Origin of the sequence: Methyloceanibacter sp. (assembly GCF_051306395.1) — a bacterium.
Classification (GTDB): domain Bacteria; phylum Pseudomonadota; class Alphaproteobacteria; order Rhizobiales; family Methyloligellaceae; genus Methyloceanibacter.
Map to the genome: position 1 here is coordinate 1 of NZ_JBPPND010000178.1, position 55,343 is coordinate 55,343.

49 protein-coding genes and 1 tRNA gene are annotated in these 55,343 nt (G+C 63.7%); 30 read left to right on the plus strand and 20 right to left on the minus strand.

The annotated features are described in order from the left end of the window. The 6 genes from ACSLE4_RS09100 to ACSLE4_RS09125 all read left to right on the plus strand — a co-directional run. Positions 1-1,713, plus strand: a 1,713-nt coding sequence (locus ACSLE4_RS09100) for a heme lyase CcmF/NrfE family subunit (RefSeq protein ID WP_435904144.1), incomplete at its 5' end; no start/stop codon positions are given. 2 nt (positions 1,714-1,715) lie between these two features. Beyond that, a complete protein-coding gene (locus tag ACSLE4_RS09105; protein WP_435904145.1) occupies positions 1,716-2,195 on the plus strand; it encodes a cytochrome c-type biogenesis protein in 480 nt (159 codons plus the stop codon). A gap of 196 nt (positions 2,196-2,391) precedes the next feature. After that, a complete protein-coding gene (locus tag ACSLE4_RS09110; RefSeq protein WP_435904146.1) occupies positions 2,392-3,951 on the plus strand; it encodes a Do family serine endopeptidase in 1,560 nt (519 codons plus the stop codon). Positions 3,952-4,049: 98 nt separating this feature from the next. Then, on the plus strand, positions 4,050-4,730 hold the full coding sequence (locus ACSLE4_RS09115) for a response regulator transcription factor (protein WP_069622864.1): 681 nt from the start codon (positions 4,050-4,052) through the stop codon (positions 4,728-4,730). Further along, entirely contained in the window at positions 4,714-6,171 is a 1,458-nt protein-coding gene (locus tag ACSLE4_RS09120) for a sensor histidine kinase (protein WP_435904147.1), read from the plus strand. Before ACSLE4_RS09115 ends, ACSLE4_RS09120 begins: the two co-directional genes overlap by 17 nt. Further along, complete coding sequence (locus ACSLE4_RS09125) at positions 6,168-9,077, plus strand: bifunctional [glutamine synthetase] adenylyltransferase/[glutamine synthetase]-adenylyl-L-tyrosine phosphorylase (protein WP_435904148.1); 2,910 nt, start codon at positions 6,168-6,170, stop codon at positions 9,075-9,077. The genes ACSLE4_RS09120 and ACSLE4_RS09125 overlap by 4 nt, the downstream gene beginning before the upstream one ends. Here the strand turns inward: ACSLE4_RS09125 and ACSLE4_RS09130 are convergent. The 3 genes from ACSLE4_RS09130 to pepN all read right to left on the minus strand — a co-directional run bounded on the left by ACSLE4_RS09130 (position 9,067) and on the right by pepN (position 15,663). Next, entirely contained in the window at positions 9,067-10,317 is a 1,251-nt protein-coding gene (locus tag ACSLE4_RS09130) for an EAL domain-containing protein (protein ID WP_435904149.1), read from the minus strand. The two genes, ACSLE4_RS09125 and ACSLE4_RS09130, sit on opposite strands and share 11 nt — an antisense overlap. Before the next feature lie 257 nt (positions 10,318-10,574). After that, positions 10,575-12,863 carry an ATP-binding protein gene (locus ACSLE4_RS09135; protein ID WP_435904150.1) on the minus strand — a complete coding sequence of 763 codons (2,289 nt, stop codon included), beginning with the start codon at positions 12,861-12,863 and terminating at the stop codon, positions 10,575-10,577. 148 nt (positions 12,864-13,011) lie between these two features. Further along, complete coding sequence (gene pepN, locus ACSLE4_RS09140; RefSeq protein WP_435904151.1) at positions 13,012-15,663, minus strand: aminopeptidase N; 2,652 nt, start codon at positions 15,661-15,663, stop codon at positions 13,012-13,014. Positions 15,664-15,805: 142 nt separating this feature from the next. Here pepN and ACSLE4_RS09145 point away from each other — a divergent pair, with 142 nt between their 5' ends. Further along, complete coding sequence (locus tag ACSLE4_RS09145; RefSeq protein WP_435904152.1) at positions 15,806-16,006, plus strand: hypothetical protein; 201 nt, start codon at positions 15,806-15,808, stop codon at positions 16,004-16,006. Positions 16,007-16,016: 10 nt separating this feature from the next. Then, positions 16,017-16,232: a hypothetical protein gene (locus tag ACSLE4_RS09150; RefSeq protein ID WP_435904153.1), complete on the plus strand. Its 216-nt coding sequence runs from the start codon at positions 16,017-16,019 to the stop codon at positions 16,230-16,232. Between the two features lie 9 nt (positions 16,233-16,241). On the opposite strand, the gene ACSLE4_RS09155 is transcribed toward ACSLE4_RS09150, so the two are convergent. Continuing rightward, positions 16,242-18,563, minus strand: a complete 2,322-nt coding sequence (locus ACSLE4_RS09155; protein ID WP_435904154.1) for a heavy metal translocating P-type ATPase — start codon at positions 18,561-18,563, stop codon at positions 16,242-16,244. A gap of 106 nt (positions 18,564-18,669) precedes the next feature. Between ACSLE4_RS09155 and ACSLE4_RS09160 the strand changes: the two genes are divergently transcribed. Together ACSLE4_RS09160 and dusA are read left to right on the plus strand one after the other, a co-directional pair. Further along, positions 18,670-19,539: a c-type cytochrome gene (locus ACSLE4_RS09160; protein WP_435904155.1), complete on the plus strand. Its 870-nt coding sequence runs from the start codon at positions 18,670-18,672 to the stop codon at positions 19,537-19,539. A 142-nt stretch (positions 19,540-19,681) separates the two neighbouring features. Beyond that, positions 19,682-20,680, plus strand: coding sequence for a tRNA dihydrouridine(20/20a) synthase DusA (gene dusA, locus ACSLE4_RS09165; protein WP_435904156.1), 999 nt, complete (start codon positions 19,682-19,684; stop codon positions 20,678-20,680). Positions 20,681-20,795: 115 nt separating this feature from the next. Here dusA and ACSLE4_RS09170 read toward each other — a convergent pair whose 3' ends face one another. The 6 genes from ACSLE4_RS09170 to ACSLE4_RS09195 form a co-directional block, all read right to left on the minus strand. After that, positions 20,796-21,419, minus strand: coding sequence for a methyltransferase family protein (locus ACSLE4_RS09170; RefSeq protein WP_435904157.1), 624 nt, complete (start codon positions 21,417-21,419; stop codon positions 20,796-20,798). An 86-nt stretch (positions 21,420-21,505) separates the two neighbouring features. After that, complete coding sequence (locus ACSLE4_RS09175) at positions 21,506-23,008, minus strand: phosphomannomutase/phosphoglucomutase (protein ID WP_435904158.1); 1,503 nt, start codon at positions 23,006-23,008, stop codon at positions 21,506-21,508. 112 nt (positions 23,009-23,120) lie between these two features. Further along, on the minus strand, positions 23,121-23,681 hold the full coding sequence (locus ACSLE4_RS09180) for a retropepsin-like aspartic protease family protein (protein ID WP_435904159.1): 561 nt from the start codon (positions 23,679-23,681) through the stop codon (positions 23,121-23,123). Between the two features lie 39 nt (positions 23,682-23,720). Continuing rightward, on the minus strand, positions 23,721-24,422 hold the full coding sequence (locus tag ACSLE4_RS09185; protein WP_435904160.1) for a retropepsin-like aspartic protease family protein: 702 nt from the start codon (positions 24,420-24,422) through the stop codon (positions 23,721-23,723). After that, positions 24,419-24,613, minus strand: a complete 195-nt coding sequence (locus ACSLE4_RS09190; RefSeq protein ID WP_435904161.1) for a DUF1289 domain-containing protein — start codon at positions 24,611-24,613, stop codon at positions 24,419-24,421. The genes ACSLE4_RS09185 and ACSLE4_RS09190 overlap by 4 nt, the downstream gene beginning before the upstream one ends. Before the next feature lie 90 nt (positions 24,614-24,703). Continuing rightward, positions 24,704-26,263: a sensor histidine kinase gene (locus tag ACSLE4_RS09195; protein WP_435904162.1), complete on the minus strand. Its 1,560-nt coding sequence runs from the start codon at positions 26,261-26,263 to the stop codon at positions 24,704-24,706. A gap of 242 nt (positions 26,264-26,505) precedes the next feature. Here ACSLE4_RS09195 and ACSLE4_RS09200 point away from each other — a divergent pair, with 242 nt between their 5' ends. The 3 genes from ACSLE4_RS09200 (at position 26,506) to ACSLE4_RS09210 (ending at position 28,479) form a co-directional block, all read left to right on the plus strand. Continuing rightward, positions 26,506-27,249, plus strand: a complete 744-nt coding sequence (locus tag ACSLE4_RS09200) for an MBL fold metallo-hydrolase (protein ID WP_435904163.1) — start codon at positions 26,506-26,508, stop codon at positions 27,247-27,249. Positions 27,250-27,273: 24 nt separating this feature from the next. Continuing rightward, entirely contained in the window at positions 27,274-27,885 is a 612-nt protein-coding gene (locus ACSLE4_RS09205) for a uracil-DNA glycosylase family protein (RefSeq protein ID WP_435904164.1), read from the plus strand. A gap of 114 nt (positions 27,886-27,999) precedes the next feature. Further along, on the plus strand, positions 28,000-28,479 hold the full coding sequence (locus ACSLE4_RS09210) for an Lrp/AsnC family transcriptional regulator (protein ID WP_069625161.1): 480 nt from the start codon (positions 28,000-28,002) through the stop codon (positions 28,477-28,479). Here ACSLE4_RS09210 and ACSLE4_RS09215 read toward each other — a convergent pair. The 4 genes from ACSLE4_RS09215 to ACSLE4_RS09230 form a co-directional block, all read right to left on the minus strand. Then, positions 28,476-29,360 carry an NAD(P)-dependent oxidoreductase gene (locus ACSLE4_RS09215; protein ID WP_435904165.1) on the minus strand — a complete coding sequence of 295 codons (885 nt, stop codon included), beginning with the start codon at positions 29,358-29,360 and terminating at the stop codon, positions 28,476-28,478. The genes ACSLE4_RS09210 and ACSLE4_RS09215 overlap by 4 nt on opposite strands. Positions 29,361-29,467: 107 nt before the next feature. Beyond that, positions 29,468-30,169 carry a 2OG-Fe(II) oxygenase gene (locus tag ACSLE4_RS09220; RefSeq protein ID WP_435904166.1) on the minus strand — a complete coding sequence of 234 codons (702 nt, stop codon included), beginning with the start codon at positions 30,167-30,169 and terminating at the stop codon, positions 29,468-29,470. Between the two features lie 194 nt (positions 30,170-30,363). Beyond that, on the minus strand, positions 30,364-30,546 hold the full coding sequence (locus ACSLE4_RS09225; RefSeq protein ID WP_435904167.1) for a hypothetical protein: 183 nt from the start codon (positions 30,544-30,546) through the stop codon (positions 30,364-30,366). An 89-nt stretch (positions 30,547-30,635) separates the two neighbouring features. Continuing rightward, the gene (locus ACSLE4_RS09230) at positions 30,636-31,379 is read right to left on the minus strand and encodes a DUF1045 domain-containing protein (protein WP_435904168.1); all 744 of its coding nucleotides are present in this window, start codon (positions 31,377-31,379) and stop codon (positions 30,636-30,638) included. Positions 31,380-31,582: 203 nt separating this feature from the next. On the opposite strand from ACSLE4_RS09230, the gene ACSLE4_RS09235 reads away from it, so the two are divergent. The 5 genes from ACSLE4_RS09235 to ACSLE4_RS09255 all read left to right on the plus strand — a co-directional run bounded on the left by ACSLE4_RS09235 (position 31,583) and on the right by ACSLE4_RS09255 (position 39,097). Further along, the gene (locus ACSLE4_RS09235) at positions 31,583-32,212 is read left to right on the plus strand and encodes a glutathione S-transferase family protein (protein WP_435904169.1); all 630 of its coding nucleotides are present in this window, start codon (positions 31,583-31,585) and stop codon (positions 32,210-32,212) included. A gap of 73 nt (positions 32,213-32,285) precedes the next feature. After that, positions 32,286-33,254, plus strand: coding sequence for a c-type cytochrome (locus ACSLE4_RS09240; protein ID WP_435904170.1), 969 nt, complete (start codon positions 32,286-32,288; stop codon positions 33,252-33,254). A 113-nt stretch (positions 33,255-33,367) separates the two neighbouring features. Beyond that, on the plus strand, positions 33,368-35,653 hold the full coding sequence (locus ACSLE4_RS09245; protein WP_435904171.1) for a DUF4384 domain-containing protein: 2,286 nt from the start codon (positions 33,368-33,370) through the stop codon (positions 35,651-35,653). 359 nt (positions 35,654-36,012) lie between these two features. Then, positions 36,013-37,743, plus strand: coding sequence for a caspase family protein (locus ACSLE4_RS09250; protein ID WP_435904172.1), 1,731 nt, complete (start codon positions 36,013-36,015; stop codon positions 37,741-37,743). A 163-nt stretch (positions 37,744-37,906) separates the two neighbouring features. After that, on the plus strand, positions 37,907-39,097 hold the full coding sequence (locus ACSLE4_RS09255) for a type III PLP-dependent enzyme (RefSeq protein WP_435904173.1): 1,191 nt from the start codon (positions 37,907-37,909) through the stop codon (positions 39,095-39,097). Between the two features lie 81 nt (positions 39,098-39,178). Here the strand turns inward: ACSLE4_RS09255 and ACSLE4_RS09260 are convergent, their stop codons facing one another. After that, entirely contained in the window at positions 39,179-39,376 is a 198-nt protein-coding gene (locus ACSLE4_RS09260; RefSeq protein ID WP_435904174.1) for a DUF2735 domain-containing protein, read from the minus strand. 429 nt (positions 39,377-39,805) lie between these two features. Here ACSLE4_RS09260 and ACSLE4_RS09265 point away from each other — a divergent pair, with 429 nt between their 5' ends. From ACSLE4_RS09265 to ACSLE4_RS09275, 3 genes are all read left to right on the plus strand, one after another. After that, positions 39,806-40,843 carry a glutamine synthetase beta-grasp domain-containing protein gene (locus ACSLE4_RS09265; protein ID WP_435904175.1) on the plus strand — a complete coding sequence of 346 codons (1,038 nt, stop codon included), beginning with the start codon at positions 39,806-39,808 and terminating at the stop codon, positions 40,841-40,843. A 255-nt stretch (positions 40,844-41,098) separates the two neighbouring features. Next, complete coding sequence (locus ACSLE4_RS09270) at positions 41,099-41,500, plus strand: DoxX family protein (protein ID WP_435904176.1); 402 nt, start codon at positions 41,099-41,101, stop codon at positions 41,498-41,500. A 166-nt stretch (positions 41,501-41,666) separates the two neighbouring features. Then, positions 41,667-41,867, plus strand: a complete 201-nt coding sequence (locus ACSLE4_RS09275; protein WP_435904177.1) for a hypothetical protein — start codon at positions 41,667-41,669, stop codon at positions 41,865-41,867. A 53-nt stretch (positions 41,868-41,920) separates the two neighbouring features. Here ACSLE4_RS09275 and ACSLE4_RS09280 read toward each other — a convergent pair. From ACSLE4_RS09280 to ACSLE4_RS09290, 3 genes are all read right to left on the minus strand, one after another. Beyond that, positions 41,921-41,996: transfer RNA gene (locus ACSLE4_RS09280), tRNA-Val, on the minus strand. A gap of 135 nt (positions 41,997-42,131) precedes the next feature. Further along, positions 42,132-42,413 carry a hypothetical protein gene (locus tag ACSLE4_RS09285; RefSeq protein WP_435904178.1) on the minus strand — a complete coding sequence of 94 codons (282 nt, stop codon included), beginning with the start codon at positions 42,411-42,413 and terminating at the stop codon, positions 42,132-42,134. A gap of 127 nt (positions 42,414-42,540) precedes the next feature. After that, complete coding sequence (locus tag ACSLE4_RS09290) at positions 42,541-43,242, minus strand: HAD-IA family hydrolase (RefSeq protein WP_435904179.1); 702 nt, start codon at positions 43,240-43,242, stop codon at positions 42,541-42,543. Positions 43,243-43,320: 78 nt separating this feature from the next. On the opposite strand from ACSLE4_RS09290, the gene ACSLE4_RS09295 reads away from it, so the two are divergent. Genes ACSLE4_RS09295 through ACSLE4_RS09320 form a run of 6 tightly spaced genes read left to right on the plus strand, consistent with a single transcriptional unit; the run spans position 43,321 to position 48,102 of the window. Beyond that, on the plus strand, positions 43,321-44,769 hold the full coding sequence (locus ACSLE4_RS09295; RefSeq protein WP_435904180.1) for an NAD-dependent succinate-semialdehyde dehydrogenase: 1,449 nt from the start codon (positions 43,321-43,323) through the stop codon (positions 44,767-44,769). After that, positions 44,769-45,488: a ribose-5-phosphate isomerase RpiA gene (gene rpiA, locus ACSLE4_RS09300; protein WP_435904181.1), complete on the plus strand. Its 720-nt coding sequence runs from the start codon at positions 44,769-44,771 to the stop codon at positions 45,486-45,488. The genes ACSLE4_RS09295 and rpiA overlap by 1 nt, the downstream gene beginning before the upstream one ends. Positions 45,489-45,495: 7 nt before the next feature. Then, the gene (gene gor / locus ACSLE4_RS09305) at positions 45,496-46,890 is read left to right on the plus strand and encodes a glutathione-disulfide reductase (protein ID WP_435904182.1); all 1,395 of its coding nucleotides are present in this window, start codon (positions 45,496-45,498) and stop codon (positions 46,888-46,890) included. Next, positions 46,877-47,632: an SDR family NAD(P)-dependent oxidoreductase gene (locus ACSLE4_RS09310; protein ID WP_435904183.1), complete on the plus strand. Its 756-nt coding sequence runs from the start codon at positions 46,877-46,879 to the stop codon at positions 47,630-47,632. Before gor ends, ACSLE4_RS09310 begins: the two co-directional genes overlap by 14 nt. A gap of 25 nt (positions 47,633-47,657) precedes the next feature. Beyond that, the gene (locus tag ACSLE4_RS09315) at positions 47,658-47,915 is read left to right on the plus strand and encodes a nuclear transport factor 2 family protein (protein WP_435904184.1); all 258 of its coding nucleotides are present in this window, start codon (positions 47,658-47,660) and stop codon (positions 47,913-47,915) included. 25 nt (positions 47,916-47,940) lie between these two features. Next, entirely contained in the window at positions 47,941-48,102 is a 162-nt protein-coding gene (locus tag ACSLE4_RS09320) for a YybH family protein (protein WP_435904185.1), read from the plus strand. Between the two features lie 8 nt (positions 48,103-48,110). Here ACSLE4_RS09320 and ACSLE4_RS09325 read toward each other — a convergent pair whose 3' ends face one another. Together ACSLE4_RS09325 and ACSLE4_RS09330 are read right to left on the minus strand one after the other, a co-directional pair. Further along, the gene (locus tag ACSLE4_RS09325; protein ID WP_435904186.1) at positions 48,111-49,292 is read right to left on the minus strand and encodes a carboxylate-amine ligase; all 1,182 of its coding nucleotides are present in this window, start codon (positions 49,290-49,292) and stop codon (positions 48,111-48,113) included. A 47-nt stretch (positions 49,293-49,339) separates the two neighbouring features. Then, positions 49,340-50,020 (minus strand): VIT1/CCC1 transporter family protein, encoded by a 681-nt coding sequence (locus ACSLE4_RS09330; RefSeq protein ID WP_435904187.1) that lies wholly within the window; start codon positions 50,018-50,020, stop codon positions 49,340-49,342. A 175-nt stretch (positions 50,021-50,195) separates the two neighbouring features. Between ACSLE4_RS09330 and ACSLE4_RS09335 the strand changes: the two genes are divergently transcribed. The 3 genes from ACSLE4_RS09335 to gltX form a co-directional block, all read left to right on the plus strand. Beyond that, on the plus strand, positions 50,196-51,590 hold the full coding sequence (locus ACSLE4_RS09335) for a class II 3-deoxy-7-phosphoheptulonate synthase (protein ID WP_435904188.1): 1,395 nt from the start codon (positions 50,196-50,198) through the stop codon (positions 51,588-51,590). A gap of 56 nt (positions 51,591-51,646) precedes the next feature. Continuing rightward, positions 51,647-53,320: an NAD+ synthase gene (locus ACSLE4_RS09340; RefSeq protein ID WP_435904189.1), complete on the plus strand. Its 1,674-nt coding sequence runs from the start codon at positions 51,647-51,649 to the stop codon at positions 53,318-53,320. Between the two features lie 694 nt (positions 53,321-54,014). Continuing rightward, positions 54,015-55,343, plus strand: a 1,329-nt coding sequence (gene gltX / locus ACSLE4_RS09345; RefSeq protein ID WP_435904190.1) for a glutamate--tRNA ligase, incomplete at its 3' end; no start/stop codon positions are given.

Below are 55,343 nucleotides of genomic sequence, written 5' to 3' on the forward strand. Positions count from 1 at the left end.
CACGAAGGCTCCATGGTCTTGTGGGTGCTGATCCTCGCGCTGTTTGGCGCGGCGGTGGCGACCTTCGGCACCAATCTGCCGCGCCAGCTTCAGGCCAATGTGCTCGCGGTGCAGGGGTCGATCGCCGTGGCGTTCCTCCTGTTCATTGTCATGACGTCGAACCCTTTCGCGCGCCTCGACCCGGCGCCGTTCGACGGGCAGGGGCTCAACCCCGTGCTGCAAGACCCGGCGCTCGCGTTCCACCCGCCGTTCCTCTATGCAGGTTATGTGGGCTTCTCCATGGCGTTCTCGTTCGCGGTCGCCGCGCTGATCGACGGGCGCATCGACGCCGCCTGGGCCCGCTGGGTGCGGCCTTGGACCCTTGCCGCCTGGATGTGCCTGACGCTCGGCATCGCCATGGGCTCGTGGTGGGCCTATTACGAGCTTGGTTGGGGCGGCTTCTGGTTCTGGGACCCGGTCGAAAACGCCTCCTTCATGCCGTGGCTCGCGGGCACGGCGCTGTTGCACTCGGCGCTGGTCATGGAGAAGCGGGACGCGTTGAAGGTGTGGACCATCCTGCTCGCGATCATCACGTTCTCCTTGAGCCTAATGGGCGCCTTCCTGGTGCGCTCCGGCGTGCTGACTTCCGTGCATACCTTCGCCGTCGATCCGGAACGCGGGGTATTCATCCTCGGCATCATGGCCGTGTTCATCGGCGGGGCCTTCGCGCTATTCGCCTGGCGCGCGCCGCTTCTGTCGAAAGGCGGGCTGTTCGCGCCGATCAGCCGCGAGGGCAGTCTCGTCCTCAACAATCTTCTGCTGACGGTAGCCTGCGCTGCGGTACTGGTCGGCACGCTTTACCCGCTGGCGCTCGAGGCGGTCACCGGCGAGAAGATCTCGGTCGGCGCCCCCTTCTTCAATCTCACTTTCGTGCCGCTGATCGTGCCCCTCCTGATTGCCGTGCCGTTCGGGCCGCTGCTCGCCTGGAAACGCGGCGATCTGTATGCAGCCGCCCAGCGGCTCATGGTGGCGGCCATTGTCAGCCTCGGCGTGATGATCGTCGCACTCGCGATCAACCAAAAGGGCCCATGGCTCGCGCCGCTCGGCATCGGACTGGGCATCTGGCTCTTGATGGGCGCGGCGACCGAAATCGCGACCCGGGTGAAACTGTTCGACGCTTCAAGCACGGAGAGCTGGCGGCGGGCGCGCAACCTGCCGCGCGCTGCTTACGGCAGTGCGCTTGCGCATGCAGGCGTCGGGCTCATGGTTATCGGCCTGGTGGCGACGACGGCCTGGCGCACCGAGCGAATCGAGGCACTCTCGCCCGGCGGCACGGTCGACATCGCCGGCTACCAGCTGAAATTCAAAGGCGTGGCGCCACGGCAGGGACCGAACTATCAGGAGCGGGTCGGCGTGTTCGAGGTGACGCGCAACGGCAATCCCGTGACCGAGCTTAGGCCGTCGAAGCGTGCCTTCGCCGTGGAGAAGAGTGCGACCACGGAGGCCGGCATTCACAATAGTTGGCGCGGCGATCTCTACGTGGTGCTCGGCGACGAGTTGAAGGACGGCGCCTACAGCATCCGGGTCTACTTCAACCCATTGGTCCGGCTCATTTGGATTGGCCCATTGGTGATGTTCTTCGGCGGCGGCGTATCCTTGTCCGACCGGCGCTTGCGGGTGGGCGCCCCAAAACGGGCAAAGCCGAAATCGAAGACGGCGGCGGTGACGGAGTGACGATGACGTTCCGCCGGTTGCTCCTCGCCCTTGTTCTCTCCCTCGTTGCCGGAACGATTTCTCTGGGGCCCGCGATGGCGGTTCAGCCCGACGAGGTGCTGGGCGACCCGGCGCTCGAGGCCCGCGCGCGCGATTTATCGGCGGGCCTGCGTTGTCTCGTCTGCCAGAACCAATCGATCGACGATTCCGATGCACCGCTCGCCAAGGATTTGCGCGTGCTCGTGCGCGAGCGTCTCGAGGCCGGCGATTCGGACAAGGAGATCATCGAGTTTGTGGTGGCCCGCTACGGCGAGTTCGTGCTGCTGAAGCCGCGCTTCACGCCGCACACGTGGCTGCTATGGCTCGCCACGCCGGCGGTCTTACTGGCGGCGCTCGCGGCAATCGTCCTCGGCTACCGGCGCCGGAAGTTCGCCGCAGAAGGCCCCAAGCCCTTGAGCGCAAACGAAAAGCGCCGCCTCAAGCGCCTCGTTGGCGAGGGCTAGAGTCCGAGGCTCTATGCCCGCAATGCCTTGAAATCCAGGCAGTTGGCGCCGCTGAACCTTACAGAAATTTAATGCCGCCGAAACCGCGGCGTAATTGGTGAACACCTATATTTCGATCCTGCACGTCTGCCCCGTCTTCGGCCGGAGCAAGACAGGATCAACGGGATTTTTTTCTTCTCAGGAGACGAGGTGACCAATGAGAACTGACCAGAGCCCAGCTGCGAACGAGAGCCCGCGGTTGCCGAAGCTGACCCGCAAGCCCGCGCTCCTCGCCGCCGCCCTGATCGCCACTGGTGCATTGGGGTTGACGCTCGGCTCGGGCATGCCCTTCGCCGTGGCCGAGACCGCCCAGACACCGCAGACCATGGAGATGCCCTTTGGCCGCGCGCCGCTGACCTTTGCCGATCTGGTGGCCAAGGTGAGCCCGGCCGTGGTCAGCATCAACGTCAAGGGCGACGTCAAGATGGCACAGAACGATGGGATGCCGATTCCTGGCATGCCCGACCTGCCGGAAGACAATCCGCTCTACGATTTCTTCAAGCAGTTCCGTAAGGGCATGCCGCAAGGCCCCTCCAAGCCGACGCCAAGCCTTGCGCAAGGCTCCGGTTTCTTTGTGTCCGAAGACGGCTACTTGGTGACGAACAACCACGTGGTTGAGGACGCCGACAACATCTCCGTGACCATGGAGGACGGCGAGAAGTTCACGGCCAAGCTCGTTGGAACCGATCCGCGCACCGACCTGGCGCTCCTCAAGGTGACCGAAGAGACAAGCAAGAAGTTTCCCTTCGTGAAATTCTCCGACAAGGCCCCGCGCGTCGGCGACTGGGTGCTCGCGGTGGGTAATCCGTTCGGCCTCGGCGGCACGGTAACCGCCGGCATTATCTCGGCTCATAACCGTGACATCGGTTCGGGTCCTTACGACTATCTGCAGATCGACGCCGCGGTGAACCGGGGTAATTCGGGTGGGCCGACCTTCAATCTCGACGGCGAGGTGATCGGTGTGAACACAGCCATCTTCTCACCGTCCGGTGGCAATGTGGGTATTGCGTTTGCCGTCCCGGCCGCGCTCGTGAAGCAGGTGGTGACAGAGCTCCAGAGCGACGGCAGTGTCGATCGTGGTTGGCTTGGTGTTGTCATTCAGAACGTCAATGACGACATCGCCGATTCCATCGGCCTGAAGGAGCCCAAGGGCGCCATGATCACCAAGGTGACCGAGGATGGCCCGGCGTCCAAGGAGGACATCAAGGCCGGCGACGTCATCGTCGAAGTGAACGGCGAGGAGGTCAAAGACTCTCGCGATCTCGCTCGCAAGATCGCCGAGCTCGACCCTGACACCGAGGTCAAGCTGTCCATCGTTCGTTACGGCGACAAGCGCGAAGTCGACATGATGCTCGGCTCCTTCCCCAGTGCCAAGAAGTTGGCCGCGCTCCAGGACGAGCCCGCCAACCAGAGCGAGCAGATGGAGGATCTCGGCCTGTCGCTTGCGCCCGCGGTGAAGATCCCCGGCGCTGGTGACGAGGGTGTCGTCATCACCGAGGTCGATCCTTCCAGCGATGCCGCTGACAAGGGCCTCAAGCCAGGCGATATCATCCTGCAAGTCGCGGGCGTCAACGTCTCCGCACCGGGCGACGTCTCCACGGGCGTCAAGAAGGCCATGGCTGGCGCCAAAGACGGCAAGGACACGGTCAAGGTCCTGATGCAGGTAAAGACCGGCGATCAAACGCGCTTCGTGGCGCTTTCACTGAAGAAGGCTTAAAACAGCCTTCTTTCGCCGGAGGGCGGCACGGTTTCCCCCCGACCGTGCCGCCCACCTCTTTCCCCCACATCGGCAGCGTTGCCAGGGAGGCCCGTGACATGCGCGTTCTGGTGATCGAGGACGATCAGGAGACCGCGGCGTTCCTCAAGCGGGCCCTCAAGGAGTCGGGCCATGTCGCCGAGTACGCCGCCGACGGTCAAGCCGGGCTCCATCTGGCTAGGACCAACGCCTACGACGTTCTAATCGTCGACCGCATGCTCCCCAAATGCGACGGGCTCGGCGTCATCAAGGCCCTACGGTCCGAGGAAATTCGCACCCCGGCGCTGATCCTCTCCGCGCTCGGCGAAGTCGATGACCGGGTCAAGGGCTTGCGCGCCGGCGGCGACGACTATCTCACCAAGCCCTATGCGTTCAGCGAACTGCTCGCGCGTATCGAGGTGCTTGCCCGCCGCACCTCGCCCGAGGAAGGCTCGACGCGGCTCGTCGTGGGCGATCTGGTGCTCGACCGGCTGTCTCACAAGGTGACGCGCGCCGGCGAAGCGATTATGTTGCAGCCGCGCGAGTTCCGCCTGCTCGAATATCTGATGAAGCACGCAGGGCAGGTGGTGACGCGCACAATGCTGCTGGAAAATGTGTGGGACTACCACTTCGATCCGCAGACCAATGTCATCGACGTCCACATCTCGCGGCTCCGCTCCAAGATCGACAAGAGCTTCGGAGACCCGCTCCTGCACACGGTCCGCGGCGCCGGTTACACCATCCGTGACAGCGCTCACTAAGCTCTTCCGGACCACCACCTTCCGCCTGTCGCTGACTTATCTCGCGCTGTTCAGCGTCGCTGCGATCGTTGCCATTGCCTATATCTATTGGAACACGACGGTCCTGCTGTCGCGGCAACTCAACCAGACAATCGATGCGGAGCTAAAGGGACTTGCCGAGCAGTACCGGGCGGGTGGGCTCGATCAGCTTGTGCGCACTGCCGCCGAGCGCAGCCGCACGCCCGGCAACAGCCTCTATCTCGTCGCCGATAAGGACGGGAAGCAGCTCGCCGGGAATTTGAGCGCAGTGTCGCCGCAGCTCTGGGACAGTCTCGGCCCGGTGGAGTTTTTCTATAGCCGGCCAGCGCCCGGCGGGGTGGAGCGGCGGTTGGCATTTGCCAACGTGTTTCGGCTGCCGGGCGGTTACCGGCTGATCGTCGGACGCGACATCGAAGACAGGCGGGAGCTCTCGCGCTTGATCCGCAGCACAATGTTGTGGGGGCTTGGCGTGATGGCGCTGGTGGGGATCGGCGGCGGCTATTGGGTGAGCCGCAGACTGCTCGCGCGCATCGACAATCTTTCGGCGACCACACGCACTATTATGGCGGGCGATCTCAGCGGGCGGCTGCCGGTGAGCGGTTCGGGCGATGAGCTCGATCGCTTGTCGCAAAGTCTCAACTTGATGCTGGGGCGCATCGAGCAGCTCATGGCGGGCTTGCGCGAGGTGTCGGACAATATCGCGCACGACTTGAAGACGCCACTCAATCGGCTGCGCAACCGGGTGGAAGAGGCGCTGCGTGAGCCCTACGACGAGAATGTCTATCGCGAGACGTTGGAGCGGACCATCGAGGAGGCCGACGGTCTGATCAAGACGTTCAACGCGCTGCTCTCCATCGCGCGGCTGGAGGCGGGCGCCGCCGGCGACAATCGCGACAGGCTGGACCTCTCCGCGCTGGTGAGCGACGTGGCCGAGCTCTACGAGCCGGTGGCCGAGGAGCGGGGGATCACGCTCAAGGCGCAAGCTGAAGGGCCGATCGCCGTTCGGGGCGACCGGCAGCTTCTGGGCCAGGCCATCACAAATCTGATCGACAACGCGCTTAAATATGGCGCGCCACAGGCCCAAGGCGGCAATGGCTGGGCGCCGGAGGTTGATATTCGCGCGGAAGTCCATGACGGAACGGCCGAAATCATCGTCGCGGACCGGGGTCCGGGCGTGCCGGCATCCGAGCGCGAGCGCGTTCTGGGGCGCTTTGTGCGTCTCGAAGAGAGCCGCTCGGAGCCCGGCAGCGGGCTCGGCTTGAGCCTTGTCGCGGCGGTGGCGAGGCTACATGGTGGCGCGCTGAGGCTCGAGGACAACGAACCGGGCCTCCGTGTCGTCCTCTCTATTCCCTTGGAGGGTGATGCGCTCGTCAACGGGACGGCGGCGGAGCCGTCCACGGGAGCAGAGCTAAGACCGACGTGACGGCGCTCGCCGACCGCATTACCGAATGCCCCGAAGTCTATGACGCGGCCCGCGGCGCCGATGTCTACCAGGCGGTCTGTCAGGCGTTTGCGGAAAGTCCGGTGTTGGCGAAAGCAGCGGAGGCTGCCGCGACGCCTGATGCCGCGGCGTTGCTACAGGCCGTTTTCTCAGGCTCCGGCTATCTCGCCGCGCTTGCCCAGCGGTCTCCAGACCTGCTCGCCGACTGTCTGACGCGCGATCCCGACACCCATCTCGACGAGGCGCGAGAGGCCTTGGCCGAAGAGGTGGCGCAGGCGCCCGGCACCAAGGAGGCGATGGTCCTGCTGCGCCGGTTCAAGCAGCGCAGCGCGCTTCTAACGGCGCTCGCCGATCTGGGAGGCGTGTGGCCGACGGAGCAGACACTCGCCGGCTTGAGCGAGGCGGCGGATGCGACTCTCCAGGCCGGCGTGGCGTTCTTGTTTCGCAAGGCGCGCGAGGCAGGGCAGGTGACATCGGCCGAGGAGGCGCCCGGCTATTTCGTCATTGCCATGGGCAAGCTCGGCGCCATGGAGCTGAACTATTCGAGCGACATCGATTTCATGGTGTTCTACGACGCTGAACAGGCGGAGCTCGCTGAGGGCGTCGAACCGTCGTCGTTCTTCGTGAAGCTCACGCGCGAGCTTGTGCGGCTGGTCCAAGAACAGACCGGCGATGGCTATGCCTATCGTACCGACCTTCGGCTCAGGCCCGATCCCGGCGCCACGCAGATCGCGCTCTCGACGGATGCGGGTCTCACCTATTACGAGAGCTTCGGACAGAACTGGGAGCGAGCGGCGCTGATCAAGGCGCGCATCGCGGCCGGAGACATGGCGCTGGGCGCGGCGTTTCTGGATCAGCTCGCGCCCTTCATATGGCGCAAATATCTCGACTTCGCCGCAGTCGCCGACATCCACGCCATGAAGCGGCGGGTCCACGCCTTCAAAGGGCATGGCGCTATCGCCGTTGGCGGGCACGACATCAAGCTCGGCCGGGGCGGTATCCGCGACATCGAGTTCTTCGCCCAGACCCAGCAATTGATTGCCGGCGGACGCCACCCCGAGCTTCGCACGCGGGGTACGCTGGAGACCTTGGCGCGGCTGGCCGAAGGCGGGTGGATCGAAAGCCAAGCGGCGGATGAACTTGCGCAAGCCTATCTCTTCCTGCGCCGGGTGGAGAACCGCCTCCAGATGGTGGGCGACCAGCAGACCCATATCATCCCCGACGATAAGAACGAACTTGACCGCGTCGCGCGGCTTTGCGGGTTTTCGGACACCGATGCGTTCGGGGACGCGCTTCTCGCCCGGTTCAAGCTGGTGGAGGCGCACTATGGGGCGCTGTTCGAGAAAATCCCGGAGCAGCAGACCTCGGCGCCCGGAATTGTCGTGGCGGATGATACCGATCCGGCGGCTCTTGCCAGTCTCGGAGCGCTTGGCTTCACCAACCCCGGCGCGGTCATCGCCGCCATCCGCGCCTGGCAATCGGGCCGCTACGCCGCGACGCGCAGCGCCAAGGCGCGCGAACGGCTGACCGAGTTCCTGCCGCATCTGCTCGAAGCTTTCGGCCGCACGTCGGAGCCGGACCTGGCGCTCGCCACATTCGACAAGGTGATCGCCAGCATGCCGGCGGGACTTCAGCTCTTCTCGCTGCTCGCAGCCAATCCAAGCCTGCTGCGCCTCGTGGCCGACATCATGGGCACCGCTCCGCGGCTTGCCAAGATTATCGGCCGGCGTCCGAAGTTGCTCGACGCGGTGCTCGATCCGGGGTTCTTCGGCGTGGTGCCGTCGCCCGCGAAGCTCAAAGAAATTGTCGCAAGCGCACTCTCCCTCGCCACCGACTACCAGGACGCACTCGACCGGGCGCGCATTGTGGGGCGCGAGCAGGGCTTCCTCATCGGCGTCCGGGTGATCTCCGGCACGATCTCGGCGCGCCAGGCCGGAGCGGCGTACGCGGCGCTGGCGGAGACTTTGATCGAGGCCCTGTGCGGCTGCGTCAGCGAGGAACTCGTGGAGCAGTATGGCAATATGCCGGGCGGTGCGGTGGCCGTGGTCGCCATGGGTAAGCTCGGCAGCTACGAGATGACGGCGGCATCCGATCTCGATCTCATCACCGTCTACGACTTCAGCGGGGAGGATACGCAGTCCGACGGCGAGAGAAGTCTGCCGGGCACGCAGTATTACACGCGCTTCACACAGCGCCTGATCGCGGCGCTCTCGGCGCAGACCGCGGAAGGCGCGCTCTACGAGGTCGATATGCGGTTGCGCCCCTCGGGCAGCCAAGGACCGGTGGCGACAAGGCTATCGGGCTTCGTCGACTATCATGAGCGCTCCGCCTGGACTTGGGAGCATCTGGCGCTGACCCGCGCGCGCGTGGTCGCCGGGCCTGTCGAGCTGCGCCGGGCGATCAACGACACGATCGAGGCCGTGCTGGTGCGGCCGCGCGACAGGGCGGCGGTGGCGCAGGAGGTCCAGACGATGCGCGCCAAGATCGCCGCCGAAAAGGGGACCTCCGATATCTGGGATCTGAAGCAGGTGCGCGGCGGGCTGGTCGACATGGAATTCCTTGCCCAATTCCTCCAGATCGTGAGCGCCGCCGAGCACCCTAATGTCCTCGATCAGAACACGGAGCTGGCGCTGACCAAGCTATCCGCCGCAGGCGTGCTCTCGCCACCTGACGCCGAAATCCTAGTCCCTGCGGCGCGGCTCTACCACACGCTGACGCAAGTTCTCCGGCTATGCCTCGACAAGCCGTTCGACGCCGCGGAGGCGCCTCTGGCGCTCAGGGAACTGTTGGCGCGTGCATCCGACATGCCCGACTTCGCGACCCTGGAAGCGATGTTGAGGGACACGCTGGCAAACGTACACGACGCGTTCGACCGGATCATCGCATGAGACCGCAGGCCGGGACGTCAGGCCATCGTCGGCTGCAATTGGCAAGTTCTTCAATAGAGAATGATTGCCCCGACGGAAGAGACATTTGCGAAGCCGACCAGCCGTCTTGTGCAAACCGCTCCACGCTCATTGGCTCGGCGAAGAGAATACCCTGGACGAGATCGACGCCCATCTCCCGCAAGGTAAGGAAATCCGCCCATGTTTCGACGCCTTCAGCGACGGTGCGCGCACCATTCCTCTGGCCAAGGTCGATGATGCGGCGACACATTGACTGCTTTAATTGATCTCCGGCGCAGCCGAGGACGAATTTCCGATCAATTTTGATCTCGACAAAGGGGAACTCGCTTAGACTGGTCAGCGAGGGCCATTCCGCGCCGACGTCGTCAACCGAAATTGCGATCTTATGGAGACGAAGCTCTCTCGCGACATCCTTTGCGTGAGTCAGGTTGCGCCCGATTTCCGTGCCGTTGCTTTCCACGATCAGCCCCTCGAAAGCGGCGTGGTGAGGCAGTTTCTTCCGCAAACAATTAATCGAAGTGGGGTTCTGAAAAAAGGTAATGGGGAGGTTGATTGCGAGCTCGGTGTGTCCACGTTCGAGGAAGAAGTAATGCCAGTCATCGATCGCGCGGGATATTACGGCTTCCGAGATCGAGGGGAAGCGCGGGTCTCCGTCGTCCGCCATGAAGTAGGCGGGTGGGATAATTCCCCAGATGGGATGACGTACGCGCAGCAGCGCCTCGGCGCCACGCATGACGATCAACCGCGCGTCGATCTTCGGTTGATACCATAACTCGAGCCAGCCTCCGCGCACGGCCTCGGTGAGGTCGACGAGAGGGTTCAACGACGTTTCAGGCAACAGGACGGCGACACTGTCGCGCAGGCGTTCGGGGGTAAACGGCGTGAGCAGCGGCGGCAGTATGGTCATGCCGAGTCTTTCAGCCCGGTCTTGGATCTCACTTACGACCGTCGAATCACGTTGGGCAACCGGCAGGATCTTGCCGGTGAAATTCCTATCCGCGAGCATCCTCAGGACGTCACCTGCCGCGACAGCTCCGGACATCAACCCGAGAAGAACCAGGTCTGGCGATCGTGCGTCGAGGGCCGCGTTCAAGTCGTGCTCCTCTGCGCACTCATACGCGGTGAAGACGAGCTCTTTCAGGGCCTCTCTGAGGAACTTTCGAATGTGATGTTTGCCATCGGTAACGCAGACATGCGGCACGGTCCTTTGTTGCTCTTCCATGGTTCCCCCTCCGTCGCTAACGCGCGCATGTTGCAGATGCGAAGGGTCCCGAAATATGGAGGGCTCATGACCAGAAAGCGACGCGTCCGTTTACTGTTAATACCAAGACATGTCGGAAAATTTGAACGGCCTTTGAATTGAATTTCAATCAATTCCTTGGCTTGCGCTCGACCAAGGCCGGAACGGTTGCGGTCTCCGACAATCGGCCGGCGCTCTACTCAGCAGCAAGGGAAAGCGGGGATGGCAAGCCTAGGATCCTAAGCGCTCTCGGCGAGCGGCTCTTCCTCGACCGGTTGAACAGCCTGGATGGGCAGGGTGCAGGTGACAGTCGTTCCCTGACCTTCGCGGCTCTTGATCTGGAGCGTGCCGCCGTGAAGCTCGATGAGCGCGCGGGAGATCGCCAGCCCGAGCCCACTGCCTTGATGGCTCTTGGAGAACTGGTTTTCCACTTGCTCAAAGGGCTTGCCGAGCTTGGTGATGTCCGTCTCGGCGATGCCGATCCCGGTGTCCTTGATGGCGATCTTCACCTGACCGTTTCTCCGGGACAGATGCACATCCACACGGCCACTGTCGCGGGTGAACTTGACCGCGTTCGACAGGAGATTGAGGAAGACCTGCTTCAACGAGCGGCGGTCTGCTTCGATGGCGAGCTGGGCCGGGCCGTGGCGCTCCAAGGTGATGCCGCGCTCAGCGGCGGCCTGGTTCACCACCTTCATGCTGTCTTCAATGATGTCCGCCACATCCACAGTGCTGACATCGAGGGTCATGCGCCCAGCCTCGATCTTCGACATGTCGAGGATGTCGTTGATGACTTCGAGCAGGTAGGCGCCGCTTGAGTAGATGTCGCGGGAGTACTCCTGATATTTCGGATGGCCGAGCGGGCCGAACAACGCCTGCTGCATCACCTCGGAGAAGCCGATTACCGCGTTCAGTGGCGTGCGAAGCTCGTGGCTGATATTGGCGAGGAACTCGGACTTGGCGCGGTTCGCGGCTTCCGCGCGGTTCTTCTCAAGCGCGTATTTCTCGGCGAGATCGACGAGTTGCTGTTTTTGGTGCTCCAGCTCGCGGCGTGAAAGCCGCAACTCGGCAACGCTGGCGCGGAGCTGCTGCTCGCTCTCAGCATTGCGGGTTTGGCTCTCCTTCAGGTCGCTAACGTCCGTGCCGACGCTGACATAGCCGCCGTCGCGGGTACGACGCTCATTGATGTGGAGCCAGCGGCCATCTTCCAATTGCGCTTCGTAGGTCCGCTGATCGCCAGCGTCCTTGCCGGCGACGGCGATACGTTTGGAGACGATCGGCTCGGCGGCGGCGGCGATGACTTCGTCATAAGAGCTCCCAGGCCTCACCAAATCGTCGGCGAGGCCATGGAACTGCTGGTATTTGCTGTTGCACATCACCAGCCGGTTCTGGTTGTCCCACAAGACGAAGGCTTCGGAGATGGTCTCCACCGCGTCGCGCAGGCGTGCGTTGGCGTCGGCTGCTCCGGGGATCGCGTCCTGGTCGGCAAGCACCGCCATGCCGGTGAGGTAGGGCTCGGCACCTGAGAGGTTCCGGGTGATATGTCCGCGCAAGCGGATCGTGACCCAATGGCCCTCCGCGTGGCGCAGGCGGAAGCATTGGTCGAACAGCGAGATGCCTTCGCGCAAGTGACGGTCGACTTCGGCGCGCAGGTCGTCGTCGCGGTGCAGGGCCTGAGCCAGGACACCGTAGGGCATGGCTTCGGTCATTGGTTCGGCCCCAAGCAGCCGGTACATGGGCGCGGACCAGTGCACGTGACCGCGGGCCAAGTTCCAGCGCCAGACACCGCAACCGGGCAGCGCCTCGGTCAGCTCTTCGGTAAGAGCGTCCCTCTGCGCGGTGGCCGCAGGCGGCGCGAGATACCACAGTCCGCCGGCAACGAGGGCGAGCACCAGTCCGGCGCAAACAAGGAGCGTGATCTCGATAATGGCATCGCTCCGCCAGCCGGAGAGGGCGTGGCTCACCGGCTGAAGGAAAGCCAGTTGCGCGTCGGTTTTCGGGATGTTGCGCACGGTAACGAGGGCATCGGTGCCGTCGAACAGGGTGATGCGCAGCACGCCCGCGTCGGCGCCCATGATCGTCAGGGGCTGCTGGGGCCCGAGAATCGTGAGAAGGTTTCCTTGGTAGGGGCTGTCGATGGGCGCGCGGGCCTGGATGCCGCCTTCGGCATCGGCGAGCAGGGCTGTGCGTCCATTGTAGATCGCGCCTTTCGGGAGGCTGTCAGCGAGGGCGACTTGCCAATCCGTGCTGGAGTTGAGGGTTTCGGGTTTGAGCTGCAGGCCGGCGACCTCGGCCGTTAGCGCGAGCTGCCGCTGCGCGGAATCCAGCGCCGCGTCCTTGCCGTTACTGATCTGATAGTAGAAGCCCAGGCAGGTCGTGACCGCGAAGCCGATTAGAAGAATCGGGATAAGGCGGCGCAGAACTTCGGTGGAGGGGAGATGGCGATCGAAGAGAGCACGCAGGTCCTGCCATTGTGGCCCCGCGATAGAAAAGACTCCCTCGCCTCGCGCAGAACGTGCCCGCGCCATTCGGTCCCCCTTCTTCTCTCGTCGCAGTCCCGGAGAAGTTGCCGCATCTCCGAATCGCTTCCGTCCATGGAATCGAGGACGGACGCATCTGTCCAGAGAAAACCTGTGGAAATTGGGTTAACAACCCGTTGACAGCAGGGGAACGATTCTAGGCGCCGCCAAGAGTCTTGGTGACGATCTCGTAGCTGTCGGTGGAAAGCTCTTGGCTAGCAAGGCCTTCCAGAGCGGCTTTTGCGTGGGCTTGGCGCTTTGGCTCCAGCGTGTGCCAACTCTCGAAGGCGCCTAAAAGCCGGGCCGCTACGTGGGGATTGAACCGGTCGATCATCAATGCCTGATCGGCCAGAAGCCGATAGCCCTCGCCATCGCCGCGGTTGAAGCCGGAAGGGTTGGCTTGCGCGAAGGAGCCGATCAGGGCGCGCACGCGGTTGGGGTTTTTCAGGGAAAATTTCGGGTGGGCGAGGAGGCCACGCACCGTCTCGACGGAATCCGGGCGGACTGCGCGCGCCTGCACGGCGAACCATTTGTCGAGAACAAGCGGCTCGTCCTGCCAACGCTCGTAGAAGTCCGCGAGGGCCTCGTCACGAACCGGCGATTGCACGTGCGACAAAATTGAGAGCGCCATGATGGCGTCCGTCATGTTGGAGGCGTCTCTATAGTGGCGCAGCGTCCGGTCGATCGCGTCTTGCGTCTCCGTCGCAGTCAGAAGGTCAAGTGCCGCATTACGCAGCGCCCGGAGGCCAGCGCTTGCCGGATCGGGCGAGAATTCACCTTGCGGCGCCGCGGCGCCATAGATCTCGGCCAGCGTCTCGCTAATGGTCTCCCCGATCTTGGCGCGCAAGGCGTTGCGCGCGTGCAGCACGGCATCGGTATCGACATTGCGCCCGAGTTCGCGGGCGATGTCGGATTCGCTCGGCAGCTTCAGGGCTTCGGCGCGATAGGCGGCCCCCAGCGTTTCGTCGCGAACCGTAGCGGCGAGCGCTTGCGCAAGACGAACCGCTTCCTTGCCAGTGACCGGGCCTATGTCGAGACCGTTCCGTGCTGCTGCGGTCATCAGATTGGTCGCGTAGGTCTGCGCGGCCTGCCAGCGATTGAACGGGTCGCCGTCATGCATCATCAGGAACTCGATCTGATGGGGATCGAGGCTCGTGGTGAGGCGTACGGGGGCGGAGAAATCGCGCAGCAGCGACGGCGTGGGTGGCGCCGGTACGTCATAAAACTCGAAGACCTGCTCGCGCTCGGTCACCTCAAGTAGGCCGTCGGGGACTGCCTCACCGTTGAGATTGAGCGGGAGATCATCGCCATTGGCGCCGATCAGGCCGACTTTCAGCGGAATGTGCATCGGCTCCTTGCTGGTTTGCCCCGGCGTTGGGGGCACAACCTGGCTCACCTTCAGGCGCGCGGTCTTCTTGTGCGGATCGTAGTCGAGTGAGCAGGCGAGCTCCGGCGTGCCGCTTTGGGTGTACCAGCGCATGAACTGGGTGAGATCGCGGCCTGACGCGTCCGCCATGGCGGCGACAAAGTCCTCGACCGTCGCGGCCTGGCCGTCATGGCGCTCAAAATAGAGGTCGATACCCTTGCGGAAGGCGTCGCGGCCAAGCAGGGTCTGCAACATGCGGCAGACTTCGGCGCCCTTTTCGTAAACCGTGGACGTATAGAAGTTGTTGATCTCGATATACGACGCGGGCCGGACTGGATGGGCGAGGGGACCGGCATCTTCTGGAAATTGATGCGTCTTCAACAGGCGTGCGGTGATGATGCGCTCGACCGGCCCCATGCGAACGTCGCCGGTGAACTCCTGGTCGCGGAACACCGTCAGACCTTCCTTCAGGCAAAGCTGGAACCAGTCGCGGCAGGTGACGCGATCGCCGGTCCAGTTATGGAAGTACTCGTGGGCGATGACGCTTTCGATCGAGGCGTAGTCGCCGTCGCTCGCGGTGTCCGGGCGGGCCAGCACGAGCTTGTCGTTGAAGATGTTGAGGCCCTTGTTCTCCATCGCGCCCATATTGAAGTCGCTGACGGCGACAATGTTGAACACGTCGAGATCGTATTCGAGGCCGAAGCGCTCCTCATCCCAGCGCATGGCGCGCTTCAGCGACTCCATGGCCCAGCCGCAGCGATCCTCCTTGCCGGGCTCCACATAGATGCCGAGCGCAACCTTGCGTCCCGATGCGGTGGTGAAGGTGTCGTGGACCGAGGCCAGGTCGCCACCGACCAGCGCGAACAGGTAGGAGGGCTTGGGGAAGGGATCGTGCCAGATCGCAAAATGGCGGCCAGTCCCGGGGATCTCGCCGGCTTCGACCAGGTTGCCGTTGGAAAGCAGCACCGGCGTGGTGTCGCGGTCCCCCTCGATGCGTACCGTATAGACGGCGAGCACGTCGGGCCGGTCCAGAAAATAGGTGATGCGGCGGAAGCCTTCGGGCTCGCACTGGGTGCAGTAGGTGCCACGTGAGCGATAGAGGCCGGAGAGCTCGGTATTGGCCTCAGGGTCGCACCGCGTCACGATTGCGAGCGTGAAGGGCTCCGCCGGGAGAGTGTCGATGGTGAGCTTGCCGGAGGAGAGCGCGTAATCGCCGGGCTCGAGATCTTTGCCGTTGAGCGCGATGCGCTCGAGTGTCAGCGCCTCGCCGTCGAGCACGAGGGGCTGTCCGCCCGCCGCGACCGGATTAGGCCGCATGGTCAGGGTGGACGCGACGCTGGCGCCCTTGGGCGCCAGGGCCACCTCAAGCACCACCGCATCAATGAGATAAGCGGACGGCGTGTACGCCTCGAGAAATTTCGGCTGGCGGCTGGACTCGTTCATAGGGACTTAAGCCTTTCCTCTCCGTCGCTCTTAGAGGGCCCGGCGCGCCGTGCCAAGCCCGAAGCTCGGCTACCCACGGCCGAAATCCATGAAACCGACGGCCCGGGTGGTGTGTTACCTCTAGGAGAGCCTCAAAAGGGAGATGCCCAATGAGTGCAATTGCCACCAACGAAGAGTCCACTTCGAGCGAACGGACGCCGCCAGAGGTCTATCCCGCCGAAAAGCGCGGCAAGGCGAGATCATCCTCAAGACCAAATGGTCCCGGGCGATCTTCTTCGCCGGACTGTTCGGCGGTATCGTGCTGATGGCGGCAGTGGCCATTTATCTCGGAATTTTTGGCTAGGAGTGCCCTCATGAGCGCGACCGAAAAAGAACCGTCGGCCCTGCGGCCCAGCCACCAGGTTTCCGGCAAGGATTATCCCGGAGAATGGGCCCGGCGGATCGAGCTTGGTCTGGACAAGGAAGGCCGCCGTGCGTTGTTCTACGGCGGGTTCTTCGGGGCCTTCGTCCTGGCTGTAGTGATCGCCGCGCTGATCGGGGTGGTCGTTGACGCGCCGCCGAAGATCTAAGCGCGCTGCCTAGCGGAGATCGACGCGGCGCAAGCGGAGCGCATTGCCCACCACCGACACCGACGACAGGCTCATGGCGGCCGCGGCGACGATGGGCGACAGCAGAATTCCGGCGACGGGATAGAGCACGCCCGCGGCCACCGGCACGCCAATGGCGTTATAGAAAAACGCGAAGAACAGGTTCTGCTTGATGTTGCGCATGGTGGCGCGGGCAAGCTTCACGCCGCGCACCACGCCACGCAAATCGCCCTTGAGCAGCGTAAGGCCGGCGCTCTCCATGGCAACATCCGCGCCCGTGCCCATGGCGATCCCGACATCCGCCTTCGCCAGCGCTGGCGCATCGTTGATGCCGTCCCCGGCCATGGCGACCACGGCGCCGCCGTGCTGCAGGTTTTCGATCAGGGTCAATTTTTCTTCCGGCTTGAGGCCGGCGTGCACCTCGTCGATGCCGAGCTTGGCGGCGACGGCTTTCGCCGTCGTTGCGTTGTCGCCGGTCGCCATGACAATCCGTAGCCCAAGCGCATGCAGAGCGGCAATCGATTCCGCGGCGCTCTCCTTGATGGGGTCGGCCACGGCTAAGATGCCGGCAAGCTTGCCGCCGGCGCCCAAGAACATCACGGTCTCGCCGCCCTGGCGGAGCTCGTCTGCTTTTCCTTCGAGCGGGGAGACGTCGATGCTTGCCGCCTCCATCAAGCGGGCATTGCCAAACAGGACGTCGCGGTCGCCGACACGGCCTTTGACGCCTTGACCAGTGACGGCCTCGAAGTCTCGGGTCTTCTCAGGTCTGAGGCCCTTCTCCTCCGCGCCCCTCAGGATCGCTTCGGCCAAGGGATGCTCGCTGCCTGTCTCAAGCGCCGCGGCCAGGCGCAGCAGCTCATCCGGCTCGAAACCTTGCGCCGTCTCGACCCCGGTCAGACTCGGCTTGCCTTCGGTGACGGTGCCGGTCTTGTCGACCACGAGCGTATTCACCGCGGCGAGACGTTCGAGCGCGGCGGCATTGCGCACGAGCACACCGGCCTGAGCGCCGCGCCCCGTGGCGACCATGATGGAGATCGGCGTGGCGAGGCCGAGTGCGCAGGGACAGGCGATGATGAGCACGCTGACGGCTGCGACAAGCGCGTGGGCAAGCTGTGGCGCCGGCCCGAAGAACACCCAGACGATGAAGGCGATCACCGCGACGGCGATCACCGCCGGCACGAAATAGCCGGAGACCACATCGGCGAGCCGCTGGATGGGCGCGCGGGAGCGCTGCGCGTCGGCCACCATGTTGACCACTTGGGAGAGGGTGGTTTCGGCGCCGGTGCGGTCGACCCGCATATCGAAGGCGCCAGTGCCGTTCAGGGTGCCGCCCGTCACCGAGTCGCCTTGCGTTTTCTCCACCGGCACGGGTTCGCCGGTGAGCATGGATTCGTCGACCGTGCTACGGCCTTCGATCACCGTACCGTCGATGGGGATCTTGTCGCCCGGACGCACGCGCAGCACGTCGCCGACCTTAATTTCGGCGAGGGGGACGGCCTCGATCTGGCCGTCCTTCAGGACGCGCAGGGCCGTCTTGGGCGCGAGATCGAGAAGTGCGCGGATGGCGCCCCCTGTCTTTTCCCGGGCGCGCAGCTCCAGTACTTGGCCCACAAGCACCAGCGCGACGATAACGGCGGCCGCCTCGAAATAGACGGGGACCAGGCCGTGGGAGTCCCGCATGGAGCCCGGAAACAGGTCCGGGGCGATGGTGGCGACGAGGCTATAGAGATAGGCGGCGCCGGTGCCGAGCCCGATCAGGGTGAACATGTTGAGCCACCCGGAGCGCAGGGACTCGAAGCCCCGCACGAAGAACGGCCAGCCGCACCACAGTACTGCGGGGGTGGCGAGCGCCAGCAACAGCCACTGCTCGGCGTGGGGCGAGAGGAAGGGCAGGAGATCGATGCCGAAGACATGGGCGCTCATATCGAGCGCGACGATGATGAGCGATAGCGGCAGGGCGACCCAAAGGCGCCGCGTGAAGTCGATCAACTCTTCGTTCGGGGCGTCCTGCGCCAGCGCGCCCATGGGCTCGAGCGCCATGCCGCAGATGGGGCAGGGGCCGGGGCCCTCCTGCACGATCTCCGGATGCATGGGGCAGGTGTAGAGCGTGCCGGGGGGCGCAGGCTTCGGCTCGCCCTGCTTGGTCAGATAGCGCTCAGGGTCTGCGGCAAATTTCGCCTGACATCCATCCGAGCAGAAATGATAGGTGTGCCCCTGGTAGTCGCGGGTGGGTTTCCCCACATGGGGATCGACCTTCATGCCACAGACGGGGTCGGTGGCGAGCTGGCTCTGGTCGGGTGCGGCTTCTGTCATGCTTTCAAGGCCATGGAGACTCTGGGTTCATATGGTGATTCACGCTGCCTTGCACACGGGCGCCTAGCATAAGGTAAAGTGCAAGCTTGTTCGGGGGAGCATTCTGTTGCGAACGATTGTTTTCGAGATCTGCATAGCGTTGGCGGCGCTGGCAGGCTTCGGTGTCGGCTATCTGCTGTGGGACAAGACCTCCAGCCACTATTCGGTCGTCATGGCGGCGCTCGGGCCGGGACCGGAGAACGATCTCATCCGCTACGGCCATGCGTTGATCGTGGACACGCCACGCTATATCGGCCGCAGCGCGGAAAATCCTGCCATGGCCTATGGCGGCAACGATCTCGCCTGCCAGAGCTGCCATCTGAAGGCCGGGCTCCAGCCCTTCGCCGCGCCGTTCGTCTCCACCGCGGCGACCTTTCCCATGATGGTCAATAACAAGGTGCTCACGCTGCCCGACCGCATCAATTCCTGCATGGCGCTCGGCTTGAACGGCCAGCCGCTGCCCGAAGACAGTAAAGAGATAGCGGCGCTGATCGCCTATATCGAATTCGTCGGCAAGGGGACGCCGGAGGGCGTGCGCCTCCCCGGCATGGGGCTGATGCCGATCGCCCTGCCGGACGCTTTGCCGGATTCCAGGCGGGGCCTCGCGGTCTACGCCCAACATTGCGCGAGCTGCCACGGGCAGAACGGGCAGGGCGAGCGGAAGCAGCCGCAGGAAATTGGCTATTACGTGCCGCCGCTCTGGGGCGAAGGAAGCTTCAACGGCGGAGCGGGCATGGGGCAGCTCTTTTATGCGGCGTCTTTTATCCGCGCCAACATGCCGACCGGCGTCGACTACCGAACGCCCGCGCTCACGGTTCAGGAGGCCTGGGACGTCGCGGCCTACATGATCTCTAATCCGCATCCGATCGCCCCGCCGGAGCCTGAACCTGAACCTGTGGTGGAGGACGCCGGCGAGGACGAGGCGCCGGCGCCTTAAGCGGCTCCGTGTCTGCGGCGTCTCTGGGTCCAAGAGCGGTGCCGCGAGAACCAAAGCCCGATCGCGACCGGAAAGGCCGCTTGTGCCGGATCATCCCTGACGCCATGTTTCATAGATACAGTCCCGTTAAGAGCCTAAGCCGTTGAAACCAGACTCACACCGCTTTTGCGTTGCGCCGATGATGGAGTGGACCGACCGCCACTGCCGCTACTTCTTGCGGCTGCTCTCGGCCCGCGCGTTCCTCTACACCGAGATGGTGACGGCGGAGGCCGTGCTCTACGGCGACCGCGAACGCGTGCTCGGGTTCGATGCGGCCGAGCATCCGGTCGGGCTTCAGCTCGGCGGCAGCGATCCGGCGAAGCTCGCCGAGGCGGCGCGCATCGGCACGGACTGGGGTTACGACGAAATCAACCTCAATATCGGCTGCCCGTCGGACCGGGTGCAGTCGGGGCGCTTCGGGGCGTGCCTCATGGCCGAGCCCGCCTTGGTGGCGGACTCCGTGAAGGCGATGGCGGATACGGTCTCGGTGCCGGTCACCGTCAAATGCCGCATTGGCATTGACGATCAAGATGCCGAGGAGAGCCTCGATCGGTTCATCGACACGGTGGCGGACGCGGGCTGTACGACCTTTATCGTCCATGCGCGCAAGGCCTGGCTCGATGGCTTGAGCCCGAAAGAAAATCGCGACGTGCCACCGCTCGATCATGACCGCGTGCATCGCTTGAAGGCGCGGCGGGGCGACCTCACCATCATTATCAATGGCGGCATCGCCTCGCTGGCCGAGGCCGAGCCGCACCTTGCCCATCTCGACGGCGTGATGCTGGGCCGCGCCGCCTATGCGGATCCCTATCTTCTGGCCGAGGTGGATCGGAGGCTCTACGGCGCGGAAGGTCTGCCGCCGTCGCGCGCGGACGTACTCGACCAGTTCATGGAGTACGTGGCGCGGGAGCTGGCGCGCGGCGTACGGCTTAACGCCATGACCCGCCACATCCTCGGCCTGTTCCATGGCCAGCCTCGGGCGCGGGCGTTCCGCCGCCATATCGCCGAGAATGCGCATCTGGATGGCGCCGGCTTCGCGGTGCTGAAGCAGGCACGGGATATTGTGCTGAGTGAGGGCTATGCCGCCGTCGCGGCCGAGTAGCGGCGGCGCTGTCCGACTGTAACCAATCTCGTCATGCCGGGCACTCGGACCTTAGTTTGATCCGAGCTTGTGCCCGGTCATGACGAATTACGTTTGCTCCGTGTGAGCCGCCGGTTCAGCCCGCTTGGCGGGACGGTTTCTTGCGCTCGCTGATTGCGAGGATGACACCTTGGACGTCGAGGAAGCGAGCGGTGCGCTCGCAATATTCGCGGTAGCTCTTACCGTAGTGCTGCTTCAGCCAATCCTCTTCGACCAGCGACATGAGCACATAGGCGCCAATCATTACGCAGGAGAGCACGATGGTGAGGATTGAGTTGGCGCCGATCGACAGGCCGATCAGACCGACGATCGAGGCGGTGTATTGCGGGTTGCGGCTAAAGCGGTAGAGGCCATGGCTGACGAGGCCGTCCGAGCCGCAATAGGTGTTGCCGAGGCCGAGATTGAAATAGCCGCAAACGGTGATGAACAACCCGCCAAGCCCCAGTGGCACACCGACAATGAAGCGGGTCCAATCGAGCAGCGGGGTGGCGTTCCAATCGAGAATGGCGACAACGAAGGTCAACACCATGCCGCCGCGAAACAGTCCCCAGAAAGTGAGGCTCTGCCAACTTCCTGGCGCAGGTGTCGGCCAGATACGGAAGGGCGGTGCGAGGAGGGTCCGCAGCAGCAGAGAATCGAGGGTGAGGCCAACGATGAGGCCTGCTGCGAAGACGACGCTTGTGTAATCGAATGTGATCATGACAGGCGTGCAAGGAAGCAGATTCGGATTGCAAATTTGCGACAGAGATCTGACGGTTCTATTGCGTTCATCGCATCACGACGTGCTTAGATCTTCTGATTGTACTCCCCGACCTCGGGCTGCTTGGCGAGTTCCTTGTCGATCTCGGCGAAGATCGCGCGCATGTTCTCTTCCGACGTGGGGCTCTCCACCACGACCACGAGTTCCGGCTTATTGGATGAGGCGCGCACCAATCCCCACGTGCCGTCGTCGAGAACGATGCGAATGCCGTTCACGGTAATCAGTTCGCGGATGTTTTGTCCGGCAAGCTTGCCGCCGTTCGCGGCGACGTCCTCGAAGTGCTTCACCACGCGATCGACCACGCCGTATTTCGTCTCGTCGGTGCAATGTGGCGACATGGTCGGCGACTGCCACGTGCGCGGCAGGGCGTTCTTCAGTTGGGCGAGAGTCTTGTCCGGGTTGCGGTCGAGCATGTCGAGCACCGCGGTTGCGGCAACAAGACCATCATCATAGCCCCGGCCGATGGGTGGGTTGAAGAAGAAATGGCCCGATTTCTCGAAGCCCACGAGCGCCCCAGTCTCGTGGCTGTAGCGCTTGATGTAGGAGTGGCCGGTTTTCCAATAGGTCGTCTTAGCGCCGTTCGCCAGCAGCACGGGATCGGTCTTGAACAGGCCGGTCGACTTCACGTCCACGACGAAATGAGCGTCCTTGTTCAGAGCCGAGATATCGCGGGCCAGCATGACGCCGACTTTGTCGGCGTAGATCGCGTCGCCGGTATTGTCGACCACGCCGCAACGGTCGCCGTCGCCGTCGAACACAAGCGCGAGGTCCGCCTTGTGCTCCATGACCGCATCGCGCGTGGCATTGAGCATGGCGAGATCTTCGGGATTCGGATTGTGGGCTGGAAAGCTGTGATCGAGCTCGCAATTGAGTGGGATGACCTCGCAGCCGAGTTCCGACAGGACGCGCGGCGCGAAGGCTCCGGCCGTGCCGTTGCCGCAAGACACGACCACCTTCAAGCGCCGGGTCAGCTTCGGATGCTTGAGTAGGTCGGCCATATAGCGCTCTGCCATGTCCGGCACGTAGATGTAACGCGCGCCCTCATGATAGGGCGCGAACTTCGCGTTCATCACGATCTCCTTCAACTCCGTCATGTCATCGGGCGAGAAGGTCAGAGGCCGGTCGATACCCATCTTGATTCCGGTCCAACCGTTGTCGTTGTGGCTCGCCGTGACCATGGCCACGCCTTCGACGTCGAGATCGAACTGAGCGAAATAGGCCATGGGCGATAGCGCCAAGCCGATGTCGTGCACCTCGGCGCCGCCGGCCAGAAGGCCCGTGACCAGCGCCGCCTTGATGGCCGAGGAATAGGAGCGGAAGTCGTGCCCGACGACGATGCGAACCGGCACCCCGCGCTCGCGCATCAACGTGGTCAGTCCGAGCCCGACCGCTTCCATGCCGAGCAGGTTGACCTCTTGGGGGTAGAGCCAGCGCGCGTCGTATTCGCGGAAGCCGGTCACCTTGACGAGGGGCAGCCGTTCAAATTCGGCGGTATTGGGGACGAGATCTTGGCGCGGCTTCGGAAACATTCTCACTCCTGCGGGAAGCTGGCTGTAGGGGGTCTTCAGGGGTTAACCCCTGGGCCATAGCAGAGTTTCCTCTAAGCCCACCACCTTTTGAGATCAATGGAGGGACTTGAGGCTATTGAACGAGAACGAGCTCGCCATTTTGGATGTGGAAGCTCTTGAGGCGGCCGAGGAAGCTCATGCCGAGAAGATTGGTGGCCAGGACGCCCTTTCCGGCAATCGCGGCCGGCACGTCGCGAACCGTGATGTCCTCCACGCGCACGCGGTCCAGCGTTACGGGCGCGACGCGGGTGACGCCGTTGGCGGTCTGGACCGGGACGGAGAAGTCGAGACTTTGCGGCGAGAGCCCAAGGCGCTGGGCATCCTCATAGGTGATCACGACGTAGGTCGCGCCCGTGTCAGCCAGGAAGTTTGCCAGGCGCTCGTTGACGGCGGCCTTGAAGAGGAAGTGGCCGTTCGCGTCGGACCGCAGCTTCACCGTGCGGTCGAAGCCGGACCTTTCTTCTTCGGTCTCGGCGGGCGGATCCCGCATGCTCTCGGCGAGCGTTGGAAGCGCGTTGTCGGGCCGGACAAGCGTACGAAGATCGTCGAAGAAATACACGAAGACCGCGATGCCGAGCGCAAGTGCGCCCCACTGCATGGCTTCCAGCAGCATATGTTTGGTCGCCGAACTCAAAGGGTGCGCCTCACTCCAAGGCCGGCGTTTTCGTGGGTTTCAGCCGCGGAGGGTCAGGAAATCGCCGGAAAACTCATAGGAGCGGAGGCGGCTTAAAAAACTCATACCGAGCAGGCTCTGGGTGAGTGCGCCCGGGCGTGCCACCAGGGCCTCGACCTTGGTGCGGTCGAGGGGCCCGATGGAGACCTCGTCGAGGCGCACGCGGGCCGCCACGGTGCGCCCGTTGGCGGTCAGAACAGGGACCCGATAGGTGAGTTCTTCGGGGTCGATACCGGCTTTTTTCGCGTCTTCCGGAGTCAAAACGATGGACGAGGCCCCGGTGTCCACGATCATGGAGACCTCTTTGCCGTTCACGTCCACCTTGGCGGTGAAGTGACCGTCGAGCCGCCGCCTGATCTTGACCTCGGTCAGACCGCCGGCGCTGGTCTCCACGGTCATGGCCGTGCCGGGGAGCAGCTCGCCGACGACGCGCGCGGCGATGGGGGTGATCTCGTCCTTGTAGGCATAGAGGGTGACCAGGCCGAGACCGAGCGCGAGCCAGGTCACCGCATCGCGGGCCATGGCGCCCGCGCCGCCGCCATAGCGGGTCACGAGACCGCCGGCGATGTAAACGAGCAGGGCCAGGAAGAAGGACGCATAGGCAAAAGTTGCAGTGTCGAGGCCGGCGATCATGCCCGACTCGTTGCTCACCAGCATCATGGCGCCAAGCGCGAGAATGAACAGGGCGACCCAGGTGGTCATGGGCCCGACCCTTCCGCCTCGGCGAAGGATTCCATGCGCTCCAGCCGCTCCGGCAGGGTCTTCATGATGGTGCGCCGCTGCTCCGGCGTCATGTCGACCCAGCGGGCGATTTCATTGCCGCTGCGGCCGCAACCGACGCAAAGCCCCGACCTGTCGTCGAGCAGACAAATGTTGACGCAAGGCGTTTCCAAGAGGTCCCTACCGGCCGGATGCCCAAACAATCTATGTAGGGGGTGCGGCGGGGCAGGGCAATCGGGCCGCCTGTCGCGCCGTTCAAGCGGCTAGCTGGCGCGCTTGTCCCGCTCGGGGCGCCAGGGCGCATGTGGGGCTTCCGGCTCCTGCTCGCCGGGCTCGGCAAGCCGCGGCAGCGCCTCCATAATTCGGATGCGGGGGAGGGTCACGATGACCTCCGTGCCGTAGCGCAGCTTGCTCTTCAGTTCGAAACTGCCGTCGTGCAGCTCGATCAGGCCCTTGGTGATGGGAAGGCCGAGCCCTGTCCCGCCCTCGGCTGTTTGATGAGCGAGCGAGCCCTGGCCGAAGCTCCGCAGCACGCGGGGAATCTCGTCCTCGGGGATGCCGGGCCCCGTATCCTTGACGCTCAGGAACTGGCCGCCAAGGGGAGTGCGCCCGATCTTGAGCGTGACGGTCCCGCCCGTCGGCGTGAACTTGATGGCGTTCGACAGGAGGTTGAGACAGATCTGCCGGAGGGCCCGCTCGTCGGCCCAGACCGGGGTCAGGTTCTCCTCGAAGGCCTCGACGACCTTCAGTCCCTTGTTCTCGGCGCGGACGCGCATCAGCCGGTGGCAGTCCTCGACGATATCGGCAAGCGTCACGGGCGCTTCATGCAGCTCATAGCGTCCCGCCTCGATGCGGCTGATATCGAGGACCTCGTTGATGAGCGTCAGCAGGTGCTGCCCGCTCTCGTGAATGTCGTTGGCGTATTCCTTGTAGGTCGGGTTGGAATGCGGACCCAGGATCTCGCCGCGCATGATCTCCGAGAAGCCGAGGATGGCGTTCAGCGGCGTGCGCAACTCGTGGCTCATGGTGGCGAGGAACCGCGACTTGGCGAGGTTCGCTTCCTCCGCGCGCAGCCGCGCTTCGTCCGAAATCGATTTCGACTGCTCGAGCTCGCCGATCAGCGCGTCCTTCTCGGCGCGATACTCAAGCATGGCCATGACCGTCGTATTGAATCCGGTCATCAGCCAGATGAAGTAGATGTGCACGCCGACGGCCATGGCCGCCATCGCCCAGAAGAATGGGTTGTCGAGCAGCGCGAAGCGCAACACGATGGCGATCGTCATTGGCAAGGTGCCGGCATAGACGATGGGCATGACCGTGGATGCGAACAGCATGCGCATCGAGATGACGACGATAAGCGAGGCGAAGATGAAGGTGTGCGCGGCCTCGCCTTGGGTTTCCGGACTGATGAAGGCTACGGTCGCCCACGTCACCCCGTAGAGAAACTCCGCGGCCGCGATCTTCGCGCGCCATGCCGGCGTGTCGGCCTCTTCGCGCGGCGTCTTTGAGAACTGCCGGCAAATCGCGATGAGAATGCCCTTGGCTACGAAGACGGCGCAAAGCCACAGGAGCAGTTCGCGCGGCGGGGCCCAGAACATGGCTCCCATGGCGACGACGAGCGCAAGCAGCGGCGTGGTCACGGCGGCCGACAGCTCGTTCTTCACGAACATCATCAGGAGCTCGTATTCGAACTCCGGCTTGCGGCCCGACTTGTAGGTGAGTTTTTCGCGGGCTTCCTGGACGCTGCGATAGGCGCGGCGTTTTTGATTGTTCGCCGAGCCCGAATGAACCCGCGAGGCCTCGGCTGACGCGCCTCCTGACATGACTTCTTAGACCCGCGACTTTACCATCTACAAAAACCAGCGAAGGATCAATGGCATAGCGCGCACGCGCGGCCGCGCCCAGACCCCCGACTTAGGCTTAACAAGAACTATCAGCCGAAAATCCTAACGGGTCGTTTACTCTCGCCCCGGCCTGGCACGGCACTTGAAGCCGGAATCGGCGGGTGCCACATCCCCATAGAGAGGCTCGCGAAGGGGGAGCGGGTCGGTAAGATGGGACCTCCATGCAGCTCACCGTGATCGGCTGCGGCGACGCCTTCGGCGCCGGCAGCCGCCTCCAGACATCTTTTTGCGTCCGCACGGGCCCGTCGACGTTCCTCATCGACTGCGGGGCGACGACGCTGATCGGCATGCGTCGGCTGGGCATCAACCCGAACGATATCGATACGGTGTTCGTCACCCATCTGCATGGGGACCATTTCGGCGGTCTGCCGTGGCTCCTCATCGACGCCAAATATGTCAGCAACCGGTCGCGGCCTTTGGTGGTTACGGGCCCCAAGGGCATCGAGGACCGCTTCGAGACGCTGGCGGAAGCGCTCTACCCTAATTCGACGCGCGCCGAGCGCGGTTTCGAGCTCATCTTCGTGGAGTATGAGGAGCGGAAGCCGATCGAGGTGGCCGGCGTCACGGTAACCCCGTTCGAGGTGCATCACCCTTCCGGCGCACCACCTTACGCGCTCAGGTTCGCCGTGGACGGCAAGGTGCTGTCCTTCACGGGCGACACGGGCTGGGTCGATGTGCTGAGCGAGGTGGCGCGCGACGCCGATCTCTTCATCAGCGAATGCTTTCAGTACGATGTGACGCTTCCCATCCATCTCGACTACAAGACGATCGACGCCAATTACGAGACGCTCGGCGCAGAGCGTGTGCTGCTCACCCATATGGGGCAAGAGATGCTCGCCGAGAGTGTGAAAATCGATCGCGCCCGCTATATGATCGCCGAAGACGGCATGACCATCGAGATATGACCGCCGCCGTCCGTGGTCGCATGCATGGCTGAGCTCAATAACGTTCTCGCCTCGATCCGCTCCTGCCGCGTTTGCGTGGAGACGCCGAGCGGGACGCCGCTGCCTCATGCGCCGCGTCCCGTCCTGCGGGCGAGCGCCACGGCGCGGCTTGCGATTTGTGGTCAGGCGCCGGGCACGCGCGTCCATGCTTCCGGCAAGCCGTTCACCGACCCGTCAGGCGAGCGTTTGCGCGCATGGCTCGATGTGACGCCAGAGGAGTTCTACGACGAGGGCCGCGTGGCCATTGTGCCGATGGGCTTCTGCTTTCCGGGCCAAGACGTCAAAGGGGGCGATCTCCCGCCGAGGCGCGAATGTTCCGCGCTATGGCATCGTGAGCTGTTCGCCGCTCTGCCGCGGATCGAGCTCGTCCTCGCCGTCGGCGCCTACGCCCATGCCTTCCACCTTGGCCGCGCCCGCGGCAAGACCCTGCAAGAGACGATGCTGGCCTGGCGCGAGCACCTCAAAGCAAGGCGGTGTCCGCGCATCCTTCCGCTCCCACATCCCTCCTGGCGCAACAATGCGTGGCTGAAGAGAAACCCTTGGTTCGATGCCGAACTGCTGCCGATCCTGCGTCGGGAGGTTCGCCGGGTCCTCTGAGGCGCCTTGCGGGATATGGAAAAATAATCTACCAATTCTGGAATTGGTCGAGGATGGTGGAACGATGTTCTCGGCAGGAGCTGTTTTTCTCAATATTTTTGTCAGGTCATTCAGATGCTGGACCGCATGGACCGCAAGATCCTGGACATCTTGCAGAAGGACTGCACCCTGCCGGTCGCCGAGATCGGCAAGCAGATCGGGCTCTCCACCACGCCGTGCTGGCGGCGCATTCAGAAGCTCGAGGAGCAAGGGGTGATCGAGCGGCGCGTCGCTCTCCTGGATCCCAAGAAGGTCAATGTAGGGGTGACGGTGTTCGTCTCCATCACCACGAGCAACCACACCAAGGAATGGCTCGAGCGGTTCCACGCGGCGCTCGAAGACTTTCCCGAGGTGGTGGAGTTCTACCGCATGAGCGGGCAGATCGATTATCTGCTGCGTGTCGTGGTGCCCGATATCGAACGCTATGACACATTCTACAAGCGGCTGATCTCTAAGATCGAGCTCTACGACGTGAGCTCTGCCTTCGCCATGGAGCAGATCAAGTTCACCACGGCGCTGCCGCTCGATTATGCCGCCGAAGAGCGACGCCCCTAGGCGTCCGATTCATTGCGCTCAAGCCGCGCGATCAGGCTCGACGTGTCCCAGCGGCTGCCGCCCATCTCCTGAATGTCCGCATAGAACTGATCGACCAGGGCGGTCACCGGCAGGCTGGCTCCGTTGCGACGCGCCTCGTCCAAACACATGCCGAAATCCTTGCGCACCCAATCGACGGCGAAGCCGAAGTCGAACTTGCCCTCGATCATGGTCTGCCAGCGATTATCCATCTGCCAGGACTGGGCGGCGCCTTTCGAGATGGTGGCGATCACTTTGTCGATGTCGAGCCCGGCGCGTATGCCGAAATGCAGCGCCTCGGCGAGCCCTTGGATCAGCCCGGCGATGCAAATCTGGTTGACCATCTTGGTGAGCTGGCCGGAGCCCGGCGCCCCGATGAGATTGACCGCGCGGGCGTAGGTCTCGATCACCGGCTTTGCCTTGGCGAAGTCCGCCTCTTCGCCGCCGGCCATGACAGTGAGCGTGCCGCCTTCGGCCCCTGCCTGACCGCCTGAGACCGGTGCGTCGAGAGCGCCCGCGCCGCGCTCCTTGGCGGCGTCATACAGCTCCCGGGCGATGGTGGCCGAGGCCGTGGTGTGGTCGACGAACACGGCCCCGGGCTTGAGCGTCTTGAAGATGCCCTCGGGCCCGAGCGTCACCTCGTGAAGATCGCGATCGTTGCCCACGCAGGCAAATACGAAGTCGGCGCCCTCGGCGGCCTGAGCCGGCGTATGGGCCAGCATGCCGCCGTGATCGGCGACCCATTGGTCGGCCTTCTGGCGGGTGCGGTTGAACACGGTGACGTCGTGATGTCCGCGGGCCTTGAGATGGCCGGCGAGGGGGTAGCCCATCACGCCGAGCCCGATCCAAGCGACTTTACTCATCGGCGGTGCTCCGTCGTTGTCCCAGCCTCTCGTTTCGCCTGTGACAATAACAAAATGGCCGGGACGAGCCCGGCCATTCTAGTTCCAGTGTCCAGCAATGAATGTGGTTAGCCGATCGGCGCTTCCGGGAAAGCGAGTTGCTCGCGAGCGCGCCACTCGTCGGTCACGTAATTGATGATGAGCGACACGCGCACGCCCTTGATCGGCCGCTTCTCGAAGCCGTGAAACGTGTTGTCCGCGGGGACGAAGATCATCGCCGCGTTGGACTCGAAGGGCGACCGGCCGACATGGTTCTTGTCGCCGTCGTAGATGTCGGTGCCGAGATCGCTATGGCTCGGGTCCGTCGACAAATAGAGCAGCATGGTGAAGGACTTCACGCCGAGATCGCTATGGGGCTCGAGCCAGAAGCCGTCGGTGTCCTGCGCGAACTCGATGCGCAGATAGGTGCCGTCCAGATTGGTGTCGAATGTCTTCTCGATCAGGCCGATGACACGTTTGTCCTGGAACGCCTCGGCCACTGCCTCGCAGACCGGATAGGCGGCCCGGTTCTCGGCATCAAAATATTTGCGCGTCTTGTTGTGCAGCTCCCGCTTTCCCGACACGCCTTCGAGCGACGGCGCGGGGAAGGGGAGGGCAAGAATATCCTCGATAGTGTCGGCCGGAAGACAGGCCCTCAAGACCCAGTGCGGGTAGGGCTGATCGGAACGCTCACCGGCCGCGACGCTTTGCGAAAACGCCTGGACGACATCGTCCGCAGTACTCTTCGCTGCTTCAGCGTCTGAGTGCTTTACCGCCACGCTTTCCCTCATGGTGTAGGTCTACTCCTTAGAATGGATGCAAAAATATGCTGGCTGATCCAGCGCCCAGGCAGACCCATCCAACCGCTCAAATAGCACTCCGGCGCCCTTGGGCGCAAATGCCAAGGCTGCACCGGATCGGCTTAAGGTCTTGGACTATATCGGCTTGGTCCTTGCGCCCTTGATGCGGGTCAAATCCCCCGCGGTCAGTTGACGCTGACCCAGCGAATTTCCCCAGGATCGAGTATGTCGTCGCTGTCCGTGACCACTTGCTCGGCGCGCAAGCACTTGGCCAGGAGCTCCAGCAGCGAAGCATGAAGCTCGCGCTCTGCCTCAGCTTGTGGCGGATTGGCGGCGAGGAACGCCAGGATCTCCCCGTAATCGGGCATCGGAACCCCCGTGTTTCCCCAGTGACACGAAGGTGGCGGAGCCGTGTGTCAAAACTTAGGCCCGCTCTAAACTGCGCGCGGACGGCGGGTTACCCGCCGAGCTTGTAGCGTCCGATGAGGCGCATGGGGGTGCGTCCGCTTGTGTCGCCGAACAATGAGAGACCGTCCACGGTGACGCCTTCTGCGCAGATATCCTCGAGCACGGGCCACAGCGCCTGGGACACGCGCTCCAGGTGCGCAGAGTCGAGGGGGCCGGTCAGGGCGATCGAGAAGCGATACTCGCTCATCACCTGGGGATGGCCGAAGCTCCGCAAGAGGAGCCTCTGATAGGGGCTGAGATGGCGGTGCTCGTCGCCGATCTCGTCGGGCTCCGCCGCGAATGTCTCGAAGGCGTTGACGCATTGGGCGGCCAGCCAATCGAGCGCGGGCTTGGGCTCGACGGGACGCAGCACGAGATAGCGGCCGGCGCGCGCGAGCGTCAAAGGTCCGGTCTCAACGGCTTTGCGGTGTGCGGCGAAGTTGATGAGGCGCGTGCGCACGTCGTCCAGCACGGCATCTTCGCGCAAGGCGAAGGGCGCAAGGAAGAGCGCGTGCAAGCCGGTGTAGCGGCCAGGAAGGGCGGAGATCTTGGCGACGCCAGAGTCTGTGAATCCTGCAGTGGAAAAGGCCTGCAAGGTAGCGCCGTCATTGGCGCGGCCGAACCAGGAGCGCCCGAATGCCGCGAGCGGGGAGCCTGGTTGCGGTGTGTAGTAGATGGCGTAGCGGGCAAAGCTGGAAGCGCTAGATGCGAGCCCTTTTTGCGGTTGGGTGTCGACTTGGGCACAGTTGAGCATCTATTCCTCCCTTTAAGCGCATGCATCCCTTGGCTGCGCTCATGGGTCATGACTAACGAACGGCTGTGGCGCGGGCGCGTCCGGTTTCGGGCGATAGGGGGGCGGTGCGATGAAGACTTGGTGAATCAAATTTTCTGCAACTGCGAAGGACAACGTGTGCGTCGCAACAGCGAAGGCCGCAACGAGACCGGAATGAGGAATGCATGATCGATCTCTATACCTGGATGACGCCGAACGGACAGAAGGTCTCGATCATGTTGGAGGAAGTGGGGCTTCCCTATCGCGTCCACCCTATCGACATCACCAAGGACCACCAGTTCGGCCCCGCGTTCCTCAAGATCTCGCCCAACAACAAGATCCCGGCCATCGTCGACACGGATAACGACCTGCATCTGATGGAGTCGGGCGCGATCCTGATGTACCTCGCGGAGAAGACCGGCAAGCTCTGGCCCCAGGACTTCCCCACGAAATGGCGCGTGGCCGAGTGGCTCATGTGGCAGATGGGTGGCGCAGGACCTTTCCTCGGACAGGTGCATCATTTCGTGAAGTTTAATCCCGGCAAGAGCTCTTACGCCGAAGAGCGCTATTCCAAAGAGGCGCAGCGTCTGTGGCGCGTGCTGGACACGCGCTTAGGCGAAGTGGAGTACGTAGCTGGCGACTATTCCGTCGCCGACATCGCCATCTGGCCGTGGATTTCCCGGTTCGAGTGGCAGACCGTGAACTTCAACGAGCATTCCAACATCAAGCGTTGGTACGTGGCGATCGCCGAACGCCCCGCCGTGCAGCGCGGCTGGGACGTGCTCGAAGAGGGACGTCCAATGCCAATGCCGTGAGGCTGGCTGGAAGGCCGGTTTCACACATGGCAGGATGACGCGCGTCCGCTCGCATCGAGGGAGGTGAGAGACTTTGCGCAAAGCCTTCTTCATCCTGCTTGCTCTTATCGTCGTGGGCGCTCTCGCCTTCTATCTCCTCACTATGCCGGTGACGCTGCCCGCCTCGGCGCTGCCGGACCATGCGCCGGACATTGCCAACGGCAAGATCATGTTCATCGCCGGCGGATGCGCGGAGTGCCACGCCGCGCCGAAGGGCGCGTGCGACGATCTCGATATCGAGGACGAAACGGTGCTTACGGGCGGGCGTTGTCTGAAGGCCAATGTCGGCACGTTCCATGTACCGAACATTTCGCCCGACAAGGCGACCGGCATCGGCCGCTGGACGATGCTCGATTTCGTCAACGCCATGAAGCGCGGTGTGGCGCCCGGCGGAGTCCATCTTTATCCGGCGTTTCCCTATACGTCCTATCAGCGCATGACGTTCGAGGACCTGATCGACCTCAAGGCCTATCTCGATACGTTGCCGGCCGTGAGCAGCACGGTGCCCGCGCACGCACTGCGCTTCCCCTATAACATTCGCCGCGGGCTCGGACTCTTCAAACGTCTCTATGTCGACGGCAAGACGTTTGCACCCGATCCGGAGGCAAGCGACGCGGTGAACCGCGGCGCCTATCTCGTGCTCGGGCCCTCTCATTGCGGAGAGTGCCATTCCCCGCGCAACGCGCTCGGCGGCATCATCCAGAGCCAAGCCTTCGCCGGCGCCAAGAGCCCTGATGGCAAAGGGACTACGCCTAACATCACCCCGAGCAAGGACGGGATTGGCGATTGGACCGAAGAAGACATCGTTTATCTCTTGGAGACCGGATCGACACCCGATTTCGATGTGATCGGCGAGACCATGGTGCCGGTGCAGGAGAATATGGCGAAGCTTTCTGGTGATGATCGCTCGGCCATCGCCGCCTTCTTGAAGACGCTGCCGCCGCGACCCGATGCCGTAAAGAAATCGGATACCGCTAATGGCGATGATGCCGCCCAGGACTAGCGTTTGGGCGGTCGCGCGCTTGCGGTGCCGTTCACCGGAGGTTCAGTTGGGCTCCCCTAAATGAGAGATGAAGGCCGGGTTTTGGGCCTCGGGAGGACTTGATGAGGTGGTGCGTGCGCCCGTTATTGATGGCGCTCGCCTTGCTCACGGGCATGGCGGTCGGCTTCGGTCGCCCGCTTGCCGGAGAGACTTTGCCCGACGCCATCGTTCCGCCGTCCGACCCGGCGGCGCGCGCGGCCTTCGATGCGCTCGGCAAGCATTGCGCCCGGTGCCACCAAGCCGGCCCCAGCCTTAAGCGGCAGAAGCCGGCGAAGAATTTCGGCAACATCCTGAACCTCGCGGCGATCGCGCGCGATCCGGACCTGATCCTGCCGGGCAATCCGGACGGCTCGGGCCTCTTCATCCAGATCGCCAAGAAGGACATGCCCTACGACTGCTTTCAGGAATTCGACTGCGAAGCCGAGCCCACCGAAGCAGAGGTGAAGGCGGTCTATGACTGGATCAGGGGGCTTGGGGACACGTTGACCGCGGCGTGCGCCAACCGCGAGCCGTTGGACGAAGCCGCGGTCGTGATCGCCATGGCTAAAGACATCGAAGCGCAAACGCGCGACCGGCGCAAAGGTATGCGCTACGTTACGCTCACCCACTTCTACAATGCGTGTGCTTCAGACGCCGACATGGTGCGCTACCGGCAGGGCGTGGTGAAGTTGCTCAATAGTCTGAGCCGCAGCCCGCAAGCGTTGAAGATGCGGACCATCGACCCGCAACGCACGGTCATCGCCTTCAATCTCGCCGACCTCCGCTGGACGACGGAGGACTGGGCGCGGCTTGCCGGACTTTATCCCTATGGCATGGCGCCTGAGGTGCCCGCGTATGAGACGATGGTGTCCATCACTGGCACGAAGCTTCCGTGGGTGCGTGGCGATTGGCTTGCCTTTACGGCATCGCGGCCGCCCATCTACTACGACCTGTTGAAGCTGCCAATGACCTTCGCCGAGCTCGAAGGGCAAGAGGGCGTCGACGTGAAAGCCAATATCGAGGCGTTTCTGGCGCGCCGTGCAGGCTTCCAGAAGTCCGGAGTCTCCAAGCACAACCGGCTGATCGAGCGGCACGCCATTCCGACCGGTTATTTCTGGACGTCCTACGACTTCAAGAGCGACAGACCGGCGCAGAGCCTGTTCGTCCATCCGCTGGGCCCGTTTGGCGCCGATGCGTTCAAGCACGATGGCGGCGAGACGATCTTCAGCCTGCCGAACGGCTTCCAGGCCTATTATCTGAACACCGCGGAGGGAGAGCGTCTCGGCAAAGGGCCCACGGAGATCGTGCTGGACGACAGCCAGCGCGACCGGGCGGTGACCAATGCCATCTCTTGTTTCGGGTGCCACAACCAAGGTATCCGCCAGGCTACGGACGATGTTCGCGCGCATGTGCTCGACGATGAGAGCTTCCCGGAGAAAATCCGCGAGAGTGTGGATGCCCTCTACGCACCGCAAGAGGAGATGAAGACGCTTCTCGAGCACGACGCCGCGAAGTTCCGCAAGGCGATGCTTGCCGCGGGTCTCGACCCCGACCTCGACTCCCAGAAGCAAGGGGTGGAGAGTATCAACTTCCTCTCTAGAGCCTACGAGAAGTCCGTCGACCTCAGGGTCGCGGCGGCGGAATACGGAATCGCCGCAGAGGCCCTAGCGCAAGGCCTTGCCGAGGCGGGTGGCGAAGCGGTCCGCATCAAGCGGCGGTTGGAGCAGGGCGTGTTGCCGCGCCAGATCCTCGAGGTTGAGTTTCCCGACCTCGTCGACAAAGTCTCCGACAACAAGCCTATCGAGGTCGCGGCCTTGACGCCCACGGCGGTCGAGCAGATCAGGGACGAGAACGAAGTGTTTTTCGACGACTTCGATCTCTCGCTGACGTCCGACAAGAGTCTCTATCGGGTGAACGACCTCCCCGTGTTCAGCATCAAGTCGAGTGAGGATTGCCACCTCACGCTGATCAACGTGGAGGCGGGCGGCGACGGCACGGTGATCTTCCCCAACAAGTTTCAGCAGGACAATCTGCTTCCCGCCGACACCGAAGTGAAGTTCCCGGGCGCCGATGCGCCGTTCCAGTTCCGCCTCAAGGACCCCGGCACCGAGACAGTCATCGCCATTTGCAACGCGACGGGCGCAGGCGCCGACGGCATTGAGCACGACTTCAAGACGCGGCAGTTCACACCCCTTGGCAATTACCGCGAGTTCCTGACCCGCCAGATCGTGGTGGAGGGGGCGGCAAAACTTGCCGCCGGGCAAAAGCACAAGCTGGCGGCGGCCAAGGCTGCGCTTGGGGCCGAGGGTTCCGCACCAGAAGACGAGGACGACGCCTCCGAGGATCTGGCGCGGACAGCCATCAAGCTCATCGTGCGCTGACCGCTTCTTGCGGTTAACGGCGCTTATCGCCAATCTCTCGCCGCCATCGCCCCCTAACGTGCCCTTGGGGCTCATGAGGGTGCGGCTTGGCCTAGCGCTTGCTCCGAATTTGCGTGAAGGTGTTGAATTGGTGCGCGCGGGTTTGGCGTGATCGCCCAGGTTTTGCGTTGAGGGTTGAAATGGCGGGGAGGCTGAAAGGCGGGCGGAGCCTGATATTTGGGCTCGCCCTGGCTGTTCTGGGTGGGGCTGCGCCCTTGGCCTCGTCCCACGCCGAACCATTGCCCGAACCTGGGGCAGTACCGAAGCTGCCTCTCGAGACCGTATCTCCCCAGACTAATACCTCTCCGACGCGCACCGCCGTGGTCACGCCGGAGACGGAGCCTGCGGCGGCAGCCGCTCCGGTGGACAAGAAGGCCGAAGACACCAAGCGCGTGCAGCGCTGTTACGCCCAGCTCGGCTACTACAAAGGTCCGATCGACGGAAAGGCCAACGAGCAAACTTGGACCGCCCATTGGTACTTCAAGAATGAATACGGGCTGAAACGATACGGTGATTTTCTGGCAGAGCCCGTCCTGAAGAAAGTCAAAGAGCTGTGCAAGGAGGAGCCAGCCCCAGAACCTGAGCCCGAGCCGGTATCCGAGCCCGAGCCGGTGTCGGAGCCCCCATCACAGCCCGAACCCGAACCTGTCGAGGCCGCCACGCCCGCGCCGGTATCGGAGCCCCAATCCCAACCCGAACCCGAACCGGAATCTGTTGAGGCCGCCGCGCCGGAGCCGGCGGAGCCCGCTGTGGTAGAGGCGGATGAAATAAAAGGGGCTGAAGAGGCGGAAGAGACCACGGACACCGGGGGGACCTCTGAGGAGGCCGAGACCGCGCTCGCGCCCGAGGAGCCGGCAGTGCCCGTTGTCGAGGAGGAGCCGCCGTTGCCGCCGACCCGCCTCGACATCGATTGTCTCCCTGAGGATTTGGTCGCGCTGCTGCGCAAGGCCCACGGCGCTGGCGTGAGGGCACGCGCTTGCCCGCCGGGCTGTTTGCCGCCGCCCAAAGGGCTCAGCCAAATGCAGCTCGACGATCTGCACAGCCGATATGGAGTCGCGTGGTGCCTGTCTTGCGTACAGATCGCGGGGCATCTTTCCCTGGACGATATCAAGCGCATCGAGGACGAGGGCGATATCGAGCTTTGCACCGTGCCGCCGCGCCATTTGCCGCGCCCCGGCATGGGCAACGGCAATGTAGTCAAATCCTTCAGCCGTATCCGCGAACTCTATCGGGCCCTACCGCCGGCGGCCGAGGATCCGGGAAAGATCGCCGTGATTATCGGCAACGGCAACTACGACAATCTGCCGGCTGCGGAGACGGCCCGGAACGACGCCGGCGCCATGTATTTCTTTCTCACCGAGCATCTCGGATTTCGCCAGGACCGCATCATCGATTTGCGGAACGCCAAACGGGCCGATTTCGAACGGGTGTTCGGCCCGGTGCCGGGCTCCGACGGCGAGCTGAAGCGGCTGGTGCGCGCGCAACCGGACGCCAAGGTGGTTGTCTATTATTCAGGCCACGGCGCCACCAATTTGAGCCACAGCGAGACCTATCTTCTGCCGGTTGACGCTGAGCCCTATCGCGAGGAGCGGGGCGGCTATCCGCTGTCGACTCTCTACGCGAACCTCGGGGCACTGAAGGCAAAGTCGGTGCTGGTCCTGCTTGAGAGCTCGTATGGGCGTGACCACGGCGCCTATGTGCTGCCGCCCAATCTGCGCGAGACCACCAGCAGCGCGTTGCCGCCGCAGCCGCTTTCCACGGTGACGGTTCTCGCCTCCGCCGATCGCGGGCAGCGCGCGCTGATCGACACCAGCTACGACATCGGGCTGTTCACCCGCTACCTGATCGAGGGGCTTGCCGGCAGCGCCGACCTCTATCCCGTGGGCAATGGGGACGGACGCGTCGATAGCGCGGAGATCTATGCTTATACCGCGGCCATGGTGCGGCTCTCGGCGCGCAAGACGTTTGGGCTCTTGCAGGAGCCCGTTTATTCGAGCGCCAAGACCCCTATGCTCACGGACCCGGGAGAGGTGGCGGCCAAGCCCAACTGAGCAAGAAGGGGGCAGTCCGCACAAATCGTCAGCACACGAATATAGGCAGCACCCGAAAAATCCTTTACAACGTGGACCGAACCCCCTAGGGAGCACGCCGGCTCGCAAGCGGAACCGCCCAAGGGCAGTGACCTGAACAATCTCGTGTGGGAGTACGCATGGGATGGACGTTTTTTCTTCCGCTACGGAGCTTCTCCGTGACCGCCGCCCGGAGCGGCCTGTTCTAGCGCTTCGGCCGCACGCCGCCTCGCGTGCCGCCGCGTGGTTCCTGGCTAACTTTCCCGGCCGGGTGCTTTACGCCGCCAAAGCCAACGACGCGCGCCAGGTGACCGATGCCTTGGTCGAGGCGGGCGTGACGGCGTTTGACGTGGCCTCGCTGGTGGAGATCGAGCGCGTTGCGGGGATCAAGGGCGCGGAGCTCTATTTCATGAATCCCGTGAAGTCGCGCGGGGCCATTGCCCGGGCCTACCGGGAGTTCGGCGTACGGCGCTTTGCCTTCGACACCGCGGACGAGCTCGACAAGGTGCTGGAGGAGACGGACGGCGCCGAGGACCTCACCCTATTTTTGCGCATCGCTTGCCCCAACACCCACAGTCTCATTCCGCTGGAGGGCAAGTTCGGCGCCTCGCAGGAAGACGCGCCGGCGCTTCTACTCAAAGCCCGCCAGCGCGCCACCCGTCTTGGCATCACCTTCCATGTGGGCTCGCAAGCCGTGGTGCCGGTCGCTTTCGGCGAAGCGTTGCGCCAAGTGGGTCAGCTCATCGTGTCCTCGGGCGTCCTGGTCGATGCCATCGATATCGGCGGCGGCTTCCCGGCGCGTTACCCCCATTCCGATCCTCCGGCGCTTTCAAGCTTCATGGAGGAGATCGTGCGCGCGGCGGACGAGCTTGCCGTGAAGCACTCCTGCGAGCTTCTGTGCGAGCCGGGCCGCGCGCTCGTGGCCGAGGCGGAGTCCGTCATCGTGCGCGTCGATGCGCGGCGCGGCAACGCGCTCTATATCAATGACGGGGCCTTCGGCACACTATTCGACGCCGCCTATTCCGGCTTCCGGTTCCCGGCGCGCCTGGTCACGCCGGACCGGGAGAAGACGGCTTCGCGCGACGCCGAGTTCGCTCTTTACGGACCGACTTGCGACAGCTCCGACTTTCTGCCCGGACCGTTCGTGCTGCCCGCTTGTGTGGACGAAGGCGATTATTTGGAGATCGGCCAGGTGGGTGCGTATGGCCGCGTCTTGGCGAATCGTTTCAACGGCTTCGGCGAGTTCGATGAGGTGTTGCTCACCGACGAGCCCATGCTTTCGATGTTCGACAGCAGCGAAGACGACGCTCAAGCCGTCTGGCCCGCCCGCGCATAACTAGGGCAATCACCCTCGCAACAAAAAAGGGCCGCGCTTCCTCGGAAGCCGGCCCTCTTCGTATGTGGACGACGTAAGCCGTCAGTTGTTCCGAGAGCGCTCCTCTTCGCGGATGGCCGCCTCGTGATAAGAGGCGCCGCCACAGGCGACCCTTGCGATGCGCGGCATCACAAAGCTCTCGGCGAGGTGCGTCTCGTTGCGACCGCTACTCAATCCGGCGCGGCCGCCCTTGGGGAACTGGTAGATCTTGGCAGTCCCCTCAATTGCGTTTGCCGTCATGGTTCTCTCCATTCAGTCATTGGGTGTGTCGAAGACTCAGCGCATCAACACAGCTTGAGTTCCCCTATACATGGGAGCTGCGGCGCCGTGCACAATAAATTTGCGAAATGACTATTATTTCAGCCGTTTGTCTGGCCGCTGCTTCGCTTTGCAGTCGAGCCCCAGAGCAAGTTGGGCGCCGCTTTTGACTTGGTACCGGGATCGGCAGGGATGCAGCGGCGCCCGCTAACCCCAGCTGTTTATTACCAAAAAATGAACGCCAGATTCTGAGGAGACCGCGCGGTCGGTGCGCGCGCTCGGGCGCGGGTGAGGGCATTCATCTCGTTGGCACAATTGCTGCTTCGCAAAAACGGTTTTGGCCGTCACGCACAGGCGGCCCGGATGGGTACCTCCGCACGTTTTGCCTCAACACCACATGAAGGATTCGCAATGACCAAGTACAAACTCGAGTACATTTGGCTCGACGGTTACACGCCGACGCCGAATCTGCGTGGAAAGACTCAGATCAAAGAATACGGCAGCTTTCCGACACTCGAGGATCTTCCCCTATGGGGCTTCGACGGCAGCTCGACCGAGCAGGCGGAAGGCAGCAGCTCAGATTGTGTTCTGAAGCCAGTTCGTGTTTTCCCCGACGCAGCACGCAAGGACGGCGTGCTAGTGCTTTGCGAGGTCATGATGCCGGACGGCGAGACCCCGCATCCGACCAACAAGCGCGCAACCATTCTGGACGACGACGGCGCCTGGTTCGGCTTCGAGCAGGAGTACTTCTTCTATAAAGACGGCCGCCCGCTCGGGTTCCCGGCGGATGGCTTCCCGGCGCCGCAGGGCAAGTACTACACGGGCGTTGGCTACTCGCAGGTCGGTTCGATTGCACGCGAGATCGTCGAGGAGCATCTCGACCTTTGTCTTGCGGCCGGCATCAACCACGAAGGCATCAACGCGGAAGTGGCGAAGGGACAGTGGGAATTCCAGATCTTCGGCAAGGGCTCCAAGAAGGCCGCCGACGAAATGTGGATGGCCCGCTACCTGCTGGAACGTCTCACCGAAAAGTACGGCGTCGATGTCGAGTATCACTGCAAGCCGCTCGGCGACACCGACTGGAACGGCTCCGGCATGCACGCCAACTTCTCCACGACGTATCTGCGTGAAGTCGGCGGCGAGCCGTATTTCCTGGCGCTGATGGACGCGTTCGAGGCGGCCTGTGCCGACCACATCGCGGTCTACGGCCCGGACAACCACATGCGGCTGACCGGCAAGCATGAGACCCAAGCGATCGACCAGTTCAGCTGGGGTATCGCCGACCGTGGCGCTTCGATCCGGGTGCCGCACTCGTTCCCCAGGAACGGCTACAAGGGCTATCTCGAGGATCGCCGGCCGAACTCGCAAGGCGACCCCTACCAAATCGCCTCGCAGATTCTGAAGACGGTCGCCTCCGTCGACACGGCGAAGGCCAGCGCCGCCGCATAGCACTGCGCTGGCACGAGCTGGAAGCAAATGGGGGGTCCGGGGGACCCCCCATTTTTTGGGTCGGCCGTTTCAAGGGCTTCGCTGCCTTCGTTCAGGCTGGTTCGGAAGGCGGGACCCGGACCCGGTGTCATGGCCAGTTCCGACTGGTGCCGGGGGAAACTTTCCTAACGAGAGCGTGTACTGACGGGCCGCGAGCGAGCAGCTACACTTGCCCCATAAAGCTCGTCAGAAGCCGTCACAGGGGGGAGTTGCCACATGACCATCGAGACACTTGAAACCGTTTGGGCGCCGCGCATCCTCAGCGTTTTGCGTATTGTCGCGGCGCTGCTCTTCTTCGAGCACGGCACGGCCAAACTCTTCGGCTTTCCAGCGTCGAGCCACTCGCCGGAGGTCATGTCACTGCCCTGGATCGCAGGTGTTCTCGAGGTGGTCGGCGGCGCGCTATTGGTGGTCGGCCTGTTCACGCGGCCCGTGGCCTTCATTCTCTCAGGCCAGATGGCCGTCGCCTATTGGATGTTCCATCACACGCCGGAGAAGATCTATCCGCTGTTGAATGGCGGCGATGGCGCCATTCTGTTCTGCTTCATCTTTCTGTATCTCGTTTTCGCGGGCGGAGGCCCTTGGAGCCTCGACGCGTTGCTGCGGCGGGAGGGCTAGAGGGCGCCGGGACTAGGAGAGCCTTCGTAGTCCCGGCCGGGAGTTTGGCGCGTGTGCTCGTCTCGACGGCAGCGCGCCAGACTCGATTTTGGTTAACGCCGTAAATACATTTTTAGCCAAAACTTTAAACGCAAACTTTATCGCCGCCGCCACAGATTCGGTGACGATGAGTATGCATCAGCAGTTCATGGCGGGTCTGCTCGCGGTCACGTTGATCGCGACGCTAGGCGCGAGCGCGGCCAAGGATGTCGCGCCGATCGCCGGGCGGTCCCACGCGAGCATTTGGCTGGACCCTTCAGCCTCCGACCAATTGCTCGCCAGCCGGCTCAACATCACCAACATGGCGAAGACGCAGCCGGCACGCTAAGTGCCGCGCTTCTCGGCCCGGATCTCCAGCCGAGAACCTTCAGGATGGCCGGATGGTGGGCGGTACTGGACTCGAACCAGTGACCCCTGCGATGTGAACACAGTGCTCTACCAGCTGAGCTAACCGCCCGTTTTCGCTTGGAGCTTGGCGCATCGCCGTCTCAGGGTTGCTGAGGGGATGCGGCTGGAAGGGGGATTTAGCGAGTGGCTCCGGGGTAAGTCAAGGAAGGCGCGCCCAAAGGGAAGCGCCCTCCCGGACGCCGCCCTATTGGGCCGGTGCCGCCGGCGCGACCATCTTGCTGACAGTGGCCAAGGTCTCGCTGGCCTTCTTGTACTTGCCCTCGGTGCAAAGCGCGTCGGCCTCGTCGAGCAGCAGGTTCACCTCCTCGACCTCGCCTTCGCTGAGCGCCTTGGCCTCGACCCTCTGATCGACCAGTGTCTCGGTTCTGGCGAGTTCGTCCACGCAGGCCTGCTCTTCGTCTGCGGCGTAGGCCGTGCCGCCCAACAGCAGCACGATGCAAGCGCTGATCATTATGCGTTCGCGCATTCCCGTCTCTCCTTGGCGCAGGACTCGATCTCAAAGGCGTGGCGAAGATATATAACCGCGACTGTGGCCGTTGATTGCGGCAGCACCGGGAAGGGGTCCCCCGAGTCAACGCCCCGTCGGGTGCGTATTAGGACGGCGCGGCGGCCTTCGCTGTCAAGCCTTTCAGGAGGGGCAGGGCGCATGTCTCCAGCATGTCGAAATGGTCGATGACCGCGTCCGCGCGAGGCCCCTCCGGCGGTGGCGGGCAATAGCCGAAGGACACGAGGATCGAGGGAATGCCGGCGCCCAGCGCGGCCCGAATGTCCACGGCGCTGTCGCCCACCATGAGCGCGCGGTCGGGGGCGCCGCCCGCGGCGGCGATGACGCCCAGCAGGTGGCCCGGGTCTGGCTTCGACATCTGAAATGTGTCGCGCCCGGCGATAGCGACAAAGTGGTGATCAAGCTTGAGGGCTCGCAGCAGTAGGCGTGTTGGGCGTTCGCGCTTATTGGTGCAGACCGCAAGCCGGGCGCCGGCGGCCCTTAGCCGCTCGAGTGCGGCTACGGCGCCTGGGAAGGGGCGGCTTTCCACCGCGATATTCGCTTCATAGTGCAGAAGGAAGTCGGCCAGCATGCCGTCAACGTCGACATCAGCGTCGTCGGCGCCGGCCATGCTAAGGGCCTCTTCGATCATGGCCCGGGCGCCGCGGCCCACGGCCTCACGCACGCGATCGGCTGCAACCGGCTCGTAGCCGCGGGCTGTAAGCACGTGGTTCAGCGTGATGGTGAGATCCGGTGCGGTATCGACCAGCGTGCCGTCAAGGTCGAAGACGATGGTGGCGTCTTTCAACATGGTACCTCTGTCACATGCGCTTTTCTGCCTGGCAAGCGGCCCTTGCAGCCCGGCAAGCGGCGGCGTAGAGAGCGGGCCATGCAGTTGAAAACCTCCGGCATCGTCAAGGACCAGTGCCTGATCGGCGGCGCGTGGATCGGCCAGCCGGCGCTTGATGTGACCAATCCAGCGACGGGTGAGGTGATCGGCCGTGTGCCCGACCTCGGCGCCAAAGAGACGCGCACGGCAATCGAAGCCGCGAGCGCGGCCTTTCCCACCTGGAGCGGATTGCTGGCCAAGGAACGCGGGGCGATCTTGCGCCGCTGGTACGAGCTTCAGCGCGAGCACAAGGAAGACCTTGCACGGCTCATGACCGCCGAGCAGGGCAAGCCGCTCACGGAATCACGCGCGGAGGTGGACTACGGCGCGTCCTTCACCGAGTTCTACGCCGAGGAAGCGAAGCGCGTTCTCGGCGAGATCATCCCGACCCCGAAGCGAAGCGGCCGCATGCTGGTGTTGAAGCAGCCGGTCGGCGTGGTCGGCGCCATCACTCCGTGGAACTTCCCGCTCGCCATGATCACCCGCAAGATCTCGCCGGCGCTCGCCGCCGGCTGCACCGTCGTGGTGAAGCCCGCGCCGGAGACGCCGCTCTGCGCGCTGGCCCTGGCCGAGCTTGCGGTGCAAGCCGGTGTGCCGGCCGGCGTACTCAACGTGGTGACCGGCGATGCGGAGAAGATCGGGGGCGAACTGACCGCCAACCCGCTCGTGCGCATGATCACCTTCACGGGCTCGACCGAGGTCGGCAAGCTCCTGATGCGTCAGTCAGCCGACACCGTGAAGAAGCTGTCGCTCGAGCTCGGCGGCAATGCGCCGTTCATCGTGTTCGACGACGCGGATGTCGACGCCGCGGTCGAAGGTGCGCTCGCTTCGAAGTACCGCAACTCCGGCCAGACCTGCGTCAGTGCCAACCGGATCTTGGTGCAAGACGGCATCTACGCGCGCTTTGCCGAGAAGCTGACGGCGGCGGCTGCCGAACTCAAGGTGGGCGAGGGGACGCAAGAGGGTGTCGAGCAAGGACCGCTCATCAACGAGGCGGCGCTCGTTAAGGTGGAAGCGCATGTGAAGGACGCCGTGGCCAAAGGGGCGAAAGTTCTGACCGGCGGCGCGCCGCACGCGCTTGGGCGGACGTTCTACAAGCCGACCGTGCTTGCCGAGGTCACGCCCGACATGCAGCTCGCGCAAGAGGAGACGTTCGGGCCTATTGCCCCGCTGTTCCGCTTCCACGACGAGGCGCAGGCGATTGCTTTGGCAAACGGCACACCCTCCGGGCTTGCTGCCTATTTCTATACGCGCGATCTAGCGCGCGCTTGGCGGGTGGCCGAGGCGCTCGAATATGGCATGATCGGCGTCAACGAGGGGATCATCTCTTCGGAGCTGGCGCCGTTCGGCGGCGTGAAGGAATCCGGCCAGGGCCGCGAAGGCTCCCATCATGGAATCGATGAGTTCGTGGAGCTGAAATACGTCATGATGGGGGGGCTGGACGGCTGATGGCAGACAGCGACGCGAAGGTCGACGGCTTCAAGGCGGCGGCCGCGCAAGCCGCGGTCGAGCTTGTGAAGCCGGGCATGCGGCTTGGGCTCGGCACGGGCTCCACGGCCTATCACTTCGTGGAAGCAGTCGGCGTACTCGTGCGCAACGGTCTCGATGTAACCTGCGTGCCGACATCGGAAGCCACGAGGTCGCATGCCGAGAAGCTGCGTATTCCGCTGTCGTCGCTGGACGAGACGCCGCAACTCGACCTTACGGTCGACGGCGCCGACGAGCTCGACGATCAGCTTCGCCTGATCAAAGGCGGTGGCGGCGCGCTCCTGCGCGAGAAGATCGTGGCCACGGCATCGGACCGTATGGTGGTGATAGCCGACGCTAGCAAGGTATCGGAGACGCTGGGCTCACACCCATTGCCTGTGGAGGTGGTGCGCTTCGGTCTGCGGGCGACCATGCGATTGGTCGAGGCGCTGGCCGCGGAGGCGGGTTGCGAGGGAGACATCAGGCTTCGCTCCGGGCAGGGGGACCTTCCCTTCGTCACCGACCAAGGCAATCTCATCGTGGACTGCGCCTTCCACAAGATCTCCGAACCCGAAGTGCTGGCCTTTGCGCTGAAGCGCGTGCCGGGGGTGGTCGAGCACGGACTGTTCCTCGGCCTTGCCGATCTGGCCATTGTCGCCGGCCCCAACGGCGTGCAGGCGATCCGCCGTCCTGGAGCTTGAGAGTCGCGTGTCCGAATACGATTACGATCTTTTTGTCATTGGCGCGGGCTCGGGCGGAGTGCGGGCCGCACGGCTCGCCGCCGAGCTCGGCAAGCGCGTGGGGATCGCCGAGGAGTACCGGATCGGCGGCACCTGCGTGATCCGCGGCTGCGTGCCCAAGAAGCTCCTCGTCTATGGCAGCCGCTATGGCGGCGAGATCGAGGACGCGCGCAGCTTCGGCTGGGATTACGAGGATTTGCGCTTCGATTGGCCGACGCTGATCCACAACGTGCGCCGGGAAGTCGACCGGCTGAACGCGCTGTACACACGCACGCTTGAGAAGGCCGGCGTCGACCGGTTTCTGACACGGGCGACTGTCGAGGGGCCGCACACGGTGCACCTGCCGGATCGCGACGGGCCCATTTCGGCGGAATATATTCTGATTGCCACCGGCTCGCATCCGGCCATGCCCGACGTGCCGGGCAAGGAGCATCTCATCAGTTCGAATGAGTGCTTCCAGCTCGAGGCATTGCCGGACAGCATCGTGATTGTCGGCGCAGGCTATATCGGTATGGAGTTCGCCTCGATCTTCGCCGGGCTCGGCGTCGCCGTTACCGTGCTCCATCGCGGCGAGCAGATCCTGCGCGATTTCGACAACGATCTGCGCGACGGGCTGGCGGAGGCCATGCGCGACCGCGGGGTCGACCTGCGCATGAACGCCAATATCGAGTCGGTCGAGCAGGCGGGAGACTGCTACCGTGTCGCGTTGAAGGAAGGGGGTTCGGTTTCGGCCTCCCTGGTCATGGCGGCCACGGGACGGATTCCGAACACCAAGGACCTCGGGCTCCAGCGAGCGGGCGTCGAGCTCGGCTGGAACGGGCATGTGGTCGTGGACGACTATTCCAAGTCGTCGGTCGACAGCATCTACGCGGTCGGCGATGTGACCGACCGGGTGCAACTCACGCCCGTGGCGATCCGCGAGGGAACCGCCTTCGTCGAGACCATCTTCGAGGACAGTCCCAAGATCATGGATTATGCGTTTATCCCAACGGCGGTGTTTACCGAGCCGGAGATCGGCACGGTTGGGCTAACCGAGGAGCAGGCGCGGGATCGCTGTCGCGTCATCGACATCTATAAGGCAAGTTTCCGGCCCATGCGCGCGACGATCAGCGGGCGGGACGAGAAGGTGATGATGAAGCTCGTCATCGACGCGGAGACCGACAAGGTGCTCGGCGTGCATATGCTGGGCCCGGACGCGGCGGAGATCGTGCAGATGGCGGCGATCGCGCTCAGGCTCGGCGTTACCAAGGCGCAGCTCGATGCCACCATGGCGCTTCACCCGAGCATCGCGGAAGAGCTCGTGACGATGCGGCACAGATGGGAAGCGCCATCACCAATCAAGGGGTCAGATGCGGCGGCTTGAAGACAAGATTGCGCTGGTGACGGGAGGCGGCGCCGGCATCGGCCAGGCCATCTGCGAGACTTTCGCGCGCGAGGGGGCCCATGTCGTCGTCGCCGATATCGATGGCGACGCGGCGAAGGTCACCGCCGACGCCATCGTCAAGGCGAACGGGGCGGCAGCGGCGCACACGGTCGACATCACCGACACGACGCAGGTCAAGGCGCTGATGGAGACCATCAAGGAAGCGCATGGCCGGCTCGACATACTGGTGAACAATGCGGGCGTCGGCGCGCGAGCCGACTTCCGGCATCTGTCCGACGAGGAGTGGGACAAGGTGTGGGCAGTCAATCTCGACGGCACGGTGCGTTGCGCACGCGAGGCCTTCGACCTGATGCGCGCTTCGGGCAAAGCCTCGGTCATCAATCTGTCTTCGGTGATGTCGGCGAAGCACACGCGGCAAATGGCGGTCTACTCGGCGACCAAGGGGGCCGTGTCGGCTTTGTCGCGGAGCTTGGCCGTTGAGTACGCGCCGTATGGCATCCGCGTGAACACGTTGCTGCCGGGCTATGTGGAGACAGCGCTGATCGGCCGGTATCTCTCCAACCCGATGATCGCCAAGGCGCTGCTCACCCAGACACCGCTACGGCGCTTCGGTCAGCCCGAGGATATCGCCAACGCCGCCCTGTTCCTCGCCTCAGACGAGGCGTCCTACGTCACCGGCGCCGCGCTGAATGTCGATGGCGGCATGGGCACGACGCTTTAGACTGGCCTATACGATGCGCAAGACGATGACAGCCGTCCCGGTGCTCGCGGCCTTCGCGCTGTGCTTGCTGAGCAGTGGGCCGTCGCTCGGCGAAGACACGCCGGTCGAGATCGAGAATACACTGACCCGCTGGATGGCCGACTTCAACGCCGGCAAGACGGAGCGGGTCTGCGACCTTTTCGCGGCCGATGTCCGAGCCGACTTTCGGGGACATCCCACGCGCGATCACAAAGCGGTTTGCGGCCTGCTGACCAAGTCTGACCGACCCTTCGCGTGTCTATAGCTACGCCTTGGACATCAGGGAGATCTTGGCGTTCGGCGATGTGGCGGTCGTGCGTCTCGTCTGGACGCTGACCATCAAGGAGAAGGATGGCGGCGAAATCAAATCCGTCGAGCCGGGCATGGATGTCTTCCAACGGCAGGCGGATGGGAGCTGGAAGATCGTTCGCTACATGGCTTACGAGGAGTAGCGGCCGCGTCAGGACCCGGTGCCAATTTTCGGCTTAAGCTGCGGCTTCGTCGTTCCCGGCAGCGTCATCGTCTCTTCGACAATCTCATCGACCACGGCGACGAGCGCCGCGTGCTCGGAGCCGCCTAGCGCCTTCACCGCTTCGTAGCGCGCCAATTGGCGGTCGGCGCTCGTGCCGCGTTGCAGGATCGTACGGGCATGCGCCATCTCGGCCGCGCAGCCGAAATAGGCGGCATCCTCGGCCAGGAGCTCGAACAGCTCTTCGAGTAGATGCGAGAACGGCACCATGGCGCCCTTGCCGAAATCGACCATGCCCTGCTCGATGCCGTAGCGCTGCGCCCGCCAGCGGTTCTCGCGGATGAGGAAGGGCGGGTAGTGCCGCCACCGCTGGTTCTGCCGCCGCAGGCGGTAGAGCAGGCGCAGGATGCATTGGTAGAGCGCGGCGATGGCGATCGCGTCGTCGATCAAGGGGCAAACGTCGGTGACGCGCATCTCGAGCGTCGGGAAGCGCGCCGACGGGCGCATGTCCCACCAGATCTTGGTCGCGTCCTCGATAAGTCCTGCGCTCACCATGAGCTCGATGGTGCGCTCGTACTCGCTGTAGCTGGAAAAGTTGTGCGGAATGCCCGTGCGCGGCAGTTCGTCGAACACGGACAGCCGGTACGACTTCAGTCCCGTCTGCGTGCCTTGCCAAAACGGTGAAGAGGTCGACAGCGCCAGCAGGTGCGGCAGGAAGTAGGGCGCCTGGCCGAGGAGGTCGATGCGGAGATCGTCGTCCTCGATGCCCACATGCACATGCATGCCGCAGATGACGAGACGCCGGACCACGTGCTGGAGATCCTGGGCCAGCAGGTTGTAGCGCTCCTTGTTTGTATGGTGCTGGCTTTCCCAGTGGGCGAAAGGATGGGTTGAGGCGGCGATGGGCGCGAGCCCGAACTCGTCGGCAATGGAGCCGACGGTCGAGCGAAGCTCGACGAGCTGATCGCGCGCCTCTTGCACCGAGCGGCAGACGCGCGTGCCGACCTCGATCTGCGAGCGCAGGAACTCCGGGCTCACCTGACCGCGCAGCGCCTGCTCGGCTTTGGCGAGCAGCGCCTCTGGCGGCTCCGGCGCCAGATCGCGCGTCTCCTTGTCGACAAGGAGATATTCCTCTTCGATGCCGACGCTGAATGAAGGTTCTGGAATCGCCATGGCGGGCACTTTTGCACAATCGCCGCGGCTCCGGGAGAGCCTAAGCGTCAGACAAGCCCTTTGAGCAGGTAGCCGATGAAATAGGCGACGCTCGCCGCAAGCATGCCGATGAGGAACGTTTCAAAGCCCGCCTGCCACCACGCCTTGGGCGACCAGCGGCTGCGAAAAGACCCAATGGCGAAGAAGGTCGCGCCCGTCACAATCGCCGAGGGCCATTCGGGAGCGGCGAGGCCGAGAAGATAGGGGAGGAGCGGGACGCTGCCGCACGCCACGAAGGCGACGAACGTGTAGAGGGCGGCATGGATGGGTGAGCGGCTCACCGCGGGCATGCCGTGCTCTTCGGTCATCATGGTATCGATCCAGCTCTCGCGGTGCTTGGTGATGACGTCGACGGCGGATTCGAGCGCATCACCCTCGAACCCCTTGGCCCGGAAGATCTGCCTAACCTCCTCACGCTCGCCTTCCGGGGCAAGGGCGATATGGCGCTCTTCCATGCGGCGCAACTGGTCGTACTCATCGCGTTCGGCGCGGGTGCCGGTATAGTTGCCCGCCGCCATGGAGAAACCGTCGGCCAGAAGGTTGGCGATGCCCAGAACGACCACCACCGTGGGGGACAGATTGGCGCCGACGACGCCCGCCATAATGGCAAAAGTCGTGACCGTCCCGTCGATGCCGCCATAGACCCAATCGCGCAGATAGCTGACGCGCGGACCGTGGCCGAGGCGCATTGCTATGGCTCCGGGTGTGTGACTGTGCTCAAGCGGGGGCAAAAGTTTCGTTCCCTTCCATGGCCTTAAGGATTATGTGGCATGCCAGGTGAGCGCGGGCAATCGCGGCAACGCTTGCCTAGCCACAGTCATTTCAATCGCTTATATAGCGGGGACTTAAGTGGAGAGTAGACGAATGGCACCGCGTTGGAGCCCCGAACACTGGCGTACGAAGCCGATCGAGCAGGTCCCGGTCTATCCGGATCCGGCCCAGCTTGCCGAGGTCGAGCAGCAGCTTGGCACGTTCCCGCCGCTCGTTTTTGCAGGCGAGGCGCGGGAGCTCAAGGCCAAGCTCGCCCGCGTCGCGCAAGGGGAGGCCTTCCTGCTCCAGGGCGGAGACTGCGCGGAAAGCTTCGCGGAGCATGGCGCGGACACGATCCGCGACTTTTTCCGCGTGTTCCTGCAAATGGCCGTGGTGCTGACCTATGCCGGCGGGTCGCCGGTGGTGAAGGTCGGCCGCATCGCCGGTCAGTTCGCCAAGCCGCGTTCCGCGCCTACCGAGACGCAAGACGGCACGGAGCTGCCGAGCTATCGCGGCGACATCATCAACGGCATCGATTTCTCGGAAGCCTCCCGCACGCCGGATCCGCAGCGCATGCATATGGCCTATCGCCAGGCGGCGGCGACGCTCAACTTGCTGCGCGCCTTTGCCCAGGGCGGCTACGCCAATCTGGAGCATGTGCATCAGTGGAATCTCGGATTCGTCAAGGATAGTCCCGCAGGCCACCGCTACCAGGAACTTTCGGATCATATCGCCGAGACGCTGCGCTTCATGCGCGCCATTGGGCTCACCGCTGAAAACACGCCGCAGCTTCGCTCGACCAGCCTCTATACGAGCCATGAGGCGTTGCTGCTCGGCTATGAGCAGGCGTTGACGCGCATCGATTCCACGTCCGGCGATTGGTACGCCACCTCAGGCCATTTCCTGTGGGCGGGCGACCGTACGCGTCAGCTCGACCATGCGCATCTCGACTATCTACGCGGTATCAAGAACCCGATCGGCGTGAAGTGCGGTCCGAGCATCACCCCCGACGGGCTGCTCGAGCTGATCGACATGTTGAGCCCGCAGAATGAGCCGGGCCGCATGACGCTGATCTGCCGCTTCGGCGCCGATAAGGTCGGCAAGCATCTGCCGGCGCTCATCCGCGCGGTGAAGCGTGAAGGCAAGTCGGTGGTGTGGGCCTGCGATCCGATGCACGGCAACACCATCAAGGCGGGCAATAGCGGCTACAAGACACGTCCGTTCGACTTGATCCTGAAGGAGGTCGAGGCGTTCTTCGATATCCATCGCAGCGAAGGCACCCATGCGGGCGGCATCCATGTGGAGATGACCGGACGCAACGTGACAGAGTGCGTGGGCGGCGCCAAGGCTGTGACCGAGACCGACCTTTCGGACCGCTATCACACCCATTGCGACCCAAGGCTCAACGCCGACCAGTCGATCGAGCTGGCCTTCATCGTGGCCGAACGGCTGCGGCGCGATCGGGAAGGGCGGCCCCAGCCGGAAGTCTCCGTCGTCGCCGGCGAGTAGGCGGGGATATTCTTTTGCGCGCTTGTTTGTCGTGCGCCCACCGCTAAGTTCGATCCATGACCGGTAGAATCAAGGACTCATTCAAGCTTGCGCTTGCGCAGCTCAATCCGGTCGTGGGCGATATCGAAGGCAATCTTGAGAGGGCCCGAGCCGCGCGCGCGGCCATGGGCGAGGCTGGCGTCGAGCTGATCGTTTTCACCGAGCTCTATCTCACCGGCTATCCGCTGGAAGATTTGGTGCTGAAGCCGGCCTTGCTGCGCGCCGCGCGCGAGGCCTGCGAAGCCTTGGCGCGGGATACGGCCGATGGCGGGCCGGCCATCCTCATGGGGCTTCCCTGGGGGGAGCCGCCTTTCGTCTACAACGCGGTGGCGCTCTTGGAAGGGGGCCGGATCGAGGCGGTGCGCTACAAGAACAACCTGCCGAATTATGGCGTGTTCGACGAGAAGCGCGTCTTCGCGCCGGGGCCTTTGCCTGAGCCGATCCAATTCCGGGGCGTGTGCTTGGGCGTAGCGATCTGCGAGGACATCTGGGCCGAGGAAGTCTGCCAGTCCCTGGTCCAGGCGGGTGCGGAGATCCTGATCGTGCCGAACGGTTCGCCTTATTGGATGGACAAGCAGGAGACCCGTTACGGCGTGGCGGAGACGCGGGTGGCGGAGACGCGCCGGCCGCTCGCCTATCTCAACCAGGTTGGCGGTCAGGACGAGCTTGCCTTCGACGGCGCCTCCTTCGTGCTCAATGCAGATGGGGAGCTTGCGGTGCAACTCCCTGCTTGGGAGGTGGCACTCGCGGTCACCGAATGGCGCCGCGAGGACGGGCGCTGGCACTGCCTGCCGCAGCCTATCGCAGAAGTGGAGGAGGGCGATGCCGCCAACTATCTCGCCTGCGTGACGGGGTTGCGCGACTATATCGACAAGAACGGCTTTCCCGGCGTGGTGCTCGGACTCTCCGGCGGCATCGATTCGGCGCTCTGCGCCGTGATGGCGGTGGACGCGCTCGGCGCGGACCGCGTGCATTGCGTGATGCTGCCTTACGAATACACCAGCAAGGAAAGCCTGAGCGACGCCGAGGCGGTCGCCAAGGCGTTGGGCGTGCGCTACGACATCGTGCCGATCCACGCTGGCGTCGAAGGCTTGAGCTCATGCTTGGAGGATGTGCTGAAAGGCCCGCCGAAGGACTTCACGGCGGAGAACCTCCAGTCTCGCACGCGCGGCACGCTACTCATGGCGGTCTCCAACCAGCTCGGGCCTCTCGTGCTGACCACCGGCAACAAGTCGGAGGTTTCGGTGGGCTACGCGACGCTTTATGGCGACATGAACGGCGGCTTCAATCCGCTCAAGGACCTCTACAAAGGCCAGGTTTATGCGCTGTCGCGCTACCGCAACGCGCATCGGCCCAAAGGCTGTCTCGGGCCGGAAGGCGTCATCATTCCGGAGAGCGTGCTCACCAAAGATCCGTCGGCCGAGCTGAAGCCCGGACAGCGCGACGTGGATTCGCTGCCGCCATACTCTGTGCTGGACGATATTCTCAATTGCCTGGTGGAGCTTGAGATGCCGGTACCGGAGATCGTCGCGCGGGGGCACGCCCCGGGGCTGGTGCAGAAGGTGGAGCGCATGCTCTATCTCGCCGAGTATAAGCGGCGGCAGGCGGCGCCGGGGACGAAGATCACCGCTAAGAATTTCGGCCGTGATCGCCGCTATCCCATCACCAACAAATTTCGCGAGCGACTGTAATGGCAGACCTCTTAGGGCGAGACGATTCGAGGGTTGCTCGATCTTTGGTGCGGCGTCTAGTTGCTGCGAGGGAAAGCGCTAGTAAGGGTACCTACCATGATGCGGACCTGGCGAGCCTGTCGGATTGCTTGAAAAGGCTAACCAGTCTGGAGAAGGCAACGCGTAGGTCCGTTGCGGATATCGCCGCCGTCTCTATTCAGACCGTTCGGGCGATCGAAAATCTTGAGACCCAGCCTCGCTATTATACTTTCATGAGAGTCCTCGACGCTTCTATTCAAGTGGCACGCGAACTAGGTCAGGCTGCCTCGACCAAGGATACACATCCTAGCGCAGTCCTAAGACAAGCGGCGTCCGGTGGATGGCCGGCAGACTGGGTCATCAAGGTTGAGACAGACGACGTCGCTCACTTAAGAAAGATTCTGGCTGGCCTGATCGAATCGCTTCGCACTAGCAATTCCGCAGGGGGAGAGGATTCCACCCTTAACCAGCTTACGCGGGAAGAGCTGATCACGGTTCTTGAGACCGCTCTCAACATGCTCAAGGGTCCCATGGTGGAGCGCGGCTTCCTAAGTCGTACGGGACAATGGGCCAAGGGACTAGGGAGAAAGGTGCTTGAGCGAGAAGCCATGAGCCAGATTGGTAGCAAGTTGGATGATTTAGCGAGCGCAATCAGGACTTTCCTGGACGGTCTAGTTTGACCATCACCGTACGCTTCGCGCCGAGCCCCACGGGGCGGCTCCACGCCGGCAATATCCGCACGGCGCTGCTCAACTTTCTGTTCGCGAAGAAGCAGGGTGGTGACTTCATTCTGCGCCTCGACGACACCGACCAGGAACGGTCTACGGAAGAGTTCGCACGTGGCATCGAGGAAGATGTGGCATGGCTCGGCATTGAATGGGCCAAGCTCGTGCATCAGTCCGGCCGCTTCGCGCTCTACGCGGCGGCGGTCGAAAAGCTGAAAGACATGGGCCGGCTCTACCCGGCCTACGAGACGCCGGAAGAGCTGGAGCTGAAACGCAAGCGTCAGCTCGCGCGCGGTAAACCGCCGGTCTATGACCGTGCGGCCGTCAGTCTCACGGACGAGGACAAAGCCGAGCTCGAAGCGGAAGGCCGCAAGCCCCACTGGCGTTTCTTGCTGGAGCCGCGCGATGTGGTCTGGGACGATCTGGTGCGCGGCTCACAGCATGTGGATGCGGCCTCGCTTTCCGATCCGGTTCTTATCCGCGGCAACGGCAGCTATCTCTATACGCTGCCGAGCGTGGTGGACGATATCGACCTCGGCGTGACCCATGTGATCCGCGGCGAGGATCATGTGGCCAACACGGCGCCCCAGCTTCAGCTCTTCGCAGCGCTTGGCGCGACCCCGCCCGCCTTCGGTCATCACAATCTTCTCGTCGGCGCGGACGGGCAGGCGCTGTCCAAGCGCGACCGGTCGCTCGCCATCGAGGGCATGCGGGCGGAGGGGCTTGAGCCTCTTGCGGTCGTCAGCTACGCGGCGACGATAGGCACCTCCGATCCTGTGGCGCCACATACGAGCCTGAATGAGCTTATTGAGGCCTTCGACTTCGCCAAGCTGTCGCGGGCCCCGGCGCGGTTCGATGCGCAAGACTTGCGTCTTCTGAACGCGAAGCTCCTGCACATGCTGCCGTTCGCGGCAGTGTCGGAACGCCTGGAGGCCATGGGCATCCCAAGTGGCGAGGTGTTCTGGGAAGCGGTGCAGGGCAATCTCGCCGTGTTGGCGGATGCGAAGGAGTGGTGGGGTGTCGTGACGGGACCGGTCGCGCCCGTGATCGAGGATCCCGATTTCTGCGCGGCGGCCGCCAGGCTGCTGCCGCCGGCGCCGTGGGATGCGGAGACTTGGGGCGCCTGGACCTCGGCCGTGAAGGCCGAGACCGGCGCCAAGGGGAAGGCGCTGTTCCAGCCCCTGCGCCTGGCGCTCACGGGTGAAAGCCATGGCCCTGAGCTGAAACAGCTCCTGCCGCTGATCGGGCACGATCGCGCGCATGCCCGGCTCCAGGGGCGG

Bases quoted from the DNA above. Each gene is read 5' to 3' on its own strand.
- ACSLE4_RS09115 (WP_069622864.1), top strand. From the start codon at position 4,050: ATGCGCGTTCTGGTGATCGAGGACGATCAGGAGACCGCGGCGTTCCTC.
- ACSLE4_RS09255 (WP_435904173.1), top strand. From the start codon at position 37,907: ATGGACGTTTTTTCTTCCGCTACGGAGCTTCTCCGTGACCGCCGCCCG.
- ACSLE4_RS09290 (WP_435904179.1), bottom strand. From the start codon at position 43,242: ATGTTGAAAGACGCCACCATCGTCTTCGACCTTGACGGCACGCTGGTC.
- ACSLE4_RS09205 (WP_435904164.1), top strand. From the start codon at position 27,274: ATGGCTGAGCTCAATAACGTTCTCGCCTCGATCCGCTCCTGCCGCGTT.
- rpiA (WP_435904181.1), top strand. From the start codon at position 44,769: ATGGCAGACAGCGACGCGAAGGTCGACGGCTTCAAGGCGGCGGCCGCG.
- pepN (WP_435904151.1), bottom strand. From the start codon at position 15,663: ATGAACGAGTCCAGCCGCCAGCCGAAATTTCTCGAGGCGTACACGCCG.
- ACSLE4_RS09110 (WP_435904146.1), top strand. From the start codon at position 2,392: ATGAGAACTGACCAGAGCCCAGCTGCGAACGAGAGCCCGCGGTTGCCG.
- ACSLE4_RS09285 (WP_435904178.1), bottom strand. From the start codon at position 42,413: ATGCGCGAACGCATAATGATCAGCGCTTGCATCGTGCTGCTGTTGGGC.
- ACSLE4_RS09130 (WP_435904149.1), bottom strand. From the start codon at position 10,317: ATGGAAGAGCAACAAAGGACCGTGCCGCATGTCTGCGTTACCGATGGC.
- ACSLE4_RS09145 (WP_435904152.1), top strand. From the start codon at position 15,806: ATGCCCAATGAGTGCAATTGCCACCAACGAAGAGTCCACTTCGAGCGA.
- ACSLE4_RS09170 (WP_435904157.1), bottom strand. From the start codon at position 21,419: ATGATCACATTCGATTACACAAGCGTCGTCTTCGCAGCAGGCCTCATC.
- ACSLE4_RS09335 (WP_435904188.1), top strand. From the start codon at position 50,196: ATGGCACCGCGTTGGAGCCCCGAACACTGGCGTACGAAGCCGATCGAG.
- ACSLE4_RS09210 (WP_069625161.1), top strand. From the start codon at position 28,000: ATGCTGGACCGCATGGACCGCAAGATCCTGGACATCTTGCAGAAGGAC.
- ACSLE4_RS09105 (WP_435904145.1), top strand. From the start codon at position 1,716: ATGACGTTCCGCCGGTTGCTCCTCGCCCTTGTTCTCTCCCTCGTTGCC.
- ACSLE4_RS09195 (WP_435904162.1), bottom strand. From the start codon at position 26,263: ATGTCAGGAGGCGCGTCAGCCGAGGCCTCGCGGGTTCATTCGGGCTCG.
- ACSLE4_RS09150 (WP_435904153.1), top strand. From the start codon at position 16,017: ATGAGCGCGACCGAAAAAGAACCGTCGGCCCTGCGGCCCAGCCACCAG.
- ACSLE4_RS09325 (WP_435904186.1), bottom strand. From the start codon at position 49,292: ATGGCGATTCCAGAACCTTCATTCAGCGTCGGCATCGAAGAGGAATAT.
- ACSLE4_RS09275 (WP_435904177.1), top strand. From the start codon at position 41,667: ATGAGTATGCATCAGCAGTTCATGGCGGGTCTGCTCGCGGTCACGTTG.
- ACSLE4_RS09155 (WP_435904154.1), bottom strand. From the start codon at position 18,563: ATGACAGAAGCCGCACCCGACCAGAGCCAGCTCGCCACCGACCCCGTC.
- ACSLE4_RS09260 (WP_435904174.1), bottom strand. From the start codon at position 39,376: ATGACGGCAAACGCAATTGAGGGGACTGCCAAGATCTACCAGTTCCCC.
- ACSLE4_RS09265 (WP_435904175.1), top strand. From the start codon at position 39,806: ATGACCAAGTACAAACTCGAGTACATTTGGCTCGACGGTTACACGCCG.
- ACSLE4_RS09200 (WP_435904163.1), top strand. From the start codon at position 26,506: ATGCAGCTCACCGTGATCGGCTGCGGCGACGCCTTCGGCGCCGGCAGC.
- ACSLE4_RS09230 (WP_435904168.1), bottom strand. From the start codon at position 31,379: ATGCTCAACTGTGCCCAAGTCGACACCCAACCGCAAAAAGGGCTCGCA.
- ACSLE4_RS09220 (WP_435904166.1), bottom strand. From the start codon at position 30,169: ATGAGGGAAAGCGTGGCGGTAAAGCACTCAGACGCTGAAGCAGCGAAG.
- ACSLE4_RS09225 (WP_435904167.1), bottom strand. From the start codon at position 30,546: ATGCCCGATTACGGGGAGATCCTGGCGTTCCTCGCCGCCAATCCGCCA.
- ACSLE4_RS09330 (WP_435904187.1), bottom strand. From the start codon at position 50,020: ATGCGCCTCGGCCACGGTCCGCGCGTCAGCTATCTGCGCGATTGGGTC.
- ACSLE4_RS09315 (WP_435904184.1), top strand. From the start codon at position 47,658: ATGACAGCCGTCCCGGTGCTCGCGGCCTTCGCGCTGTGCTTGCTGAGC.
- ACSLE4_RS09135 (WP_435904150.1), bottom strand. From the start codon at position 12,863: ATGGCGCGGGCACGTTCTGCGCGAGGCGAGGGAGTCTTTTCTATCGCG.
- ACSLE4_RS09270 (WP_435904176.1), top strand. From the start codon at position 41,099: ATGACCATCGAGACACTTGAAACCGTTTGGGCGCCGCGCATCCTCAGC.
- ACSLE4_RS09310 (WP_435904183.1), top strand. From the start codon at position 46,877: ATGCGGCGGCTTGAAGACAAGATTGCGCTGGTGACGGGAGGCGGCGCC.
- ACSLE4_RS09185 (WP_435904160.1), bottom strand. From the start codon at position 24,422: ATGACCACCTGGGTCGCCCTGTTCATTCTCGCGCTTGGCGCCATGATG.
- ACSLE4_RS09340 (WP_435904189.1), top strand. From the start codon at position 51,647: ATGACCGGTAGAATCAAGGACTCATTCAAGCTTGCGCTTGCGCAGCTC.
- ACSLE4_RS09295 (WP_435904180.1), top strand. From the start codon at position 43,321: ATGCAGTTGAAAACCTCCGGCATCGTCAAGGACCAGTGCCTGATCGGC.
- ACSLE4_RS09235 (WP_435904169.1), top strand. From the start codon at position 31,583: ATGATCGATCTCTATACCTGGATGACGCCGAACGGACAGAAGGTCTCG.
- ACSLE4_RS09215 (WP_435904165.1), bottom strand. From the start codon at position 29,360: ATGAGTAAAGTCGCTTGGATCGGGCTCGGCGTGATGGGCTACCCCCTC.
- ACSLE4_RS09175 (WP_435904158.1), bottom strand. From the start codon at position 23,008: ATGTTTCCGAAGCCGCGCCAAGATCTCGTCCCCAATACCGCCGAATTT.